Origin of the sequence: Sphaerisporangium sp. NBC_01403, assembly GCF_045040145.1 — a bacterium.
GTDB classification, from domain to species: Bacteria; Actinomycetota; Actinomycetes; order Streptosporangiales; family Streptosporangiaceae; genus Sphaerisporangium; species Sphaerisporangium viridialbum.
This window is the reverse complement of sequence record NZ_CP109534.1, coordinates 8347690-8405360: the sequence shown is the minus strand read 5'-3', so window position 1 is coordinate 8405360 and position 57671 is coordinate 8347690. Positions and strand designations below refer to the sequence as shown.

General features: G+C 70.7%; 49 protein-coding genes and 1 tRNA gene (1 of these 50 running past the window's edge). 26 read left to right on the top strand and 24 right to left on the bottom strand.

The features are described from left to right. The 3 genes in view from OG589_RS37825 to OG589_RS37815 are tightly spaced (at most 37 nt apart) and all read right to left on the bottom strand, a layout consistent with a single transcriptional unit that may run on beyond the window. A protein-coding gene (locus OG589_RS37825; protein ID WP_405143242.1) for a winged helix-turn-helix transcriptional regulator crosses the window boundary here: on the bottom strand, window positions 1-120 show its start. 555 nt of this gene lie to the left of the window's left edge; only the first 120 of its 675 coding nucleotides appear in the window; its start codon is at window positions 118-120; its stop codon lies off the left edge, out of view. A 37-nt stretch (window positions 121-157) separates the two neighbouring features. Then, the gene (locus tag OG589_RS37820; RefSeq protein ID WP_405143240.1) at window positions 158-1474 is read right to left on the bottom strand and encodes an ABC1 kinase family protein; all 1317 of its coding nucleotides are present in this window, start codon (window positions 1472-1474) and stop codon (window positions 158-160) included. Further along, window positions 1471-1848, bottom strand: a complete 378-nt coding sequence (locus OG589_RS37815; protein ID WP_405143238.1) for a VOC family protein — start codon at window positions 1846-1848, stop codon at window positions 1471-1473. Before OG589_RS37815 ends, OG589_RS37820 begins: the two co-directional genes overlap by 4 nt. A gap of 178 nt (window positions 1849-2026) precedes the next feature. On the opposite strand from OG589_RS37815, the gene clpX reads away from it, so the two are divergent. The 11 genes from clpX (at window position 2027) to OG589_RS37760 (ending at window position 17145) form a co-directional block, all read left to right on the top strand. After that, window positions 2027-3382 carry an ATP-dependent Clp protease ATP-binding subunit ClpX gene (gene clpX, locus OG589_RS37810; RefSeq protein WP_405143236.1) on the top strand — a complete coding sequence of 452 codons (1356 nt, stop codon included), beginning with the start codon at window positions 2027-2029 and terminating at the stop codon, window positions 3380-3382. Between the two features lie 41 nt (window positions 3383-3423). Further along, the gene (locus OG589_RS37805) at window positions 3424-4002 is read left to right on the top strand and encodes a hypothetical protein (protein ID WP_405143234.1); all 579 of its coding nucleotides are present in this window, start codon (window positions 3424-3426) and stop codon (window positions 4000-4002) included. A gap of 134 nt (window positions 4003-4136) precedes the next feature. Further along, on the top strand, window positions 4137-4631 hold the full coding sequence (locus OG589_RS37800) for an SRPBCC domain-containing protein (RefSeq protein WP_405143232.1): 495 nt from the start codon (window positions 4137-4139) through the stop codon (window positions 4629-4631). Then, window positions 4631-5866: an MFS transporter gene (locus OG589_RS37795; RefSeq protein ID WP_405143230.1), complete on the top strand. Its 1236-nt coding sequence runs from the start codon at window positions 4631-4633 to the stop codon at window positions 5864-5866. The genes OG589_RS37800 and OG589_RS37795 overlap by 1 nt, the downstream gene beginning before the upstream one ends. Before the next feature lie 301 nt (window positions 5867-6167). Further along, entirely contained in the window at window positions 6168-7145 is a 978-nt protein-coding gene (locus OG589_RS37790) for a DUF1702 family protein (RefSeq protein ID WP_405143228.1), read from the top strand. Further along, on the top strand, window positions 7142-9028 hold the full coding sequence (locus tag OG589_RS37785; protein WP_405143226.1) for a CRTAC1 family protein: 1887 nt from the start codon (window positions 7142-7144) through the stop codon (window positions 9026-9028). Before OG589_RS37790 ends, OG589_RS37785 begins: the two co-directional genes overlap by 4 nt. Window positions 9029-9030: 2 nt before the next feature. After that, window positions 9031-9960 (top strand): enediyne biosynthesis protein UnbU, encoded by a 930-nt coding sequence (locus OG589_RS37780; RefSeq protein WP_405143225.1) that lies wholly within the window; start codon window positions 9031-9033, stop codon window positions 9958-9960. Then, window positions 9957-15686 (top strand): type I polyketide synthase, encoded by a 5730-nt coding sequence (locus OG589_RS37775; protein WP_405143224.1) that lies wholly within the window; start codon window positions 9957-9959, stop codon window positions 15684-15686. The genes OG589_RS37780 and OG589_RS37775 overlap by 4 nt, the downstream gene beginning before the upstream one ends. A 2-nt stretch (window positions 15687-15688) precedes the next feature. Further along, the gene (locus tag OG589_RS37770) at window positions 15689-16099 is read left to right on the top strand and encodes an acyl-CoA thioesterase (protein ID WP_405143223.1); all 411 of its coding nucleotides are present in this window, start codon (window positions 15689-15691) and stop codon (window positions 16097-16099) included. A gap of 195 nt (window positions 16100-16294) precedes the next feature. Next, a tRNA-Thr gene (locus tag OG589_RS37765) sits at window positions 16295-16371 on the top strand. A 210-nt stretch (window positions 16372-16581) separates the two neighbouring features. Continuing rightward, window positions 16582-17145, top strand: a complete 564-nt coding sequence (locus OG589_RS37760) for a hypothetical protein (protein ID WP_405143222.1) — start codon at window positions 16582-16584, stop codon at window positions 17143-17145. Between the two features lie 411 nt (window positions 17146-17556). On the opposite strand, the gene OG589_RS37755 is transcribed toward OG589_RS37760, so the two are convergent. Beyond that, on the bottom strand, window positions 17557-18180 hold the full coding sequence (locus OG589_RS37755; protein WP_405143221.1) for a TetR/AcrR family transcriptional regulator: 624 nt from the start codon (window positions 18178-18180) through the stop codon (window positions 17557-17559). Window positions 18181-18285: 105 nt separating this feature from the next. On the opposite strand from OG589_RS37755, the gene OG589_RS37750 reads away from it, so the two are divergent. After that, window positions 18286-19095, top strand: a complete 810-nt coding sequence (locus OG589_RS37750) for a nuclear transport factor 2 family protein (protein ID WP_405143220.1) — start codon at window positions 18286-18288, stop codon at window positions 19093-19095. Window positions 19096-19529: 434 nt separating this feature from the next. On the opposite strand, the gene OG589_RS37745 is transcribed toward OG589_RS37750, so the two are convergent. The 10 genes from OG589_RS37745 to OG589_RS37700 all read right to left on the bottom strand — a co-directional run bounded on the left by OG589_RS37745 (window position 19530) and on the right by OG589_RS37700 (window position 27734). After that, window positions 19530-19859 (bottom strand): immunity 51 family protein, encoded by a 330-nt coding sequence (locus OG589_RS37745; protein ID WP_405143219.1) that lies wholly within the window; start codon window positions 19857-19859, stop codon window positions 19530-19532. A 451-nt stretch (window positions 19860-20310) separates the two neighbouring features. After that, entirely contained in the window at window positions 20311-20871 is a 561-nt protein-coding gene (locus tag OG589_RS37740; protein ID WP_405143218.1) for a GNAT family N-acetyltransferase, read from the bottom strand. A gap of 119 nt (window positions 20872-20990) precedes the next feature. After that, window positions 20991-21383, bottom strand: coding sequence for a DUF6933 domain-containing protein (locus tag OG589_RS37735; protein ID WP_405143217.1), 393 nt, complete (start codon window positions 21381-21383; stop codon window positions 20991-20993). A gap of 231 nt (window positions 21384-21614) precedes the next feature. Then, the gene (locus OG589_RS37730; RefSeq protein WP_405143216.1) at window positions 21615-24872 is read right to left on the bottom strand and encodes a heavy metal translocating P-type ATPase; all 3258 of its coding nucleotides are present in this window, start codon (window positions 24870-24872) and stop codon (window positions 21615-21617) included. A gap of 98 nt (window positions 24873-24970) precedes the next feature. Continuing rightward, window positions 24971-25444 carry a GNAT family N-acetyltransferase gene (locus tag OG589_RS37725; protein WP_405143215.1) on the bottom strand — a complete coding sequence of 158 codons (474 nt, stop codon included), beginning with the start codon at window positions 25442-25444 and terminating at the stop codon, window positions 24971-24973. Window positions 25445-25620: 176 nt separating this feature from the next. Then, on the bottom strand, window positions 25621-26076 hold the full coding sequence (locus OG589_RS37720; RefSeq protein WP_405143213.1) for a hypothetical protein: 456 nt from the start codon (window positions 26074-26076) through the stop codon (window positions 25621-25623). Between the two features lie 26 nt (window positions 26077-26102). Continuing rightward, complete coding sequence (locus tag OG589_RS37715; protein ID WP_405143212.1) at window positions 26103-26336, bottom strand: heavy-metal-associated domain-containing protein; 234 nt, start codon at window positions 26334-26336, stop codon at window positions 26103-26105. Between the two features lie 109 nt (window positions 26337-26445). Then, window positions 26446-26634, bottom strand: coding sequence for a hypothetical protein (locus OG589_RS37710; protein ID WP_405143211.1), 189 nt, complete (start codon window positions 26632-26634; stop codon window positions 26446-26448). Window positions 26635-26724: 90 nt separating this feature from the next. Continuing rightward, window positions 26725-27357, bottom strand: coding sequence for a DUF4386 family protein (locus OG589_RS37705; RefSeq protein WP_405143210.1), 633 nt, complete (start codon window positions 27355-27357; stop codon window positions 26725-26727). 152 nt (window positions 27358-27509) lie between these two features. Beyond that, window positions 27510-27734, bottom strand: a complete 225-nt coding sequence (locus OG589_RS37700; protein ID WP_405143209.1) for a heavy-metal-associated domain-containing protein — start codon at window positions 27732-27734, stop codon at window positions 27510-27512. Window positions 27735-28018: 284 nt separating this feature from the next. Here OG589_RS37700 and OG589_RS37695 point away from each other — a divergent pair, with 284 nt between their 5' ends. From OG589_RS37695 to OG589_RS37675, 5 genes are all read left to right on the top strand, one after another. Beyond that, a complete protein-coding gene (locus OG589_RS37695) occupies window positions 28019-30733 on the top strand; it encodes an AAA family ATPase (protein ID WP_405143208.1) in 2715 nt (904 codons plus the stop codon). Window positions 30734-30849: 116 nt separating this feature from the next. Further along, entirely contained in the window at window positions 30850-31398 is a 549-nt protein-coding gene (locus tag OG589_RS37690; protein ID WP_405143207.1) for a DUF6597 domain-containing transcriptional factor, read from the top strand. An 89-nt stretch (window positions 31399-31487) separates the two neighbouring features. Beyond that, window positions 31488-32084, top strand: a complete 597-nt coding sequence (locus tag OG589_RS37685) for a dihydrofolate reductase family protein (RefSeq protein WP_405143205.1) — start codon at window positions 31488-31490, stop codon at window positions 32082-32084. Between the two features lie 43 nt (window positions 32085-32127). Beyond that, the gene (locus OG589_RS37680) at window positions 32128-32949 is read left to right on the top strand and encodes a TIGR03085 family metal-binding protein (RefSeq protein ID WP_405143204.1); all 822 of its coding nucleotides are present in this window, start codon (window positions 32128-32130) and stop codon (window positions 32947-32949) included. Between the two features lie 399 nt (window positions 32950-33348). Next, window positions 33349-34665, top strand: a complete 1317-nt coding sequence (locus OG589_RS37675) for an MATE family efflux transporter (RefSeq protein WP_405143203.1) — start codon at window positions 33349-33351, stop codon at window positions 34663-34665. Between the two features lie 142 nt (window positions 34666-34807). On the opposite strand, the gene OG589_RS37670 is transcribed toward OG589_RS37675, so the two are convergent. From OG589_RS37670 to OG589_RS37660, 3 genes are all read right to left on the bottom strand, one after another. Then, the gene (locus tag OG589_RS37670; RefSeq protein WP_405143202.1) at window positions 34808-35281 is read right to left on the bottom strand and encodes a hypothetical protein; all 474 of its coding nucleotides are present in this window, start codon (window positions 35279-35281) and stop codon (window positions 34808-34810) included. 92 nt (window positions 35282-35373) lie between these two features. After that, the gene (locus OG589_RS37665) at window positions 35374-36264 is read right to left on the bottom strand and encodes a MurR/RpiR family transcriptional regulator (protein WP_405143200.1); all 891 of its coding nucleotides are present in this window, start codon (window positions 36262-36264) and stop codon (window positions 35374-35376) included. A 182-nt stretch (window positions 36265-36446) separates the two neighbouring features. Next, window positions 36447-37916, bottom strand: a complete 1470-nt coding sequence (locus tag OG589_RS37660; RefSeq protein ID WP_405143198.1) for a M14 family zinc carboxypeptidase — start codon at window positions 37914-37916, stop codon at window positions 36447-36449. 351 nt (window positions 37917-38267) lie between these two features. Here OG589_RS37660 and OG589_RS37655 point away from each other — a divergent pair, with 351 nt between their 5' ends. Together OG589_RS37655 and OG589_RS37650 are read left to right on the top strand one after the other, a co-directional pair. Next, complete coding sequence (locus OG589_RS37655) at window positions 38268-38396, top strand: hypothetical protein (RefSeq protein ID WP_405143196.1); 129 nt, start codon at window positions 38268-38270, stop codon at window positions 38394-38396. Window positions 38397-38774: 378 nt separating this feature from the next. Beyond that, window positions 38775-39104: a hypothetical protein gene (locus OG589_RS37650; protein WP_405143195.1), complete on the top strand. Its 330-nt coding sequence runs from the start codon at window positions 38775-38777 to the stop codon at window positions 39102-39104. Between the two features lie 177 nt (window positions 39105-39281). On the opposite strand, the gene OG589_RS37645 is transcribed toward OG589_RS37650, so the two are convergent. Further along, the gene (locus tag OG589_RS37645; protein ID WP_405143194.1) at window positions 39282-41051 is read right to left on the bottom strand and encodes a discoidin domain-containing protein; all 1770 of its coding nucleotides are present in this window, start codon (window positions 41049-41051) and stop codon (window positions 39282-39284) included. A 283-nt stretch (window positions 41052-41334) separates the two neighbouring features. Here OG589_RS37645 and OG589_RS37640 point away from each other — a divergent pair, with 283 nt between their 5' ends. The 7 genes from OG589_RS37640 to OG589_RS37610 all read left to right on the top strand — a co-directional run bounded on the left by OG589_RS37640 (window position 41335) and on the right by OG589_RS37610 (window position 49358). Continuing rightward, complete coding sequence (locus OG589_RS37640) at window positions 41335-42903, top strand: protein kinase domain-containing protein (RefSeq protein ID WP_405143192.1); 1569 nt, start codon at window positions 41335-41337, stop codon at window positions 42901-42903. A gap of 3 nt (window positions 42904-42906) precedes the next feature. Next, window positions 42907-45717 (top strand): BTAD domain-containing putative transcriptional regulator, encoded by a 2811-nt coding sequence (locus tag OG589_RS37635; RefSeq protein ID WP_405143191.1) that lies wholly within the window; start codon window positions 42907-42909, stop codon window positions 45715-45717. Window positions 45718-45794: 77 nt separating this feature from the next. Further along, a complete protein-coding gene (locus OG589_RS37630; RefSeq protein WP_405143190.1) occupies window positions 45795-46397 on the top strand; it encodes a hypothetical protein in 603 nt (200 codons plus the stop codon). After that, entirely contained in the window at window positions 46381-46938 is a 558-nt protein-coding gene (locus tag OG589_RS37625; protein ID WP_405143189.1) for an OmpA family protein, read from the top strand. Before OG589_RS37630 ends, OG589_RS37625 begins: the two co-directional genes overlap by 17 nt. A gap of 17 nt (window positions 46939-46955) precedes the next feature. After that, on the top strand, window positions 46956-47576 hold the full coding sequence (locus tag OG589_RS37620; protein WP_405143188.1) for a hypothetical protein: 621 nt from the start codon (window positions 46956-46958) through the stop codon (window positions 47574-47576). Further along, the gene (locus OG589_RS37615) at window positions 47560-48189 is read left to right on the top strand and encodes an OmpA family protein (RefSeq protein ID WP_405143186.1); all 630 of its coding nucleotides are present in this window, start codon (window positions 47560-47562) and stop codon (window positions 48187-48189) included. The genes OG589_RS37620 and OG589_RS37615 overlap by 17 nt, the downstream gene beginning before the upstream one ends. Before the next feature lie 437 nt (window positions 48190-48626). Beyond that, window positions 48627-49358, top strand: a complete 732-nt coding sequence (locus OG589_RS37610; protein WP_405143185.1) for a class I SAM-dependent methyltransferase — start codon at window positions 48627-48629, stop codon at window positions 49356-49358. Window positions 49359-49364: 6 nt separating this feature from the next. Here OG589_RS37610 and OG589_RS37605 read toward each other — a convergent pair whose 3' ends face one another. The 6 genes from OG589_RS37605 to tmk all read right to left on the bottom strand — a co-directional run bounded on the left by OG589_RS37605 (window position 49365) and on the right by tmk (window position 57450). Continuing rightward, entirely contained in the window at window positions 49365-50006 is a 642-nt protein-coding gene (locus OG589_RS37605; protein WP_405143184.1) for a tetratricopeptide repeat protein, read from the bottom strand. A 141-nt stretch (window positions 50007-50147) separates the two neighbouring features. Then, window positions 50148-51083, bottom strand: coding sequence for a phosphotransferase (locus OG589_RS37600; RefSeq protein ID WP_405143182.1), 936 nt, complete (start codon window positions 51081-51083; stop codon window positions 50148-50150). A gap of 389 nt (window positions 51084-51472) precedes the next feature. Next, window positions 51473-52987, bottom strand: a complete 1515-nt coding sequence (locus tag OG589_RS37595) for an alpha/beta hydrolase (protein WP_405143181.1) — start codon at window positions 52985-52987, stop codon at window positions 51473-51475. Between the two features lie 137 nt (window positions 52988-53124). After that, window positions 53125-53961: a stage 0 sporulation family protein gene (locus tag OG589_RS37590; RefSeq protein WP_405152207.1), complete on the bottom strand. Its 837-nt coding sequence runs from the start codon at window positions 53959-53961 to the stop codon at window positions 53125-53127. A 230-nt stretch (window positions 53962-54191) separates the two neighbouring features. Beyond that, on the bottom strand, window positions 54192-55379 hold the full coding sequence (locus tag OG589_RS37585; protein WP_405143180.1) for a DNA polymerase III subunit delta': 1188 nt from the start codon (window positions 55377-55379) through the stop codon (window positions 54192-54194). 10 nt (window positions 55380-55389) lie between these two features. Further along, complete coding sequence (tmk, locus tag OG589_RS37580) at window positions 55390-57450, bottom strand: dTMP kinase (RefSeq protein WP_405143179.1); 2061 nt, start codon at window positions 57448-57450, stop codon at window positions 55390-55392. Between the last annotated feature and the right edge of the window lie 221 nt (window positions 57451-57671).

Here is a 57671-nt window from a genome sequence, read left to right as displayed (position 1 = left end):
GTAGCGGCGCGGAGTGACCAGGAGCTCGCGGACGATGAGCAGCGTCCACCTCTCGCCGATCACGTCCAGCGCCGCGGCGAGGCCGCAGTATTGGCCGTAGTGTCTGCGCCCTTCCTTCATGAGGTCACTTTACTACTTTTAGATATAGTGATAAAGCTCATTGCCGGGTGAACAGCGCCCTTACCAGGTAGGGCATCGCCAGCTCCTGGAAGTCCACTTCCGGGTGGTAGGCGTTGATGGCCCCCTCGAAGACGAGGATGCCGAGCAGCGGGAAGATGAACTGCGGATCCGCGTGCAGGCCGTGCCTGCGCTGCATGTCGAACAGGCCGCCGGCGAAGCGCAGCAGGTCGAACTCCCCGGCGCGCACCCCGGTGACCGACTCCACCAGGGCGACCATCTCGGCGGTGAAGGCGCCGTCGTCCAGGCCGCGCCGGTCCATGGCGGTCGACAGCACGATCTCGGCGCACCGTTTCCCGTTGCCGGTGCCCATGCGGAAGAAGAACTCGGTGAAGGCCCGGCGCGCGCTTTCCGGCAGCTCCACCACGAACCCCGCGTCGAGGATCTGGACCGATCCGTCGGGCATGAGATAGAGGTTGCCGGGGTGCAGGTCGCAGTGGACGAGGCCGTCGAGGAACAAGATCTTGTAGATCGCGGCCAGCGCCGCCTCCACCGCCCGCACCGAGGCCTCCTTGCCGAGGTCCTCGGGAGACCTCCTGGCGAGCCCCGGGAGGTACTCCATGACCAGCACCCCCTTGGCGGTCCGCACGGGGTCCGCGTACTCGGGGTGGGGCAGGGGCACCTTGATCTCGGTGAGCTCCTTCAGCGCGGCGGACAGCCGTACGAGCGCGGCGGCCTCCGCGGTGAAGTCGAGCTGCCCCGCGATGGCCCGCGACATCTGCCTGACGGCGGCCACGGCGGGCAGCCCGCGCATCATCGGGGTGCGGGCGGCCAGAGCGGTGCCCCAGGCGATGAGCCGCAGGTCGGCGGCGATGATCTCCTCGACCCCCGGCCTGCGGAGCTTGACCGCGACCTCGGTGCCGTCGTAGAGCGTGCCACGGTAGACGCAGGCGATGCTTCCCGAGGCCACGGCTTTGACGTCGAAGCGGGCGAAGACCGCCTTCAGCGGCGCGCCCAGCCTGGCCGCGACCAGCTCCTCCGCGGTCTTCGAGGGAATCGCGGGGACGTCGTCGTACAGGCGGGAGAACGCCTTGCACAGCTCGGCGGGAAGCAGGTCGAGGCGGGTGCTGAGCAGCTGGGCGAGCTTGACGAAGGTGGGGCCGGCCCGATGGAGCCGGGTCGCGACCGCGGCGGCGGCGGCGCGGGGGAAGGCCGCGCGCCGTCCGGTCAGCCTGGCGACGACCCACAGTGCGCCGACCCGGACCGCCACGGCCAGGAAGGTGCGGCCGACCGTGAGGAACCGGCCGGCGATCATGCGTGCGCCCGCGGACGGGCGGTGGGCCGAGGTCGCGGTCACTCGCTGAACTGGATCAGCTCGATCACGTTGCCGCTCGGGTCGGCGACGGCGAAGTAGGGACCCACAGGGCTTTCCTGAAGTGAGTCGTGCAGCAGCTCGGCGCCGGACTCGCGCAGCCTGCTCAGCTCGGCCCGCACGTCCGCGACCCCGAGGTTGATCATTATGCAGGCGCCGGAGGGGTAGTCGGCCTTGGCCGGGCGCTCCGCGAGCTGGAGCACGAGCCGGGGTCCGTCGTTGACGAGCTCCACGAAGTACGGCGCGCCCCGGTCGGAGCGTACGGCGAAGCCCAGCGTGTCGGTGTAGAAGGCCACCGCCTGGTCCATGTCGTGCACGTTCACGCTGATCACTGCGATCTTGGATCCGGTCCCGCCCATGTGGTCGACTCCTCGCTGCGGTCGGTGTGGCTTATTAAAGGTAGATGGTGGACGCGGGATCGCAATGGCAGGTCTCAACCACCGCAAAGCCCGTGTATGTCGACATTTGATTATTGTCGACCCCTAATCAGATCAGTACATTTTATTGAAGTGACCTACCCGGTCGAGAGGTGGACACATGACCCCTTCCCTCCGAAGAAAGCTCGCCTACTGCTCCTTCTGCGGAGTGAACGAGCTGGCCGCCGTCCCCCTCATCACCGGCACAGGAACGGCCATCTGCGTCGACTGCGCCAAGGCGGGGATCGCCGCCGTCGAGGGCCGGCGCAGGAGAAGGGACACCTCCGGCAGGCTCACCCCCTCGATGCTGCTGGCCCGGCTGGACGAGCACGTGATCGCCCAGGGGGCGGCCAAGCGGGCGCTGAGCGTGGCCGTCTACAACCACTTCAAGAGGATCGGGAAGATCGGCGCCGCCGAGCGGTCCCAGCCGTCCGAGCGGCCCGCCAGGCTCGCCAAGTCCAACATTCTCATGGCGGGGCCCTCCGGCACCGGCAAGACGCTCCTGGCCGAGACCCTGGCCGTGACGCTGGGCGTGCCGTTCGTGGTCGCCGACGTCACCTCGATCACCCAGGCCGGGTACGCGGGCGAGGACACCGAGTCCATCTTCCGCCGCCTGGTCACGGCCGCCGACGGCGACGTCGCCGCCGCCCAGCACGGCATCGTGTTCCTCGACGAGGTCGACAAGCTCGCCAAGCGTGAGGCCGGGGCGCTCGACGTCTCGGGAGAGGGCGTGCAGCAGAGCCTCCTGAAGGTACTGGAGGGCACCGAGGTCTCCCTGGCCACCCGGAGCGGCGCCGACGGGCCCGCCGGGTCGGAGGCCCGGAGGATGGACACCTCCAACATCCTGTTCATCGCCGGCGGAGCCTTCGTGGGCCTGGACGAGATCGTCGCAGAACGCGGGAACTCCCGTGGCATCGGCTTCGGCGCCAGAGTCGTGCCCGACCCGGAGACCACCACGGAGGCCGAACCCCAGGACCTCATCTCCTACGGCCTGCTTCCCGAGTTCGTGGGCCGCTTCCCCGTGGTCGTCCAGCTCGAACAGCTCGGCCTGGAGGAGCTGCGCCGGATCATCTCCGAGCCCGTCGACTCCCTGCTCGCCCAGTACGAGGAGCTCTTCCGGCTCGACGGGCACGTGCTCTCGTTCACCGAGGAGGCCCTGACCGCGGTCGCCGAGAGCGCGCAGAGCAGGCAGACCGGGGCCAGGGGGCTTCGGGCGATCCTGGAGAGCACGCTGCTCGGGCTGATGTTCCACAGCCCCGACTGGGACCCGGGCCAGCGCCTGGTCGTCGAGGCCCGGCACGTCACGGCCGCGGTGGCCGCCGACTCGGCCATGCCGGCTCCCACACCCGCCTCCCCACAGGGAGAGGCACAGACGTCCCCGTCCTTAAGCGAGGCGGGGCCGAACCGAGAACACACCGAACGGCGGGCTCCGCTTCCGCGTGTCGTGCAGGCCGTGGCTCCCGGCCGTCCGGTGTGAACCGCCACCCACGCTAGACGTGGGAACAGCAGGAGGAAACCATGAGTACCCCCCAGATCGTCAACCCGCTCCCCCGGCAGACCGAGTTCCCCCCGGTCGCGGACGTGGAATTCCAGCAGTCCGAGCTGAACATCCCGATCGTCGCCGACGGCGAGGTCAAGGAGATCCTCAAGATGTCGGCCGTCCTGCGCCTGGACCGGGGCGCTCCCCTCACCAACGCCGGCGGCCACCGGCAGTTCGAGTTCGCCATCGAGCAGTGGGAGGTGGCCGGTTTCTCCGACCTGTTCGGCGAGTACGTCACCATCACCCTGTCCGACACCCCGCAGCCGCGCAGCCTGGCCATCGCGCAGCAGGCGGCCGCCGACTACCCGGCGATCATCGTCTACAACGCCATCTTCGACGTCTACGTGGGCAAGCGCCGCGTGGCCGAGAAGGTCACCGGCCTCGGTGTCGGCGTGGACGCCTATGAGGTCCCCCCGCGCGTGAACATCCAGTTCCAGAAGGCGTTCCCGCTCGGCCCCGGCATCGAGGCCAGCGCGGGCGCGTGCGCCGAGGAGACCGCCCTCACCGAGGGCGAGTTCACCGCCCGGGCCGACGAGTTCCGTCAGCTGCGCGCCTAGCCGGTGAACCACGGCGACCCAGTCGCCGGCGAGTGACAGGGGGCCCGCGTCCGGGGACGGGCGCGGGCCCTTTCCACAGCTCAGATGCCGCGGCATGCGAGCCGGGGCGTCTTCCGCCTCAAGAGGAGCCTTCCATGACTTCCCTCAATTTCCGCCCCGGCAGCAAGCAGGACCCGAGCTACGCCCACGAGGACGGCACCCACTCGCTGATCATCACCGACATCATCCAGCGCGGCACCGCGAGCCAGATTTACCGGGCGTTCACCGACCCCGCGTCCCTGTCGGCGTGGACGGGCTCGCCCGCCGTCGAGACCCCGGGCGGTGTGCGCTGGAGCGTCGGCGAGTTCGGGCTGGAGGCCACCTCCGTCGAGCTCGTCGTCGGAGAGCGGATCGCCGTGGAGCTGGAGTGCCGGGACTGGCCGACCGAGCGCAGCCGGGCGGAGATCAGACTGTGGCCGACCCCCCGCGCGACCATGGCGATCGTCACCCACCGCGGCCTCGCCGAGGCGGACCTGGCGCACGCCAGGGAGCTGTGGGCCCCCCGCGTGCTGGACCGGATGCGGTGGTACATCCACGCCGTCGGACCGCAGAGCAGCCCGGTGGGCGTCACGGACCGGGGCGCCTTCTGATGGCAGGAGTGGAGACGGCGATCTCGCCGCCCCGGGTGGCCGCCGCTCCGCACAGCGTCACGCTGTGGGGCGCCTACGCGGTCACCTTCCTGCTGCGCTGCTCGCAGATGGGGACCATCGCCATCATCGTCCCCTACCTGCTCGACCGCGGCGTGCCCGTGGCCATGCTCGGGACGATCATGATCTGCTCGGCGTTCGGCAGCGCCCTGTCCAACCTGGTCACTGGGCGGCTGGTCGACCGGTTCGGCGCCTGGCGCTCGCTGGTCGGGGGGTGCTTGCTGGCGTTCCTCGGCGCGGTCGCCTTCCTGATGGTGTCGTGGCTCCCGGCGATGGCCGCCTCGTACCTGATCACCACCGGCGGGATGGCGGCGGCGGGCAACGCGCTGCGCACCACCATCGGCCTCGGCACTCCCGCCGCCGAGCACGAGAAGACGTTCGGCAGGTTCAACAGCATCGGCACGGCGGGGGCGCTCGTCGGGCCGCTGATGGTCGGGCTGATCGTGATCGACGGCACCGCCGCCGCGCCCTGGTTCGCCGTGGCCGCCCTCGGCAGCGCGTCGGTCCTCGGCCTGCTGAGCCGCAAGCCCGCGATCCCCTCGGAACTGCGCAGGACCGCCGAGGGCGCCCATGACAAGGAGGAACAGCAGGACGTACCGGCGAACGTCTCGCTGCTGGACGTGCTGCGCGCGGTCGGCCCCGTGGTCGCCCTGGTCTCCGCCACCGCGACCATGTACGGCGTGTACGCCGTGCTGTGGGGGCCCTTCCTGCGCGAGCTCGGCGCCGCCGACCCGATCATCCCGTGGTCGTTCACCGCCACGATGCTGCCGGTCGTGCTGCTGTCGCCGCACGCGAACAAGGTCCTCCCCGGAACTCCCCGATGGCTGGTCGTCGGCGTCGTCACCGCGATGCTCGGCGCTCTGGCGTTCGTCTACTCCATGACCACCAGTATCTGGATGGCGATCGTCATCTCCGTGGTCGAGGGCGTGCTGATGGCGATCTCGGTGCCCCTGACCTACGCGTTGATCACCAAGCTCGCGCCTCCGGCGGCGCTGGGCCGCGCCTTCGGCGTGGCGAGCGCCTCCGACTCCATCTCGTCGGGCTTCGGCACCTCGATCGCGGGAGTCCTCATAGCGGCCGGCGGCGTCTCGTTCGTCTTCGAGCTGGCCGGGGCCTACTGCGTCGCGGGAACCGCGCTCGCCCTCGTCTGGTGGTGGCGCAAGAGCATCAAACGGTAAATTTTCTTCCGCCAATCCGGAACGGAACGCGAGAACACCGTTCCGGATTCAGTGCTGCGCAAATTCAGCGCGAATCAGGAAACCTGTGAGAAACCTGGTTCATTAGATATCTACAAAGCACCTCTATCTTGTTGTGGCCTCTTTCCGAAGACAGTCGAAATTGCCGCCTCAAGCTGCCGTTGGCCGTGGCCATGACCTTGCTGAGCACCGGCAACAGCATATTGACGGTTCACTGACTGAATGTTCAATGTGGTTTAGGCCGTTGGATCTAGATATAGGTAACGGGATATCGATGCCGCCTGTGAAATCCTTCTCTCAACCGCTTCCCGACATCTCACTTCCCCGACACTCCTGGCCGTGGCGCCTCCTGATCCAGAAGCCCGAGACGGCCGACCCGGTCGCCAGGGGCTTCACGGAGCCGGACGCGCCCGCCACCGCCGCCCTGAGGGCGGCGGCAGGTTCGTTCATCGAAGGATTCAACCTCGCCATCGACGCCGCCGGCGTGGCCCACCTGCACTCGGCGCTCGCCGCCGTCACCCCCGACCTCCGCGGCTTCGCCTACGAGGGCGCCGGCATGGCGACCGCCATCCTGGACCTGCTCGGCCCGCCGGGATCCGGACGCGGCCGGACGGCCGCCCTGCTCGCCGGTCCCGGAGACGCCTACACCCACCTGATCCACGTCGGCGTCGGCTGGGGCTACTGCCGCCTCCACCTGCGCCCGGGCCGCAACCTGCCGGGCACCCACCCGCTGTACCGCTGGCTGGCCTACGACGGCTGGGGCTTCCACAGAGGCTTCTTCACCACCGGCGGCACCGTCAGGCGGCGTCGCGCCGAGCCGAACCTCGGCCCCCGCCTGGCCGTACGCGACCAGGGACTGGGGAGGTCCCTGTGGTTCTGCGACGGCGCGGTCCCCGAGGCGATCGCCGGCACCATCGGCGCGTTCCCCGAGGCACGGCAGGCGGACCTGTGGAGCGGCGTCGGCCTCGCGGCCGGCTACGCGGGCGGCGTGCCCGACGGGAAGCTGCTGGAGCTGGTCAAGCTCGCCGCGCCCTACGAGGCCCACCTGGCCCAGGGAGTGGCCTTCGCGTGCGGCGCGAGGGCCCGCGCCGCCCACGTGCCGGAGCACACCGAGCGGGCAGCGCGCGTCCTCGCCGGCGTGGACGCCGCCACCGCGGCGGGGTGGACCGACGCGGCCCAGGAGGGCCTCGGCGGCACCCTCGGCGACTACCAGTCCTGGCGTGCCGGGATCCGTGAACTCTGGCAGGAGGCAACCCGATGATCCGGCTTCTCCGCGCCGGGCTGATGCCCGCGCTCGCCCTGGTGGCCTGCCTGGTCGCCTGGCAGCTCACCCGCCTGCCCGACACCTCCGACACCGTGCGCCGGGCCCCGGAGCGGTTCGCCTTCCAGCGCACCGCGATCAACGAGCCGGGTCCGGGCAGGGGGCTGCGGGAGGTCGCCCCCGCCTACGAGAAGATCAGGTCCTGGATCTCCTCGGTCGGAGCCGCCGTGGCGCTCTTCGACGCCGAGGGGAAGGGCCGGGCCGACGACATCTGCCTGGTCGACCCGAGGACCGACGCCGTCACCGTGCGCCCCGCGCCGGGCGGCGCCGGAGGGTACGCCCCGTTCGCGCTGAGCCACACGGGCATCACGTACACCGCCGCGATGGCGCCCATGGGATGCATGCCCGCCGACCTGGACGAGGACGGCCGCCAGGACCTGCTGGTCTACTACTGGGGCCGATCCCCGGTCAGCTACATCAGGACCGGGGGAATGGACGCGGCGGGCTTCACCCCACGCGAGCTGGTGAGCCCGTACCAGGTCTGGAACACCGACGCGGTGGCCCTCGCCGACGTGGACGGGGACGGGCACGGGGACCTGGTCGTCGGCAACTACTTCGCCGACGGCGCCCAGGTGCTCGACACCACCAGCAAGGCCTCCCTGCACATGCAGGACTCCATGTCCAACGCGGTCAACGGGGGCAGCACCCGGGTCCTGCTCCACTCCGGCGGCGGCGCCTTCACCGAGGCCCCCGACGCGATCCCCGGAGACCTCGGCCACGGCTGGACCCTCGCCCTGGGCGCCCAGGACCTGAACGGGGACGGCCTGCCCGAGATCTACATCGGCAACGACTTCGGTCCCGACCGGCTGCTGGTCAACTCCTCGACCCCGGGGAAGGTCAGGCTGGCGGAGGCCACGGGCCCGAGGGGACCGCTCACCCCCAAGTCCAAGGTGCTCGGCAACGACTCCTTCAAGGGCATGGGAGTGGCGTTCACCGACTTCAACGGCGACGGCGTGCCCGACATGGCGGTCAGCAACATCACCGAGCCGTACGCCCTGGAGGAGAGCAACTTCGCCTGGGTGAGCACGGGTGAGCCGTTCTCCCCCGGCTACGCGCCCTACCAGGACGACAGCGAGCGCCTCGGCACCTCCCGGGGCGGCTGGGCGTGGGACGTCAAGGCAGCCGACTTCGACGCCGACGGCACCGACGAGATCGTGCAGGCCATGGGCTTCGTGCGCGGCGAGGTGAACCGCTGGCCCGAACTGCAGGAGCTGGCCATGGCCAACGACACGCTGCTGCACCTGCCGGGGCTGTGGTTCCAGGCCGCTCCCGGGGACGACATCTCCGGCCACGACTACGACGTGATGTTCGCCAAGGGCGCCGACGGCAGGTACGCCGACGTGGCCCAGGCGGTCGGGCTCGGCGACGACGCGGTCACCCGGGGCCTCGCCGTCGGCGACGTCAACGGCGACGGGCGGCTGGACCTGGCCCTCGCCAACCAGTGGGACCAGAGCCAGTTCTTCCTCAACACCTCGAAGGCCCCGGCCAACCACCTGTCGCTGCGGCTCAGCGTCCCGGCCGGCGCGAACGCGTGCGGCTCGGGAACCGGGGCCGCCACCGCGACCCGGCCGGCCCTCGGCGCGGCCGTAACCGTGAAGACGGGCGGCGGCGACCGCCACGCCCAGCTCTACTACACCAACGGGCACGGCGGCGTGAGCGCCCCCGACCTGTACTTCGGCCTCGGCCAGGCGGCCTCAGGCCCGCTGCCCGTCACCGTCAAGTGGATCGACCCGTGTGGCGCCGCCCACACCGCCACCGCCGACCTCGCCCCCGGCCAGCACGCTCTGCTGCTGACCAACGCGGGCGCCATCAAGGAGGGATGAGCGTGACCACACCCCCCGACAAGCGAATCAAGGCCCTGCGCCGGTTCGCCCTCTCGATCACCGCGCTGAACATCGTGGGTCACCTCGTCCTCGGGTTCGAGCAGGCGTACCTGACCCCGATCGTCGCCATCATCACCGCCTACACGTTCGAGCTGGGCTTCGAGGCGATCGAGGCGAGGCTCCAGAAGCGCGCCCCCCGCTTCGTGGGCACCCCGCCGTTCAGGCACCTGGTCGACTTCCTGCTCCCGGCCCACATCACCGCTCTGGCCTGCGCCATGCTGCTGTACGGCAACGACCGGCTGATGCCCACCATCTTCGCCGTCATCGTGGCGGTGACCAGCAAGTACGTCTTCCGGGTGAAGATCGGCAAGGGCTGGCGGCACGTTCTCAACCCGTCGAACTTCGGCATCGCCACCACGCTCGTGCTGTTCGAGTGGGTCAGCATCGCTCCGCCGTACCACTTCACCGAGTGGACGGGCGGGGTCGTCGACTGGGCCATCCCGCTGGCGATCCTGACGCTCGGCACCATGCTCAACGCCAAGCTCACCGGCAAGTGGCCGCTGATCCTCGGCTGGGTGGGCGGCTTCGTCCTCCAGGCGCTGATCCGCACCACGGTCTTCGACACCTCCCTCATCGGGGCGCTGCTGCCGATGACCGGCGTGGCCTTCATCCTCTACACCAACTACATGATCACCGACCCGGGCACGACACCGTCGAAGCCCGCGCGGCAGGTGGCGTTCGGCATGGCCACCGCCGGCGTCTACGGGCTGCTGGTGTCCTTCCACATCGTGTTCGGGCTCTTCTTCGCCCTGGTCATCGTGTGCGCGATCCGGGGTACGGCCCTGGCGCTGCTCGCGGTGACCGCGTCCGCCCGGGAACGCGGGCCCATACCCCGGGCCGAGCCCGTCGCCGTGCCCGAGGGCGCGAGGTGAGCGGCGCCCCCCGTATCGCCGTCGTCGGGATGGCGTGCCGCTATCCCGACGCGGCGAGCCCCGGCGAGCTGTGGCAGAACGTGCTCGGGAAGCGCCTGGCCTTCCGCCGGGTGCCCCCCGAGCGCCTGCCCGGCGAGTATCGCGGGGACGCCGCCGACCTCACCTACCTCACGCACGCGGCGGTGCTGCGCGACTGGGAGTTCGACCGGGGCCGCTTCGGGGTACCGGGGGCGCTCTACCGCGCGGCCGACCTCACCCACTGGCTGGCCCTGGAGACCGCCGCGGACGCGCTGGCCGACGCCGGCCACCCCGGCGGGCAGGGTCTCGACCGCGACCGGGCCGGGGTCATCCTCGGGAACTCCCTGACCGGGGAGTTCTCCAGGGCCGCCACGCTGCGCCTGCGCTGGCCCTTCCTGCGCAGGGCCGCCGCCTCGGCCCTGTCCGCGCAGGGCGTCGCGCAGCAGGACGCGGCGGAGGTGATCGCGCGCATGGAGGAGCTGGTCAAGCGGCCGTTCCCAGAGCCAGGTGACGAGACGCTCGCCGGTGCGCTGAGCAACACGATCGCCGGCAGGATCTGCAACCACTTCGACCTGCACGGCACCGGGTACACCGTGGACGCCGCCTGCTCCTCCAGCCTGCTGGCCGTCATGACCGCGAGCAGGATGCTGATGACAGGCGAGCTGTCGTTCGCGCTGGCCGGCGGGGTGGACCTCAGCCTGGACCCGTTCGAGATGGTCGGCTTCTCCAGGCTCGGGGCGCTCGCGCGGGACGAGATGCGCGTCTTCGACGCCCGGCCCACCGGCTTCCTGCCCGGCGAAGGATGCGGCGTGGTCGCGCTGACCAGGGCGGAGGACGCGCACGCGCTCGGCCTGCGCGTGTACGCCTACCTCACCGGCTGGGGCACCTCCTCGGACGGCGCGGGCGGGCTCACCAGGCCTGAGAGCTCCGGGCAGGCCATGGCGCTGCGCCGGGCCTACGAGCTGGCCCGGGCCGACCCCGGCACCACGGGACTGGTCGAGGGGCACGGCACGGGCACCGCGGTCGGCGACGAGACAGAGCTGCGGGCGCTCGGCACGGTCCTCGCCACCTCTGCCCGCGAGCGTCCTGCCGCACTCGGCAGCGTCAAGGCGAACATCGGCCACACCAAGGCCGCTGCCGGGGTCGCGGGGCTGATCAAGGCCGTGCTGGCCGCCCACCACCGGGCGATCCCCCCGGCTACCGGCACCGCCGAGCCGCACCCCCTGCTGGCGGGCGCGCCGGTGCGGCTCCCCGCCGAGGCCGAGCCCTGGGACGCGGAGGTGCCCCGCGCCGGGGTCTCCTCCATGGGGTTCGGCGGCATCAACACCCACATCGTCGTGGAGGGCCACCCGCGCCGCCGTACGCCGAACCGGCTGACCGGGGCCGACCGCCGCTGGGCCAGGGGCACCCCCTCGCACGCCGTCCTGCTGCTGGAGGCGCAGGACCGTACGGGCCTGGCGTCCGAGCTGGAGCGCCTGGTCGCGCTGGGCTCCCGGCTCAGCGGCGCCGAACTGCACGACCTCGCCGCCACCCTCGGCCACCAGGCCCGGGGCGACGCGCCCGTACGCGCCGCCTTCGCGGCCCGGACGCCCGACGAGCTGGCCGCCGGAGCCGGCGCGCTGCTCGGCGCGCTGGCCTCATGGGACGGCACGCCGCTGCTGGACGGCAGGGCCGGGTACGCGCTGGCCTCCGGACCTCCCGCCCGCCTGGGGCTGCTCCTCCCCGGCCAGGCCGCGCCGGTACGTACCGCACTGCCGGAATGGGCCCGCGACCTGGCGGGGACCCACTTCCTCCCCGAAGAGACGACATCCCTGCCGGAGACGGCGGGCGAGGGGACCGAGGCGGCGCAGCCCGCCATCGTCAGGCAGACGCTGGCCGGTCTGGCCTGGCTGGAGGCGCTCGGGTGCACCCCGGTCGCCGCCGTGGGCCACAGCCTCGGCGAGATCCCCGCCCTGGCCTGGGCGGGCGCGATCGCCCCCTCGGCCGCGATCCGGCTCGCCACCGAGCGGGGAAGGATCATGGCGCGGTACGGCCTGCCGGGCACGACCATGGCCGGGATCGGCGCGCCCCCCGAGCGGGTGACCGAACTGCTCGGCGACGGAGCGGCCGTCGTCGCGGCGCGCAACGCCCCCGACCAGACCGTCATCTCGGGGCCGGAGGAGGACATCGCCCAGGTCATGGCGCGGGCGTCCGCCGCGGGGCTCCCCGTCTCGCGGCTGCGGGTGTCCCATGGCTTCCACAGCCCAGCGATGCTCCCGGCCGTCGCGCCCCTGCGGGAGGTGCTGGACGGGATCGCCCTGTCGGCCCCCTCGTCGAGCGTGATCTCCACCGTGACCGGCGAGGAGCTCGGCGACTCCTCCGACCTGGTGGAGCTCCTCACCGCCCAGCTCGAACGCCCGGTGCTGTTCACCGACGCCCTCCGCGAGCTGACCGGCCGGTGCGACCTGCTCGTCGAGGCCGGGCCCGGCTCGCTGCTCGCCGACCTCGCCGGACGCGGCCCGTTGCCGGCGATCAGCCTGGACTGCGGCGGCGCTCCCCGCGCCCACGCCTTCGCCACGGCGGTGCTGGTGGCGTGCGCGGGCGGGGACCCGGCGCTGTGGTACGCGGACCGCGCCCATCGCACCATGACCCTGGACACCGAGCTCCGCTTCCTGACCGGCCCATGCGAGCTGGACGCCCCGGCCACGCCGGAACCGGCGTGGGCTCCTGTCTCGGGGTCTCTCCCGGGGTCGTTCGCGGAGGAGATGGCACCGGCCGGCACCCTGCCGGCCGTACCGGAGTGGCGGGCCGGGTACATCCCCTCCGAGGACGTGACCCCGGAGCCGGACGGCGAGGTGGAGCCATTCGACTTCCTGCGGCGCCTGCTCGCCGACGAGCTGGAGCTCCCGATCGACAGCATCCACGCCGGCAGCTCGTTCCTGCGCGACCTGCACATGAACTCCCTGAGGGTGGTGAACCTCGTCTCGCAGGCGACCCGCAGGCTCGGCCTCAGCGCCCCCGCGACGCCCCTGTCCCCCGCCGACGCGACGGTGGGCGAGGCCGCGGAGCTGCTGGCAGGGCTGCCCCCGGCGGACTCCTCGTCCGGCGACGGCCCCGACCTCGCCGAGGGAGTGCGCTCCTGGGTGCGGCCGTTCGCCCACCGCTGGATCCCCTACGAGGACGCCCCGGCGGACGCGGACGGCCCCGCGCCGTACACGGTGACCCTCGAAGGGGACGCGGACGACACGCGGCTCGCCGCCGTGCTGCGGCAGCTCGCGGAGGACTCGCCCGACCGGCTCGTACTCCGCCACGACGGGCACCCGGCCGCGGCGGCGATCGCGCGCAGCTACACGGTCGAACGCGGACGGCCGCCCCGCGCGGTCACGGTCGTACGCCTGGCCGACCTCGCGCAGGCGTTGCCGATGTCGTGGCTCGCCGCGGACGGCTACCACGAGCTGCGGCAGGAGGCCGACGGGTCCCTGTCGAGGTTCGTCACCGTGCCGTATCCGGGGGCGGGCCCGACCTCCGGCGACGCCGCCGACCTCGGCGTCGGAGCGGGAACGGTCTGCCTGGTCACCGGAGGCGCGGAGGGCATCACCGCGTACGCGGCGGCCGACCTCGCCCGCCGCACCGGATGCACGCTGGTCGTGCTCGGCCGTACCGCCGCCGACGAACCCCGCGTCGTCGCCGCGATGGAACGGCTCGGCGTCCCCGCGCACTATCTGAGCTGCGACGTCACCGACGCAGGCGACCTGACGCGCGCCATGGCGGACGCCCGCGGCTTCGGCCCGGTGCGCGGGCTGATCCACGGGGCCGGGGTCAACCGGCCCGCCCGGATGGCCGGGGTGACCGCCGGGACGCTGCGCGACCACCTCGCCCCGAAGGTCGACGGCCTCGCCCTCCTGCTCGGCGCCGTGGGGGAGGACCTGCGGCTGCTGGTGGCGTTCGGCTCGATCATCGGACGGCGCGGGCTCACCGGCCAGGCCGAGTACTGCCTGGCCAACGACTGGATGCGCGCGTCGGTCGAGGACTGGGCGGCGGCCCACCCCGCGTGCCGTACCCACCTGCTGGAGTGGTCGCTCTGGTCCGGGATCGGCATGGGGGTGCGGCTGGACACCGTCGACACCCTGGCCAGGCAGGGGGTCGCGGCGATCGGGCCGGAGAGCGGCCTCGCGCTGTTCCGCTCGGTGCTCGACGACCCCGGCGCCCCGGTCACGCTGCTGCTCACCGGCCGGTTCCCCGAGGGGCCCACCCTCCGCGTCGAGGGAGAGGACCCGCCGCCGCTCAGGTTCGCCGAGTACGTACGCACGCGCACCCCGGGCGTCGAAGCCGTGCTCGACGCCGAGCTCGGCATCGGCTCCGATCCCTACCTGGGCGACCACCGGATCGGCGGAGTTCCCGTACTCCCGGCCGTGCTCGGCCTGGAGGCGATGGCCCAGGCGGCCGCGGTGGCCGGGCGGGGCGAGGGCCCGTGGTCGTTCACCGACCTGCGGCTGAACGCGCCGATCACCGTGGCGGAGACGGAGAGCACCATGCTCCGTGTCGCGGCGCTCGACGCCGGGGACGGCGTCCACCTGGCGGTGCGGGACGGCGCGGACGCCTTCGCGACCGACCGGTTCACCGCCCGCGCCACCCCCGCGATCCCCATCCCCCCTGAGGGAACGTGGGAGGACCCCGAGTGGCGGCGGGAGCCGGAAGGGACGCACCCGTCCCCTGAGAGAACCTGGAAGGACTCCGAGTGGCGGCGGGAGCCGGAGCCGGAAGGGACGCACCCGTTCTACGGGCCGGTCTTCTTCCACACCGGCCGGTTCGAGCGGGTGCGCGACTACTCGCTGCTGACCGCCTTCCGGGTACGCGCCCGGCTGAGCGCGTCGTCCGCGAAGTGGTTCTCCTCCTTCCACCCGGGCGAGCTGATCCTCGGCGATCCCGGCATCCAGGACGCCGCCATCCACGCCCTGCTGGCCTGCGTGCCGCACCGCCAGGCCCTGCCGGTCGGGGCCGAACGCGTCACCGTGTGGCGCCGCCCGTCCGGACGTTGCCTGCTGGAGGCGTCCGAGCGCGAGCACCACGGGCTGGAGTACGTCTTCGACGTCGACGTGCGCGACGCGGACGGGCCGGTGGCCCGCTGGGAAGGGCTGCGGCTGCGCGCCGTCGGACCGCGCGCGTGGCCGGGACCGCTGCCGGTCGCCCTGGTGGGGCCGCTGCTGTCGCGGCTGCTGTCGGAGCAGGACGTGGCCTCGGCGGTGGAGCTCTGCGCCGCCCCCGGAGGCCGCGGCTCGGGCGCGGGCCTGCTGGAGTCGCTCGGCGCGGGCCCGGTCACCCACGACGCGCGCGGCGCCCTGGTGACCGGCCACGGATCGGCGTCCGCCGCCTACGCGGCCGGGCACGTGCTGGTGGCCTCGGCCGATCACCCCGTCGGCCTCGACTGGGAGCAGACCGACGCGCTCGACACCCCCGAACGGGCCTCGCTGCTCGGCGAGCGGGACGAGGACCTCGCCCAGATCCTGACGGAGAAGACGGGCGAGGACATCGTCGCCTCCTCCGCGCGCCTGTGGACAGCCCACGAAGCCCTGGTGAAAGCCGGCTCCGCCGAGCCGCTTCTGGTGGAACAGCTCGGAGACCACGGCCTGGTGACCTTCAGCGCCGGGGAGTTCCGCGTGGCCACGATCCCCATCCACTGCCGGCCGGGAGACCTCACCGTAGCCGTCGCCGTACCGAGAAGAAGATGATCATGCGTACCTATCTGTACCGGCACATCGTCACCCTGGACGAGACCAACCTCGTGGGAAACGTGTACTTCGCCCACTACGTGCACTGGCAGGGGCACTGCCGCGAGTACTTCCTCGCCGAGCACGCCCCGGCCACGCTCAAGGAACTGCGCTCGGGCGACCTCGCGCTCGTCACCGTGAACTGCCAGATGAACTACTACGAGGAGTGCTTCGCCCTGGAGGAGATCGAGGTGCTCATGTCGCTCGGATCGTCCCAGGGCAGCCGCGTCACGATGAACTTCGACTTCAGGCGCGACGGGGCCCTGGTGGCGCGGGGCGGCCAGACCGTCGCCTGCCTCCGCAGAACCCCGGACGGCATGACCCCCACCCCGGTCCCCGAAGAACTCGCCACCGCCCTGCTCGCCTTCGCCTGACCCCCTCCGGCCTTCTAACGAGTCGCCTCCCCCACCTCTCCGGCCTTCTAACGAGTCACTTCCCCCACCTCTCCGGCACTCTCGCGGGAGCTTCCCCCCTCGCCTGACGGCCGAGTGATCATCCGATGTCCGGCATGGCCCGCAGACCGCCGGGGGCTGGTACCCTATAGGCGGTCGTGGGGTTCCTACGACCATGCCGCCTTAGCTCAGTCGGCCAGAGCACTTCACTCGTAATGAAGGGGTCAAGGGTTCGATTCCCTTAGGCGGCTCCAGGTCAAAGGCCCTCCCGGAAGATCCGGAAGGGCCTTTTTCATGGGCGTACAGCAGTTCCGTACAGCAACGGGGCCGCGCTACCCCTCGTCGTCCAAACTGTCGTTCAGCCGGTCCAGCCCCCTACGAGTCTCAGGCGTCGGAATCTGCGTGTAGACGTTCATGGTCACCGAGATCTGCGAGTGCCTGAGAATGCGCATTGCGACGCGTGGATGAACGTCGAGCGCGCAACTGGGACCAGTACGTCGCAGGCCTGGACCCCGCCCACCAGCGGCAAGAGCACCACCACCCAGGCCCTTCACCGGCTCGACCCCCGGTTTCGGCTGCTGCGCAAGCTCAAGGTCGGCACCGGGCGAGCCGAGGAATACCACCTCGTCACCGCCGCCCGCCTCGACGAGCTGCGCCAGGCCGGCCGCACGGTCGCCGAGACCCACCGGTACGGCAACACCTACGCCATCGACCGCGCCGAGGTCGACGACATGGGCCAGGCCGGGCTCATCCCGGTCGCCCACATCGGCAACATCGCCGACCTGCGCCGCCTCGTCGGGCGAGACCCCTGGTTGCGCGTCCTGCTGTGGGTCCCACGGGAGGTCTGCGAGCAGCGGTCGCGCCACCGCGGGGACGTCGACACCGCCCAGCGCCTGGCCGCGTGGGAGGCTGACCAACCCAAGCTCTGCGCGGACTGGCCATCATGTCGCCCGGCGAGACTTCCGCTCATGCCGAATTGCGGTTGGTGCGTTGCCGCACTGTTGAGGCCGCCGTGCCATTTTGATTGAACCGCTCGATGCAGTCGGACATCAGTGGATGTGTGGCGAACAGCCCGGATACGCCCCCGCCTGGGCTGAACGGGCTTTTGGGGGCACCACCTGCTCGACCGCCTTGCCCAGGATCCGATACGACTCGCCGGAACGCACCTAGTACCAGCGCAAACGCGCTGCCGGCAAGAGCTACAAAAGCACCTTGTTCGGTGATGGCGTGGTGGGACGCTTGTGGGCCCAGGTGCTCGTGATTACGTCTACCGGATCTACGACGGGCCCGGTCACGCCGATCTGCGCGCCCGCACCCGTGACTTGTTCACTGATGCCGCCGCGCGGCCCACACCCGGCGCGATGTCGTTGCTCCCCGGTCGTCCGGTTACCAGGGGAACGAACCCAAACCGTCCCATCTGTACACGAATGGGATGGTTGTTAATCGCCAGTTTGATGCGGAAGGCCGCCGTAACGTAGTCCGTTCATGAGGAGGGCGAGCAGGCGGTCGGCTTGAGCGGAGCTGTCCGGGGTGTCCTGAGCGGCCCAGGCGATAGCGCCGACCATCTTCAGCACATCCGCTTCATCCGCAACGGCGACGACCACGCCTGATTGCCGCGCCCGCGCCAGCAACGCGGCCCCTACCTCGAACATCTCCGCATGCCAGGTCGATACCAGGCCATTCCCGTGGTCGAGCGCTGAGTTCATCACCGCGGCCGCCAGACCCCGATAGGTCAAGGCATGCGTGAGCGCAGCACGCAACCACGTGGACAACGCCTCGAACTCGTCCTCGACTGACAGCAGCTCGCGACCATGGCCGACCAACTCGGCTATCTGCTCGGCGAGGACCGCCTCGATGAGATCCAGCCGAGTGGGGAAATGCCGATACAGCGTCCCGCTGGCCACTCCTGCCCGCCGAGCGATCTCGTCCAAGGAGGCGTCCACGCCGAACTCGGCGAACGCAATTCGCGCCTGCTCGAGCAACTGCTCGTAGTTACGTCGGGCGTCTGCACGCCTCGGACGCCCGGCACGCGACCGCGATTCGTGGCCTGCCAGCGCAATCACCGCACCCTTGCTAACCGGGGACACAGTCCGCTACCGTGCCCATCTAACCGGACCATGCCTCACTTTACTGGCATGGCTCACCCCGAGCATGGAGGAGCCACCCCAATGGCGCTGACGGAACAAGACCGGATCGACATCAACGACCTGATCAATCTCCACGGCCACCTCACGGACGCGGGCGAGCTGGACCAAGCGGGTGAGCTGTTCACCCCAGATGTCACCTATGACCTGGACGACTTCGGCCTCGGCTCGTTGCACGGGACCGCGGCCATGCGTGAGGCCGCGCTCGCATTGGGCGATGCCAACCCGGTCGGCCATCACGTCACCAACATCGTGATCACACGGATCGACGATCGCTCGGCGCGGGTCCAATCCAAAGGAGTCGGCATCAAGGCCGACGGAACGGCCGGCAGTGTCGTCTACGACGACATCGTCACGCGCCAGTCCGACGGCTGGAAGATCCGCTACCGCAAGGTGACTGCCAGGCGAGCGGCACTCGGCGAGCAAGAAGCTGGTCCGCGTGAGGTTCTGGAGCGTTGGCGCCAAGCCGCTATCAGCCAGTCCGCCCATGACATGGGCCGTGTGTACGCAGTCGACGCGGTCCATGAGTTCCCGTTCACACGCCCAGGCGTGCCGTCCCGGCTCGAGGGCCGGGACGAGATCGTGAGTTGGACAGCCGCAGTGTGGAAGACCAACACGTTCAAGTACGAGCGGTACCGCACCCTTGCCATCTACGACACCAACGATCCAGACACGATCATCGTCGAGCAGGAAGCCCTCGGGACCAGCACATCCACCGGCGAGTTCGCGCTTCCCAACATCGTTGTGCTCACCGTGCGCAACGGGCAGATCGCCCATCTGCGCGACTACGTCAACATCCTGGCAGCCGCAGCCGCCATGGGGCGCGATATGTAAAGGCTGAAACCGTACACGGAACCGAACGTGATACGGGTGAGCGCGTCCAGCTGGTCAGCTGACCGGAAACGCACTCTGAGGTCGGGAGTCCCCGCTCTGCCAAGAAAGACGACACGCGCGTCACCGTTCGGTCTGTGGCCACCCTGCGGGAAGGTCCCGCATTGCCTGCAGTTCATCGACTGGCGCTGCTGCACCCGACGCGAACGATCGATGCTGGCGACCCACGGGAACGTGCGCCCACCCGAGGACACAACTGCTCGCAAACGCGCTCTCATGCCGCGAGTAGCGCGGCCGGGCTGAGCAGCTCTGAAGAACTGCCGTAACCGACGAGCGACGCTTTTGTGAAGTCTATCGGCCTGCATACCGGTAGCAATCTTGGTAGCCCGAACCTGGTTGTCAGCCGAACAGTGAGCCAAATGGGCTCGCGCGCGTGATCAGTCATCGAACCCGAAGCCGCTGGCCTCGGCCGAGGCGATGAGCCTCCGCATGCGATCACCGTCTGCGGCCACGGCGGTCATCAGCGCAGCCAGCTCTTGGAGTGCGGTTTGGTCCGCACCGTACGCGCAGAACATGCCACCTTCCGGATCATACGAGAATCGCCCGTCTAGGGTCGGGGCCTCCGTGCTCACGAGGAATTGCGCGACGCCTTCCCAGAAGTACCCGTTTGGCTCGTGACCGAGCTTCTCAACGAGCCCATCTACTTGTGTCGTCCCTGCGTCCAGCAGCAATGAGAACTTCCCGGGCGTGGTTTCGATCAATCTCATCGGACTCATCGGCGCAGCGTGGCACTCCCGAAGCGAAGTGGCAACCTTCCGGGCGAGTCGACAGCAGGTGTGGCCGGTGCGCGGCCCTCCATGCCGCGACCGCCGTCGCCGCCGGGTGTTAGGAACTACCGGCGCGGCAGAGCTTGACCAGCGCTGATACCGAGCCCAGACATCCGCTCATGCCACAAGCTGGGCGGTCGGTAGGCGGGTCGGCTCTGGTTTTCCACTCGGGGTGGGCGCAGCTTCGGGTATGACTTCGTTCGATGAGTTCCTGACGGCGACGACCGGAGCGGTGGGTACTGATCCGCTGCGGATGGCGACCGTCGCCTACCTTGCCCGCTACAGGGGCACGTCTCGGATGCACACCGAGTCCGATCTTCGGATCTTCCTGGGCGTGCACCGAGCGGAACCTGGAGCCACTGTCCGTTCAGCGGGCTCAGGTCGAGCTCTCCTACGGCGCCGTCCCGTGGCGCCATGTCTCGGCGAGCAGGGCGTACGTGTAGCCGTCCACCCAGCCCAGCTCGGCGTGCCAGGAGTCGCCGACGCCGTGCTGCTCACGACGCATGCCGACCTTCTCGAGGAGCCGCACCGAGGCAAGGTTGTCCGCGAAGCAGCCAGCGGTGATCCTTCGAACGTGCAGCCGGTCGAACGCGTGCGCCACCATCGCGGTGACAGCCTCAGTCGCGTAGCCGTGGCCGCCGTACGCCGGGTCGAAGATGTAGCCGAGTTGAGCCTCCGTCCGCGGCGGCATGCCGGGCTGACCCATACCGTCGACCACGTCGAGCGAGACGGTCCCGATCACCACGCTGTCAAGGGCCACCGCCACGCTGTGGTCGTCGGGGTCCTCCGCCGCGCGCCGCCACACCGCGCGGAAGGACGCAGGGTCGACCTCCGTGCGCAGTAGCCAGCGAGTGACCTCCGGCAGGTTGCGGTACTCCAGGATCCGGTCGACGTCCTCGTCACGCACCGGGCGAAGCTCGAGGCGCTCGGTGCGTAGGTTGGTGCTCTCCATGAGGTGGGACGTTAGCGGACGCACCACGGCTACACATCCGGTTATCCTGCCGTCCGGCCGGACAGGGCTCACCTAGCAGGTGGCTGCGCCCGCGTGCGCCGACAGCACCGGACGCACTGTCATGCCGCGGAGGGGATCGTGTCCGGTCCTGCCTTCGATCCTTGCGCGGCGGTGTGGCCGTCGTTGGCTGGCCAGCTCGCTGGAGGTGTGATAGAGCGCAGCAACGCCTGCAGTTCGCGGTCGGGACTGATGTGTTTGCTGTAGAGGGGTCCGCAGGGTGTGGTCGCCAGGCGCATCGCGAGGCCGAGCAGATCCGTCGCCGGGGTGTCACCGCGGTAGGTCTCGGCGAGGTAAGTGAACTCGTTCATGATGCCGACGACGCTGCGGTTGGCGGTCTTGGCGAGGCGGCGGTCGCGCATCTGCTGCAATTCCTCGCCGGCGATCGTGTCGGGGGTTCCGTGCGCGGCGAGCACCGTGGCGACCTGCTGCGGGACCAGGGGGCATCGAACCACAGCCGCTCATCGACCGCCGGCTCCTCGACCGGGACCCGCTCCCAACGCAGCGGCAGGCTCACCTTCGCCACAACGCACGAGCTTGCTCGGAACGGCTGATCCTTGTTTGGGTAACCAACTGCCGCCACGTTCGGAGCCGATCCGCCGGGCGATCGGAAAGTGCTTCGACGTCGCCGGCGCCGGGCCGGTCGCCGACGTGGTGACAGTGGTGGTCATTGGGCTCTCCTTCGGTCAGCGGGCTTGGACGGTGAACGGCACGGTGATCACGTCAGCGTCGGCGAGCCGGAACTGCGCCCACAGCTGGTAGGTCCCGGCGGTGGGGAACTCGGCGTGCACGTCGAGTTCGGGGCCGAAGGTCTGGCCGGGCAGGGCGAAGACCGGGCGGCCGTCGGCGTCGGTGACCTCGGCGTGTTCGTGGGCGAAGGTCTGCCCATCGGCGCGCATGACCACGATGTGGCCGGCGGCGGCGAGGTAGGGCTGCAGGTCGTCAACCGGGCGGCCAGTAGCGGCGTCGCTGAATGTGTAGTGCAGGTCGCTGCGCCCGCCGACCTCGGCGTCGCCGTCGAGCTGCACGCGGACGCCGTCGACGACGGCGCTGCGCAGGCCCTCGGTGAGGGTCACTGGCGCGGGGGCGTGGCCGGCGACGGTGAGCACCTGCCGGGAGTGGACGTCGGCCATCTGGCCCTGCCGGCGGAACTCGGTGTTGACGATGTACTGCCCGGCGGTGGGGAAGGTGATGTCCACCGCGAGCTCCCCGGGCCGGCCGGTCGGCCGCGGATGCACGTGGGCGAACGTGCCGAGGTCGGCGCGGGTGGCGATCAGGTGCATCCACGCCTCGTGACTGCGGGTCAGATCCTCCACCGGCTTCCCTGTCCCGCTGTCGACGACGGTGGCCACCAGCCGGGTCGGCACGCCGGGCCGGGTGCTCGCGGGCAGGTCGAAGTGGACATCGAGCCCTGCCTCGGCGGCGTCGGTCGCCGGGACGTCGGCGGTCATCATCACGCTCATCGCCGGGCGCATCGGCATGCCGGTGCCCTGCGCCCAGGCCAGCTGCCCGTTCATGCCGCGCTCGGCGAAGTCCATCCGGCTGACCGCGGTCAGCGCGGCGCCCAGGGCCAGGGCGACGACCGCGATGCCGGTCAGGTAGGCGTACTGGCCGACCCGGGCGCGCCGCGGCGGGTGCAGGATCTCCTGAGCCGTGGCCGGGCGGCGGAAGCGGCGCAGCCGCAGCGCGTTGGTGACCACGCTGACCGAGCTCATCGCCATCGCCGCACTGGCCAGCACTGGGTCGAGCAGCAGGCCGTTCCACCAGTACAGCGCCCCGGCGGCGACCGGGATGAGCAGCAGGTTGTAGCCGAACGCCCAGCTCAGACCCTGCTTCATCGTCGTCACGGCGCGCCGCGACAGCGCGATCGCCGAGACGATCCCGCGCAGGTCGCCACCGACCAGGGTGATGTCGGACGCGGCGATCGCAACATCGGCGCCGGTGCCGACCGCCAGGCCGATCGCGGCTTCACTGAGGGCGCCGGCGTCGTTGATGCCGTCCCCGCAGAAAGCGACGACGTGTCCCTGCTCCTGCAGCTTGCGCACCTTCGCCGCCTTCTCGGCCGGCAGCACCTCGGCGAGCACGTGCTCGATGCCGACCTGTTCGGCGATCGCCGCGGCGGTGGCGGTGTTGTCGCCGGTGAGCATCCACACCTGCAGGCCCAGCGCCTTCAGCTGGGCGACCGCCTCGGCCGACTCCGCCTTGACCGTGTCGGCCACGGTGAGCACGGCGGCCGCGGCCCCGTCGACCGCGACGAACATCGGCGTGCGGCCGGCCGCGGCCTCCGCGGCGACGGTGGCCTCCAGCGCGGCGACGTCGACGCCGCAGGCGGCCATCAGCGCGGCGTTGCCCACGAGCACGCGCTTCTCGCCGACGACGGCGTCGATGCCGTGCCCGGGAACGGCGTCAAAGGAGCGCAGCGCCGGCAGGTCGAGGAAGCGAGCGGTGGCGGCGACGACGATCGCCTCGCCGACCGGGTGCTCGCTGCCGGTCTCGGCGGCCGCCACGAGAGCCAGGACGTCGTCCTCGGTCCAGCCACCGGTGGTGGTGATGCCGGTCAGGGCCGGCTTGCCCCGGGTGATCGTGCCGGTCTTGTCGAGAATCACGGCGGTGACCCGTCGCGCGGTCTCCAGCGCGTCCCCGTTGCCGATGAGGATACCCAGCTCTGCGGCGCGGCCGGTGCCGACCATCACCGCCGTTGGCGTGGCCAGACCGAGTGCGCAGGGGCAGGCGATGATCAGCACCGCGATCGTGGTGCTGATCGCCGTCGTCAGCCGCCCGGTATCCGGGCCGAGCAGCGCCCACGCGACGAAGGTGGCCGCGGCCAGGCCGAGCACGATCGGCACGAACCAGGCCGAGACCCGGTCGGCGAGGCTCTGCAGCGGCACCTTCGCGCCCTGCGCGTCCTCGACCAGCCGGACGATCTGCGCCAGCGCGGTGTCCGCGCCGACCGCGGTCGCCCGCAGCACCACCGTGCCGGTGCGGTTGATCGTGGCGCCGATGACCTGATCGCCGGCGGCCTTGTCCACCGGCAGGCTCTCGCCGGTCAGCATGCTCTCGTCGACCGCGGTGGCGCCGTCGGTGACGACGCCGTCGACCGGGATCTTCTCGCCGGGCCGGACCCGCACCAGGTCGCCGACGACGACCTGTTCGACCGGGATGTCAACCGCGGCGCCGTCGCGCAGCACGCGGGCGGTCTTCGGCGCCAGCCCGACCAGGGCGGTGATCGCTGCGGCGGTCTGCTTCTTCGCCTTCGCCTCCATCCACCGGCCGGCCAGGACGAGGGCGAGGATGACCAGCGAGGTCTCGAAGTACACGTGCAGCGGCAAGCCCCACCGCTCGGCGGCCGCGGGCCAGAGGGTGACGAACGCGCTGTAGGCGTAGGCGACCCCGGTCCCCAGCGCCACGAGGGTGTTCATGTTCGTGCTGCGGTGCCGCGCGGCGGCCCAGGCGGCGCGGTAAACGTCCCGCCCGGCCCAGAACTGCACAACCGTGGCGACCACGAGGATGGCCGGCATCAGCCAGTCCATCGCGTCGAGGTAGAGCGGCACGTACATCAGCACCATCAGCCCGAGGCCGGTGGCGAGGGTGATCTGCCACTTGCGCTTGAGCGACGTCAGGTGGGCCTCACTGTCCCGTTCTTCGCTCGCCGCGGCGTTCGCGTCGGCGGTCGCCTGCCCGGCGGCGGGCCGGGCGTCGCGGCGCGGGGTCGCGGTGTAGCCGGCCCGGGTGACCGCCGCGGTCAGCTCCCCCAGCCCCACCTGCGCCGGGTCGAAGCGGACGGTGGCGACCTCGGTGGCCAGGTTGACCTCCGCGGCTGCCACCCCGTCGACACGGCGAAGCGCCTTCTCCACCCGGCCGACGCACGAGGCGCACGTCATGCCGCCGATGTCGAGGGTGCAGCTGGCGGTCGCCGCGGCGGCGGTCGACGCGGTGATAGTCATTGCGGTCTCCTGTTCGGGCGGGGGTACGGGGGCTACGGCTGATTGTTCGGGGTGGGGACCGGCCTCGGACCGGCGATTTCGCCAGGTACGCGGCCGGGTCAGTGGCCGGTGGCCAAGTCGGCGTACGCGCTCGGGGGCCAGGCGGCGAGGATCTTGGGCCGCAGGGTGGCGCCGAGGCGGCGGTAGAAGCGCTGCGCGTCGACGTTGTCGACCTCCATGCCCCAGCGGATGAGCAGTCGCCCGGGTGCGGCCAGTGCGGCGAGAGCGGCCATGAGCTGCCAGCCGGCGCCGACGTCGCGGTGCCCGGGGCGGACGTAGAGGTCGTCGAGGTTGAGCACGTCGCCACCGGTCCACAGGTGCAACTGGCGGACTGAGGAGACGTAGCCGACCGCCAGCCCGCCGCGCTCGGCCAGCAGGACGATCACCTCGGGGCGTCCGAGCAGGGCGCGCCACTGCTCGTCGGCGACGTGTACCTGCGCCGCCTGGTCCTCGTGGGCGGCGATCTCGCGGACCATCGCGGCCACGTCGGCGGCATCATCCGGCGTGGCCCGGCGGATCGTGACCTCGGTCATCGCGGGGCGTCCTCTCGTGGGGTGGGGTGATGGACGGGACGGACGCGGCGGCGGGAGCGGGGAGGACGGCTCCCGCCGCCGCGGTCGGGTTCACGCGACGCCGCAGGTGTCACCGACGCCGCAGGTGTCACCGACGTCGCAGGTGTCACCGACGTCGCCGGGCCGGGGTCGGGGCCTCAGCAGTGGGCGTACTCGTGCGGGCGCAGCAGCATGGCCACGGCCATCGCCGGGAGCATGAGCAGGTGGCCCCACAGCATCAGGGCGCCGGTGTCGATGAGCTCGAGCGCCAGCGGCACGAACAGCACCAGGAAGGGCACGTACATGGCCGCGCCCATCTCGGCGATGGGCCGCCAGCGGTGGCCGCGGAACCTCATCCACGCGGACATGGCCACCGTCATGTTCGTCGCCATGATCAGCGCGCCGGTGTACGGGTTGTGCATCAGTCCGGCGGCACCGAGGGCGTCGAGGACGAACATCCACACCGGGTGCAGGACCACCATGCCGACGGCCATCGCCACGACCATCTCGGCGAAGTGCAGGGCGAACTTCTTGGCGCTCAGGCGGTGGCCGTTGTGCGCCACGGCGTCGGTGGGCGCGGGGGCTGTGCTTGGGGTGGCGGGTTGGCTGTGCACGACATGTCTCCAGGGATGGGCGCGGGTCACGGGACGAGGGCGTAGCCGGCCTCGTCGACTGCGGCGGCGATATCGGCGCGGTCGACCGGCTGGGAGGCGGTGACGGTGACGCTGCCGGTGGCCAGGTCGACGGTGACGGACTCGACGCCGGCGACCCTCGAGATCTCCTCGGTGACGGAGCGGACGCAATGCGCGCAGGTCATACCGGTCACCTCGAAGGTGGTCGAGCCGATGAAGGTGCGTGGGGTGCTGGACAGCAAGGGGAACTCCTCGAGGTGCTGGTGGTGTGCGGTCAGGTAGAAGAGTCGGCGCGGGGGTGGGTGCGTCTCACCGGGGAAATCGCCGGGTTATTCGCCGGGATCGGCCAGATCAGTGGCCCTGCCCGCCGGGACCGTGGCCGGTGGTGCCGGTGCCGGGCTTGCCACCGGGCACGGCGAGCGGGGTGAGGATGGGTGGCCGCCGGCCCGGCGTCGCGGTGGCCGCCCCAGGTGGGGCGGCCACCGCGGTCCGCGGCTGGTCGAAGGCGGGGTGTGGGCTCAGCCCACGGGTGCCATGCACGGCGTCCTGGATGGGGACGATCTTCGCCTTCGCGTCGGCGCGGTCGCCGGCGATGTCGAAGGTGACCAGCGCCGAGCGCCCACGCCTTCATCAGCCAGGCGACGGGGCCTCCGAATCCCGCATCCGCCAGGCGACCACGACCAGCCAGATCATCCACGCCACGTCCAGGACGAAGGCCAGCACGATTGCGATCGTCTCCGTTCGCGAGAAACCCACGGAGCCGACCACCCAGCCCTGCACCAGGTAGGTGAGGCCCGAAAGCCCCATCAGGTGGGCTATCGGCCGCGGGACCCAAGCCGTCCGCACGACCGCGGCCGCGAACAGGAGCAAAGCGAGGCCCAAGGCGAAGTTTTGGTAGCTCCTCACCCCCCACTCAAGCCAGCGGATTGCCTCGGCGCTCGCGAAGCGCGCCGGCTTCTCGGCGTCCGGGGCGCTCGCCCACGCGTAAACGGCCTGCTTGAGGGCGACCCCGTCCACCGCCTGGAGCAATCCGTACAGCGCCAGCGTCGCCACCGCCGAAGCGGCACCGAATCGACCCGCCCATCTCGCCGTTCCAGCCTGAACGTCCAGGGCGAAGAACAGGGCGAGCAGCCCCGCGAGGAAGATCGCCATTCCCGCGAACTGGCCGAGGTGCACGACTGTCCAGATCCCGCTGCCGGCGTACTCGGCGAACACGGCGGGGTGGTCATTCGCGTCCCCATCGGCGTGGAACTGGGTGACCACGATGTATAGGAGTTGTCCCACGAGCAGCAGCGTGGCGGACAGACGCAGCGACGTGCGACGCGCCGGGGGTCCGGTGTGCGCGGGGGTGGTGCTGGGGGCGGGAAATGTGCTGGACACGGCAGCTCTCCAGGTGGCGTACGGGATGGACGGTGTCACGGGACGAGGACGTAGCCCGCCTCGTCGACGGCGGCGGCGATGTCGGCGCGGTCCACGGGGCGAGAGGCGGTGACGGTGACCGTTCCGGCGGCCAGGTCGACGGTGACGGAGCCGACGCTGTCGACGGCGGCGATCTGCTCGGTGACCGCGCGCCGGCAGTGCGCGCAGGTCATGCCCTCGACCTCGAAGATGGTCGAACCGATGAAGGTGCTGGACAGCAAGGGGAACTCCTCGAGGTGCTGGTGGTGTGCGGTCAGGTAGAAGAGTCGGCGCGGGGGCCGGTGCGTCTCACCGGGGAAATCGCCGGGTTTTCCGCCGGGATCGGCCCGGTCAGTGACGGTGCGCCCCGTGCCCATGGCCGGTGACGGCGGCGCTGGGCTTGCCGCTGGTGACGGCGAGCGCGGTGAGGGCGAACGGGGCGTCCTCCGCCGGCATGATCACTCACGCCGGTGATTTCGCCGGGTCCTGGTCGGACTTGTCCGGCGCGTTCGGTACCGTCGGACTCGTGCTGGCCGGACGGGATCCCGAACGCGCGGCGATCGCCGCCCTGCTCGACGCCGCCCGCACCGGCAGCGGCGGCGCGCTGGTGGTGCGCGGCGTCGCCGGGGTCGGCAAGTCGACGCTGCTGGCCGACGCGCTGGCAACCGCGTTGGACCTGCGGGTGCTACGCACCTCCGGCGTGGAGTCTGAATCGCCGCTAGCCTTCGCCGCGCTGCAACGGCTGCTGTGGCCGCTGCGCACCCGCATCGGCGCCCTGCCGGCGCCGCAGGCCGCGGCGCTGCGCGCGGCGATGGGTGAGGCCGAGGGCGAGGGCGACCGCTTCCTGGCGTTCCTCGGCACGCTGAGCCTGCTCGCCGACGCCGCCGAACAGGCGCCGCTGCTGGTCGTCGTCGACGACGCGCACTGGCTCGACGACGCGTCGGCCGCGGCGCTACTGTTCGCCGCCCGCCGGCTGCAGGCCGAGCGCGTGGCGCTGCTGTTCGCCGCCCGCGACGGCGACGCCCGCCGCTTCGACGCCGGGGACCTGCCCAGCGTCGTGCTCGGCGGCGTGACCGGCGCCGACGCCGACGCGCTGCTGTCCGCCCGCGCCGGGACCGACATCGACCCGGCGGTGCGCGACCAGCTGGTCGCGGGCACCGGCGGCAACCCGCTCGCGCTGGTCGAGCTGGCCGGGGTGCTCACCGCCGAACAGCTGGCCGGCCGGGCGCCGCTGCCTGCCCCGCTGCCGCTGACCGGCGGCGTGGAGCGCGCCTTCCTCGACCGCTACCGCCGCCTCGACGAGCCCGCGCAGCGGTTCCTGCTGGTCGCCGCGACCGACGACACCGCCCGCCTGACCGTGGTGCGCGACGCCGCCGAGCGCCTCGACGCCGCTGATACCGCCCTGGATGCGGTGGAGCGGTCCGGGTTGCTGCGCGTGGACGGCGATGCCGTCGCCCTCTATCACCCTCTGGTGCGCTCGGCGGTCTACCGGGCGGCCACCAGCGCACAGCGCCGCGCCGCGCACCGTGTGCTCGCCGACGTGCTGACCGGCGACCCCGAGCGGCGGGCCTGGCACCTGGCCGCCGCCGCCGACCGGCCCGACGAGGACGTCGTCGCCGCCCTCGACGGGGTCGCCGAGCGCGCCGCGGCCCGCGGTGGCCACGAGGCGGCCGCCGCCGCGTGGGCCCGCGCCGCCGAGCTCACCGCCGGCGGTGAGGCCCGCGGCCGGCGGCTGTACCTGGCCGCGTCCTCGGCCTGGCTGGGCGCGCACCCGTCGCGCGCCTCGGCACTCGCCCAGGCCGCCGCGGCGGACGTGACCGATCCGCTGCCGCGGGCGCAACTGCTCGTGCTTCAGGGGCACATCGAGTGGAACACCCGCTCGCTGAACGACGGCTACGACCTCATCCTGCAGGCCGCCGAGGTCGCCGCCGGCGTGGACGCGGCGCTGACGGCTCAGCTGGCGATGCTCGCCGCGTCGCTGGCGGCGTTCGGCGCCCGATCCCCGCGCGTGGTGAACCCGACCGCGCTGGTGGCCGAGCCCGCGCCGGACGCGCCGCCCCGGGTGCGGGCCGGCTGGGCCCTGCTGCACGGGTTCGGCGCCGTCGCCCGCAGCGACTGGGCGGCCGCTGCGGAGTCCTTCCGGTGCGCGTTCGTCCTCACCGACGCCGACCCGGTCGACGACCACGTGCTGCAGCCCAACCTGGGCATCGCCGCGATGCTGATCGACGACGACGAGCGCGGACTGCGGCTGCACGAGCAGCAGTTGACCGCCGCCCGCCGCGCCGGCGCGCTGAACATGGTCGAGCACGCCCTCACCCGCGGCGTCCACTTCCAGATCGCGACCGGCGCCTGGTCGAAGGCCGCCGGTGCCGCCGCCGAGGCGCTGCCGCTGACCGCCGGCACCGGCCACCCGGGGCTGACCGCGCTGCCCACCGCGCAACTCGCCCTGGTCGCGGCGCTGCGCGGAGACGACGCCGCCGACCGCCACCTGAACAGGGTCACCGAGATCCGGGACAAGCACCCGGTCGGCATCACCGACGGCCTCGTCGCCGACCTGACGCACTGGGCCCGCGGGCTGCGTGCGGCCGCGCAGCCGGCGACCGCGCTGCACCACCTCGAGCAGATCGAAGGGCCGGCGTGGCGCCGCCTGGCCGCCCTCGACCTGTACGACGCCGCCGCCCGCGGCGACCGCCCCGACCTCGCCCGCACCTGGCTGGCCGAGCTGGAGCAGTTCGCCGCGGGCACCGGTCTGCCGGCCGCGACCGCGGTCGTCGAGCACGGCCGCGCCCTGCTCGCCGACGACGGCGACGCCGAGACCCACTTCCAGCGGGCAATCGCCGCGCACGCCGACTCGGCGCGGCTGCCCGACCGGGCCCGCACCCACCTGGCCTTCGGCGAGCACCTGCGCCGCGCCCGCCGCCGGGTCGACGCCCGCGAGCATCTGCGTACCGCGCTGGCGCTGTTCGAGGACCTCGGCGCCACCCCGTGGGCCGAGCGGGCCGCGCAGGAACTGCGCGCCTCCGGGGAGACCGCCCGCCGCCGCGACGTCACGACCGCCATCGAGCTGACCCCTCAGGAACGCCAGGTCGCCGCCCTGGTCCGGCAGGGCCTGTCGAACCGGGACGTGGCCGCGCAGCTGTTCGTCAGTCCACGCACCGTCGACTTTCACTTGAGAAACTGCTACTCCAAGTTGGGCGTCAGCTCCCGCGCCGAGCTCACCGCTCTCCCACTCGACCTGTGACCGGCATGGCCCTGCACGTGAAGACCGCATCAGCCGCAGTCGGTGATCTTGAGAGGTTGGTCGGCGAACGAGTGACCTCCCCCGCGAATTGAACCCTCGTCGGCCATACTGAGTCCGTGGAATACGTCGGCCGGGTGCCCGCCCCGCCGCTCGACCGGTTCATCGACGACATCTACTGCCTGACCGGGGTGCCGCGCCACCGCCGAATGAACGTCCCGCCGATGCCGTCGGCACACCTGTTCGTCAACCTGGGCGGACCCGCCCGCCTGTGGGATTCCGACCCTTCGGTGCCCTCGGAAGTGTTCACCGATGGGTGGTTCATGGGTGTATGGACCAGGCGTTTCCTCTTCGAGTACCCCACACGTGTGCGGCTCGTTGGGGTGCACTTCAAGCCTTGGGGGATTTCGCCGTTCGTCGACATGCCGGCGACCGAGCTGCGGGACCGATGGGTGCCGGTCGACGCCGTCTGGCAACGGTCTTTGGACCGGATTCGCAACGACTGGTCAGAGCTCGCTCACACGGCGGGCTACTTCGACCAGGCCCACTTCAGCAGGGAGTTCAAGGACTTCACCGGCCACACCCCGACGGAATACCTGACCCTGCGGCGCCGATTCCCCGCCGAGCAGGGGTTCCCGCCGGACAGCGGTCCGATGCCCGCTGATTGATTTTTTACAAGCCCCGTCGCCCTCCGGGGCGACAAGATCGGAGGTGAACGCGCAAGGAGACTCGAGGAGAACCTGTGGGCACAGTAATCATGCACAGCGTGGTGTCGGTGGACGGCTTCATCGCCGACGAGAAGGACGACGTCGGGCCACTGCACGATTGGTACTTCAACGGGGATACCCCGATCACCGAAGGCAGCGACCAGCAGTACGATCATTCCGGAGCTGGAAGCGGCCTCAAGGTCTCAAGTGCATCGGCGGAGTACGTCCGACCCATTTGGGAGGCGATCGGCACGATTGTGATGGGCCGCAACCTGTTCGACCTGGTGAACGGCTGGGAGGGTCAGCCGCCCGCGGGCGACCACGTGGTCGTGGTGTCCCACCGGCCCAAGCCCGAGGGCTGGCACCCTGAGGCGTCGTACCATTTCGTCGATGGCGTGACGGCTGCGATCGACAAGGCCCAGGAGCTCGCCGGGGAGCGAACCGTCAGTGTGAACGCCGGCGAAGTGGGCAGCCAGATCTTCGCGGCCGGCCTCGTGGACGAGGTGGCGATGGACGTGGTGCCGGTGGTGTTCGGGTCGGGCAAACGCTACTTCGGCAGCATCGATGAGCAGCATCTACTGGAGGATCCCCACGTGGTCATCCAGGGCGACCGGGTGCTGCACCTGAGGTTCAAGGTACGCCGCTAGACCCCCGACGGGGTGCGAAGTTTCGCTTGATCTTGGTGATGCCGTGGATGCCGAACAGGCCGAGGACCAGGTTGCGCAGGGTGGCCATGGCTCGGGGGCCGTTGCCGCGGTGGGCCTGCTGGTCGTCCTCGCGCCAGACGGTGTCGCGGGGCCGGTGCTCCAGATTCTCGATCCCCAGTGCCGCCGGGCGTGGGCGGAGATCTCGGCGCTACACTCCGGCGATATGGCCGATCTGCGCTTCGACGCCGTCGAGCGAGCACAGCTCAGCGACCTGTTCGACGAGCTCGGTCCCGAGGCACCGACTCTCCTCGCGCCGTGGACGACCCGCGATCTCGCCGCGCACCTCGTCCTCCGCGAGCGCGACTACCTCGCCGGCCCTGGGCTTGTCCTGCCCGGTGCGTGGGGCCGCTTCGCTGAACGGCGAAGAAGAGCGCTCGCGCTGAGGGACTTTGCAGGGCTCATTGCGACGATCCGATCGGGACCGCCGCCAGGCTTCTTCCGCATCGGATGGGTGCGCCGGGTCCCGACCCTCAACGAGTTCTTCGTCCACCACGAGGACGTACGCAGAGCCAACGGTCGTGCTCCTCGGACGAACGAGCATGCAATGGACGAAGCCCTTTGGCGCAACGTCAGCCGCGCGCCCTGGTTCCTCGCGCGGCGACTGCGCGGCGCAGGTCTCGAGCTTCAATGGGCGGGGACCGCTAAGACCGTTCGAGTACGGCGAGGGGAACCTACTGCCCGCATCGCCGGACCTCCAGGCGAGTTACTGCTCTACCTCTTCGGTCGGCAGGGCGCGGCACATGTCGAGGTGAGCGGGCCTGCTGCGGCGGTCGAAGCCGTGCGACGCGCGCGGTTCGGCATGTGACAGGAGCCCTGGCTCTCATCCAGGACGGATACGCCCTCACAGCCTGACCGATTCGCTCACTCCAGGAGCATGGATATCCCAGGGATCGGCGTTCTGAACTGGCCAATGGAAAACGGTGTTCTCCAGGCGGCTCCACTTTGCAAGGCCCTTCCAGATGATCCAAGCGGGAGGGCCTTTCGCATGGGCGTACGGCCATGCACCGGCCGATGCCCAACGACAGGCGGCAGGCCTAGGCCATCCTCGCCCGCGCTCACCAGGATGCCGCGAAGCCCCGGTCGGCTGGGCGCTGGCCGCCTGCGGAGCGGCATCGAGGTAAGAGGCACTACCGGTCAGTGGTCCTTACGGATACGCTCGGATGTCAGGAGCGGAAGCCAGCTGAGCCCCTTACCGGAGGACCGCATGGTTGGACACGTCGACCGGGCCGGGTCCCCGTTGCGTCAGCTACTCGCGCTCGCCGTGCCCGCGCTCGGCGTCCTGGCCGCCGAGCCGCTCTACCTGCTCATCGACACGGCCGTGGTCGGCCACCTCGGCGCGGTGCCGCTCGCGGGGCTCTCGGTCGGCGCGATCGTGCTGGCGCAGATCGCGACCCAGATGACGTTCCTGTCCTTCGGCACGACCGCGCGCACGGCCCGGCTGCACGGCGCCGGCCGTCGGGCCGATGCCGTGGCCGTGGGCGTGCAGGCGACCTGGCTCGGCGCGATCGTGGGGCTGGTGCTGATCGTGGCCGGGCAACTGCTCGCCGCGCCGGTCGCCGGCCTGCTCACCGGTGACGCCCAGGTCGCCGACGCCGCGGTGAGCTGGCTGCGGATCGCCCTGCTCGGCGCTCCGATGATCCTGATCACCATGGCGGGCAACGGGTGGATGCGCGGTGTGCAGGACATGCGGCGCCCGCTGCGCTACCTGCTCGCAGGCAACGGGATCTCCGCGGCGCTGTGCCCGGTGCTGGTGCACGGGCTCGGCTGGGGGCTCGACGGCTCGGCGGTCGCCAACGTTGTCGCGCAGCTCATCTCCGCGAGCCTGTTCGTGCGGGCGCTGCTCGCCGAGGGCGTGCCGCTCGCGCCGGTCCCGGCCGCGATGCGTGCCCAGCTCGGCCTCGCGCGCGACCTGGTGCTGCTCGGCCTGGTCTTCCAGGCGTGCTGGGTGTCCGCGACCGCGGTGGCCGCGCACACCTCCACGGCGGCGGTCGGCGCCCACCAGGTGGTGTTCCAGCTGTGGATGTTCCTGGCCTTCGTGCTCGACGCGCTGGCCATCGCCGCCCAGGCGTTGGTCGGAGCCTCGCTCGGCGCGCACGACGGGGAGCTGGCGCGCCGGCTGGCCTGGCAGGTGGCCGGCTGCGGGTTGGTCTTCGGGGCGTCGCTCGGCGTGGTGTTCGCGGCGCTGGCCGGCACCCTGCCCCACGCGTTCACCACCGATGCGGCGGTGCTCGCCGAGATGCCCAAGGCGTGGTGGTTCTTCGTCGCGCTGCAACCGATCGGCGGCGTCGTGTTCGCTCTGGACGGAGTGCTGCTCGGCGCCGGAGACGTCGCATACCTGCGCACCGCGACGCTGGGCGCGGCGGTGCTCGGCTTCCTGCCGCTGGTGTGGGCGTCGCTGAGCTTCGACTGGGGCCTGGTGGGGATCTGGTGTGGGATGTCGGTCTTCCTGCTGATTCGGATGACCACCCTGCTGGCCAGGCTGCGCTCCGGCCGCTGGGCCATCCTCGGCGCCGTACGTTGACCCGACCGTGAGCGAGCCGGTCCACTCGTCATCGGCGAACCGGGCGGCTCGACGTCCTCGCCCGAGCACGGCACGTCCTCGGCACTCGCAAGGGCCCTGTCCGGCTGGTCGGGCCAGCTCGCCAATAGCGGCGGGCAATCCGTTACACCAAGTCAGGCTGCTTCGTTCGGCGATGAACAATGACTCCAGCGGCCACCGAACAGGCCGCCAACGTATAAGCGAGTACCGGCAGGACACGCCACAGCAACCACAGTCCTCTCCCCTCCCAACCGCCGCAGTTGAGCATCATGAAGTACGACAGGGCCATGAACGCCCAATCCGCTGCGACGGCCGTCACGATCGCGATGACCAGCACACCGACAGCCGTGCCCAACCGTCGTCCCGCCCGTAAAGAAACCGCCCCTCCCACTGCCACGGCGATGGATGGCAGGCGATTCCACAGCAGCGGATGCGCATTCACTTCCCGGTGCAGATCCCACAACCGCTCGTGCAGTTCGGACCACAGGTTCGCAAGGCCGAACGGGATGGCGCCGTAGCCCGCGCATCCCACCGCGCCGTCTCCCTTGAAGAGCAGAGGCAGGCTGAGCGAAAGCAGGCCCAAGATGCAGGCCGTCAAAGCAGCCACCCACCAGCGCAGGTATCGCCACCTCGTCGAGCGGGACAGCCGAGACATAGAGCGCCTACTCAGCGTGGTCTGGTGCCGGCGGTTCAGTAGGGGAGGAAGATTTGGCGCTGGGTCGCGCTGTCGTCGAAGGCTTCCAGTTGGGCCTGGCCTTCGGTGGCGAGGGAGTCCAGCATGGTGTGCAGCAGGGCGGTGCACAGGACCGTGGGCCCGGCGTGGGAGTCGAAGGCGAAGTCCGAGCTCACCGGCGCGAGCAGCACCTCGTCCGCGAGGTCGATGAGCCGGCCCACCGGTTGGTCGGTGATGAGGGCGACCTTCAGCCCGACTCGCCGCGCCCAGGTGAGCCCCTCGGCGAGCTCGCGGGGATAGCGCGGCAACCCGATGGCCAGCACCCACTCGGCTCCGGATTCGGCCGCGCGGCTCAGCCGGTCCTCGAGGGTCGAGCCCGCCACGTCCAGCACCCGTACGTCAGGGAGCACCTTTTCCGCGAGGTAGCCGAACAGGTGCGCCAGAGGTGCGGAGATCCGCAGGCCCATGACCAGCAGCGGACGCGACCTGGCCAGCCGGCCCGCCACTTCGCGAAGCTGGCTCGGATCGCGTAAACCGTCGCGCAGCCGCTCCAGGTCGCGGATCTCGGAGGTGACGAGCGCCTGGATCTCGTTGAGGTCCTCGGTGGGCAACGATCGCTGCGCGCCGCCGAACACGGACGAGCGCAGCGTGTCGCGGAACTCCGGGAACCCCCTGAACCCGAGCGCGGCGGCGAATCGGGTGACCGATGGCTGGCTGACGCCGACGCGCTCGGCGATGTCGGCGCTGGTGAAGAAGGCGGCCTCCTGCGCGTGGTCGAGCAGGTAGCGCGCGATGCGGCGCTGCGAGGGGGAAAGCCGGTGGCCGTCGAAGAGCTCGCGCAGGTTCGCGGCGACCCGTGACGCGTCCGGCACGGCGAGCGACTGGCCGGTCTCCCTGGCACGCCCCATCCTCGGGCACCTTCCCTTCTCCACGGAGTGACAGACCCGGCGATGACTCTCACCGCCCGGCGGGGCAGGGCCATCGGTCGGCCGCGTTACTTCATGAGTCGCGATGTTCCTGTGGGCCCAAAGCGAGCGCCGGGCGGCCCTGGTGGGGACCGCCCGGCTCGTTCAGTGCGCGACGACGACCGTCAGTTCTTCGGGCCGTTGCCGTTGAAGCGGGTCTTGCACTCTTGCAGCCTCACGTCGACCTGCTCGCCCCTGTCGACGGTGACGTGCACCGTCTCCAGGACCTCGCCGCTCGGGCGGGCGCAGGTGAGCGTCCAGCTCTCCTTGAGGAACTTGCCTGGGCCGGTGGCCACGACGCCGTTCTCAGTGTAGGCGGGGGTGGGCCGCAGCGAGGGGTTAACGTGCCAGGCGAACTTGCCGTTGGTCGGGGCGACCAGGGTGGACTCCAGGTGGGTGGGCACCGCCTTGGGCGGGTCCAGGACACCGCCCGTCTGCACGATCGGCGCGGTCCACAGGTTGAAGTCCTTCGTGATCGTCAGGACCGCGCCCTTGGGCGCCTTGCCGGTGATCACGGAGTGCCCCGCGGGGTCCGCCGCGTACTCCAGCGCCACCATGAACGCCTCGCGGTTCGACTTGCCCGCGTAGCGGCCGGTGCCGAGGTAGTCCTCGATCACCTCGGGGTAGGTGTTGTTGGTCGACTGGGTCTTCATGATCTCGAACGTGAACCCGAGGCCGCGGGTGGCGTAGTACGACCAGTCCGGGGTCTCGCCGGTCGTCTCGTAGTCGAAGCCCGACTTCATGCCGGTGTAGCCGTTCTTGGCCGCCATCGCGTCGGTCAGGGCAGCGTAGACCGCCTCGTCCGGAGCATCGCCCGCGCGCTTCTCCAGCGGCGGACGGAGGAGGGTGTGACCGGAGGTGTGGTTGGTGATCAGGACGGTGACCTGGTTGGACGAGGTCAGGTCCATGACGTTCTGGATCTCGGGCTCGGTGCCGGGCCCAGGGCCGCGGTTGGTCGCGTTGGAACCCGCGTTGCTACCCCAGCCGAAGGGGTAGTTGCGGTTGATGTCGACCCCGGCGTTGCTGGCGCACGTCGGCGAGACGCCGCAGCTCGTACGCCGGTTGAGGATGAAGCCGTCCACGTTGACGACGGGGACGAAGATGACCCGTGCCTGGTCGAGCAGGCGGGTGATCTGCGCGTCCTTGCCGTCGTTCTTGATCAGGTCGTAGGCGAACTCCATCGTGTGCTCGCCGGAGGGCCACTCGTTGCCGTGGTGCACCCCCATCATGAACAGGACCGGCTTGCCGTCGGCGGTGTCGACGTGGCGGGTCACCTCGATGCCGTACACCTCACGGCCCTGGCGGGTCTTGTGCGGCAGCGTGACGTGCTTGACGAGATCGGGGTAGCGCTTGCTCAGCGCGAGCATCTCGTCGTTGTAGTCGGTGATGGTCCGATAGGTCGTCCGGCCGCTGGGCAGAGCCGTCGCCTGCTCCGCCGCCACCTGGACGGCCGCCTTGGCGCCGGCCGAGTCGGCGAAGCTGGTCGCGGCCGCCGGAATGCCGAGTGTTCCCAGCAGTCCGACGCTCAGCGCAAGCGTCAGAACCCGTTTCTTGCTACTCCAGGCCGCGGGGGGCTGCGAGCCTCTTGAAGACATGCTGGACCCTTTCTAGCTGCGGACGAACTGGAACCAGAAAGGCGCCCTTTTCTCCGAGCTATCTTGCGAAAATCCTTTTCAAAACCCACCGATGGGCTATTGATTGGAAAGTTGTAGGTAGTCTTGGGGATGAAAGTTTGCCTGTCAACCCTCTTCGGCTACGCTCTTTCCGCACACCTGCGGGATGCCGGAGGTGGTTTTTCGCACACGGGGTGAGCACACGAGGTGAGAGGTGCCTCGGCCTGGGGTCCACCGGGTGGAGCGGGCAGCGGCGACCGGTGCGCCACCGGGCCCGGCAGCGGCCGGCGCCTGTCTCACTTACTGAGATCGGCGGGAGGAGAGGCGCTGTCCATGAGTTATGACATCTACGTCCCGCTGCGGTGGAACATGGCGGACGAGGCGGCGCCCTTCCTCGCCTGGCTCGCACAGGCGCACGGGCTGGTGTGCTACGACCCTCAGATGGACCGCCTCCGCCCGTAGGCCGCAAACCAGCGTGGGTGGGTCGGTGATCTTCGCCTTGCCGGTCGGCGAGCGGCTCGTCCGGCGTTCGGAGAGCGTTCAGGTATTTCCGTTCGATCGTTATTCGGCTGCCCGGAAATCGCTTTCGCGATGGAGGCCCGTCAACCGGCATTCGATTTCGGGTAGTGCCGAAAATCGGCTCATGAACGGTCCAGAATCCGCCGATGAGACAGGGACACAGCAGCTCCGCTTTTGGCGTGAATTAGGTGTTGACCAAGATCGGTGAGCCATGCCAAAGTGAGCCTTGCGCGGACGTCGAGTTGGGCCGGAATGCCGACGTCCGTTTGTCCGTGCCCGATGAATTGTCCTCAATCCCCTGCCAGGAAATGGATGTTTGTCATGCGGAAAAAGTCATTAATCAGTCTCACTGTCGGCGCTCTGTTGTCCGCGGGCCTGGTCGGCGCGACCGCGACGCCCGCGCAGGCCGTATCCTGCACCAGCTGGGTCGGAACCAACGGCAGCTACAGCCAGTTCCACGTCCAGTGCCCGTCGCAGTACTACATCAAGGTCAAGGTTCAGTGCGCGGACGGATACTCCGTGACGTCCGCCGTCCGTTCAGGCGGCTATCAGCACGCCGACTGTTACTACCCGACCCACGGCGGCGCCGACGCGGGTTGGGCTTGGACGAGTAACTCGTCGAGTGGCCCCTGGACCGCCGCGAGCATCTAGGCCGGTTCAACGCCCGCTAAGGTTCATTCCCGCAGCGAATACCACGACCACTGCCATTCGCACACCGTTGGGCGTGCATATCGGGTCCGGCGCCGATAGGTCGATTTCCCCGAATGGTCGGAAGGCCCTCCCGGATAGATCCGGGAGGGCCTTCTTCATGAACGTACGGCTAACAGATCACCAGCCGACGGCGACCAGAAGCCACTGGGGGTTTCCGTGGGAGACGAACGAGGACTGCCCGGCGTAGTCGTCGTACGGGAAGCCGTAGGCCAGGTGGTTGATGGCGTGGTCGTGCCAGAACTTGGCGTAGTAGTTGGCCGGAGCGGCCTGGTAGTAGAGGCTCGGGTTCGACCACTGCGACTGGGGCAGCTGCGCGACGTGCCGGTTGAGCGCGGCGCAGTTCCCCGGGTCGTTGGCCAATGAGGCGGCGCAGCCGAAGATGTCGGAGGTGGCGGCCGAGATGCCGACCGACGCCGCGTAGCTGGAGAAGTAGTTCGCGTTGGCCCCGCCCGCGCGGAACCCGCTGTAACTGCCCGGCGCCGGGATCCGGTACGGGGCCTGCACCTGCGCCAGCGGCTTGAACTCCGCCGGCACCTCGTTGATGAACCGCTGGAACGTCGCGGCGCGGTCCTCCTGGAAGGTGCTGTAGTCCTCGCCCACCGACACGTCGTAGCCGTCATGGGCGTGCAGCCGCATCGCCAGCTTGAGTCCGAACGCGTCGACGCGCGTGGTGTTGCCGTTGAACACCGAAGCCCCGACGGTGAACTCGATGAAGTCGTAGTACTGGCTGTTCGGCGAGCCCAGGTAGAAGTACATCCGCCCGGCCGAGTTCACCGGCATGTCGAAGTACGGCTGCTCCGCGATCGAGTGGACCTGCCCGTTGTAGCTCCAGTAGACCTGGCTGTCGGGGTACTTGCCGTTCGTCCGGTTGAGAATCTTGACCATGACGACGTTCTGGGCGGCGGGGATGCCGTTGGTGTCACCCCAGAAGGACGTCGGGTCGGTCGGGGTGATGGTCGGAGTCGGGGTCGGGGTGGTCGTCGTGCCCGTGGTGCGGACGGCGAACTCCCAGAGGGAGTAGCCGTAGGCCGTGCCGCGCGCGGTGCCGTACACCCGGACGTACCGCCCCGTGCCGGTCACGTCGAGCGTCTGTGTGCCGCCGGTTCCGGTGGTCGTGGAGTAGACGGTCGTCCAGGTGGAGGCGTTGCCGGACACCTGGATCTGGAAGGACTTGCCGTAGGCCGCCTCCCAGGTGAGCACCACCTGGCAGATGGTGGCCGAGGCGCCCAGGTCGACCTGCAGCCACTGCGGGTCGCTCGCCGCGCTCGACCAGCGGGTGCCGGCGTTGCCGTCGACCGCCGCAGAGGCCGGGGTGCCCGCGTTCTCGGTGGAGGAGGCGGTGGCCGTCTTGCCCTGCGCCGCGTTCGCGGTGCCGCAGCCGCCGCTGCCGCCGATGGTGCCGTAGACCTGGAACTCCCACAGGGAGTAGCCGTAGGCCGTGCCCCGCGCGGTGCCGTACACCCGGACGTACCGGCCTGTGCCGGTCACGTTGATGGTTTGCGTGCCACCGGTTCCGGTGGTCGTGGAGTAGACGGTCGTCCAGGTGGACGCGTCGTTGGACACCTGGATCTGGAAGGACTTGGCGTAGGCGGCCTCCCAGTTCAGCACCACCTGGGTGATGCCGGCGCTTGCGCCGAGGTCGACCTGCAGCCACTGCGGGTCGCTGAACTGGCTGGCCCAGCGGGTGCCGGTGTTCCCGTCGACGGCCGCCGAGGCGGGGGTGCCGGCGTTCTCGACGGAGGAGGCGGTGGCGGGCCTGCCCTGGGACAGCAGCGTGCTGGCGGCGTGGGCGGCCGGCACGGTGATGGCGGTGTAGGCGGCCAGCACCGCGACCAGGAGGGCGGCCAGCGCGGCCACCAGGGGGGCCGGCCTTCCTCGCTGGATCATGGAACGGGATGGGGGGGACATCAGTGGCATAGCAGCTCCTGACGTGGACGGGGATCAGCGCACGACACCAGACGCGCCGGCCCAGGGACGCAGGGCCGAGCTGGCGCGAGACGGATCGGCAACACGCAAGAGAGCGCTCTCTCGAATAGCAGCTTCATCGACGTTTGTCGAATCGTCAAGATGAACTGTCTGGAACATTCCGTTCACAGCAAAAATGCACACCCCCGCCCGGTCCGGCAGACCTCTGCCCTATATGTAGGTGTTTGACCATAGGGTGACTCCGATGAATGCGATCGGCGGATACGTGCTCAGGCGTGAGCTGGGCCGGGGCGGCATGGGCGTGGTCCACCTCGCCGCCACCCCGACCGGCGGCCTGGCCGCGGTGAAGGTGATCCATCCGCAGCTCGTCCGCGACCCCGCCTTCCGGCGGCGCTTCGAGCGTGAGGTCGCGGCCGCGCGGCGCGTGGCGAGGTTCTGCACGGCCCCCGTGCTCGACGCAGGCATCGAGGGGGAGACCGCCTACCTCGTCACGGAGTACGTGCGCGGCCCCGACCTGGCCCAGGCCGTACGCGAGCAGGGGCCGCTGGCGGGCGGCAACCTGGAGGCGCTGGCGGTGGGCATCGCCACGGCGCTCCACGCGATCCACGGCGCAGGGGTGATCCACCGCGACCTCAAGCCGTCGAACGTCCTGCTGTCGCCGCTCGGACCGCGTGTGATCGACTTCGGCATCGCGCAGCTCGTCGACAGCCAGAGCCTGGTCAGCCAGGCGATCCTCGGCACGCCCGCGTTCATGGCGCCCGAGCAGGTGCGCGGCGAGCCGCTGACGCCCGCGACCGACGTCTACGCGTGGGGCGGCCTGATCGCGTTCGCCGGCACGGGACGGCTGCCGTTCGGCGGCGGCTCCCCGCCCGAGGTCCTCTACCGGATCGTCAACGAGGGACCGAACCTCCAGGGTCTCGACGAGCGCATGCGCGCCGTCGTCGAGCGGGCCATGGCCAAGGATCCCGCGCGGCGGCCGAGCGCGCAGCGTCTGCTGGACGAGCTGGTCGGCGGCCGTCCGACCCCGGCGACGGCCACCCAGGCCGTCGAGCGCAACTGGGCCGTCACCGGTCCGTCGGACCCGCCCAGCAGCCCGGCCACACCTGACGGACCAGCGGCGATACCCAAGAGACCAGTCCCCGAAGGACCCGCCGTACCTGAGGCACGGAGGACCTGGCGGCGGTGGCCGTGGATCGCGGCCGCCGCCGTGCTCGTGACGGCGCTCGCCGGCGGGTGGGCCGCCTACGCGGCTCTCGGCACGCCGTCGCTGCCCTACCACGCGGACTTCGCGAAGTCCTGGGCCATCGGCACGTCGGAAGGCGGCAGGACAGAGCAGGACGACGAGACCTACCTGCTGACCGTGAACCCCGGCTGGCGGCTGTGGAAGTCGGCTCCCGTCTCGGGCGAGCCCGCCGAGGGCGTCGTGGTCAGCTCCAGGGTCCGGCTGGAGCGGGGCTCGGGTGAGTTCGGCGTCTGGTGCCGCGGCGACACCGGCACGGGCGACCGCTACGAGTTCGCGGTCACCGGCTCGGGCAGCGCGTCGATCACCAAGCGGCAGGGCGGGCAGAGCACGGTCCTGCACGGGCCCGTGCGGGTGAAGAAGTCGGCCGACAACCGCGTCGTGGTCCAGTGCAGGCAGCAGGGCGGGCAGGTCGCCCTGAGCATGTGGCTCAACGAGAGCCTGGTCGGCGAGGCCGCCGACAGCCAGAGCCCCTTTGGTCCGGGGGCGACCGGCGTCTACGCGGCGCCGGACACGGCCGAGGCCGTCCAGGTCAGGTTCCGCTCGTTCGACCTCCGCCCGGCGGAGGGCTGAGCCGTGCGGTTCGGCCTGCTTGGACCACTGCGGGTGCTCGACGGCGAGCATGACGTGACCCCCGGCCCCGCCAAGCACCGCGCGCTGCTGACCGCCCTGCTGCTGCGGCCGGGACGGGTGCTGACCGTCGACCGGCTGATCGCCGAGGTGTGGGGCGAGGAGCCGCCCGCCTCGGCCGAGCCGGTGCTGCGGGTGTATGTGAGCGCTCTCCGCAAGGTGGTGCCCGGTATCCGCACCGCGCCCGGCGGCTACCTCCTCGACGTCGATCCCGAGCAGGTCGACGCGCACAGGTTCGAGCGTCTGGTGGCCGAGGGCCGGCGGGCCAGGGACGCGGGCCGCACCGCCGAGGCGTCCGACGTCCTGCGCGCCGCGCTGGCGCTGTGGCGGGGGGCCGCGCTGGACGGCATCGACTCCGGCGAGCTGCGGCGGGCGCACGCCGTACCGCTGGAGGAGCTGAGGCTGACCGCCCTGGAGGAGCGGGCCGAGCTGGACCTGTCCCTCCGTCGCGGCGCCGAGGTGGCGGGGGAACTGCGCTCGCACGTGACCGCGCATCCGCTGCGCGAACGGGCGTGGGCGCAGCTCATCAGGGCGCTCGACCAGGCGGGACGCAGGTCGGAGGCACTGGGCGCCTACCAGGAGGCGCGGCGCCTGCTGGTGGACGAGCTCGGCCTCGAACCGGGTACCGAACTGCGCGAGGCGCACGAGCGCGTGCTGGCGGGAGGCGGCGCCACCTCCCGGGCCGCCCCGAACGAGACGCCGCCCGACGTCGCCGACTTCACCGGGCGCGAGCCGGTGCTCGACTGGATCCGCCGCTCCGCGCCGTCGGCCGGCACCGCGCCCGTCCACCTCGTGCTGTACGGCCCGGCGGGGTCGGGCAAGTCCGCGGTCGCGATCCACGCGGCCACCGGGCTGGACTTCCCCGACGGCCGCCTCTACGCCTCGCTCAGGGCGAGGACCCCTGGCGCGGTGCTGGAGGACCTGCTGCGCTCGCTCGGCTGCCCTGAGGGGGCCGTGCCCGCCGACCTCGCCGAGCGGGTCCGGCTCTACCGCAGCCTGGTGAGCGGGCGGCGACTGCTGGTGGTGCTGGACGACGCGTCCGACGAGGCCCAGGTGCGCCCGCTTCTGCCCACAGGACCCGGCTGCCTGACGCTGGTGACCAGCCGCTCGCCGCTGTTCGGCCTGGAGGCGGCGCGCGCCCGCGAGCTCGGCGTCTTCGATCAGGACGAGTCGGTGGCGATGCTGGCCAGGGTGGTCGGTGATCACCGCGTACGTGCCGAGCCGCGGGCCGCCGCGCGGATCGCGGCGCTGTGCGGCGGCCTGCCGCTGGCGCTCAGGATCGCAGGGTCCCGGCTGGCGCGGCGGCCGAGCTGGACTCTCGCGTACCTCGCCGGACGCCTTGAGGACGAGCGTGGCCGGCTCGACGAGCTCAGCGCCGGCGACCTCGCCGTGCGCGGCAGCCTGGCGCTCGGCTACCACGCGCTGTCGGACGGGGAGCGCCTGCTGCTGCGCCGCCTCGGCGCGCTGTCCGCGCCCGACTTCGCCTCGTGGGCCGCGTCCGCCGTTCTCGGCGCGCCCGCCGACCGGCTGCTGGAGGCGCTGGCCGAGGCGGGCCTGCTCCAGTCGTGCGGGCTCGACGAGGCCGGCCAGGAGAGGTACGGCTGGCACGACCTGACCAGGCTGTACGCCGCCGAGCGCCTGGCCGAGGAGGACGTGCCCGCTCAGGTGCTCGCCGCCGCGACCCGGGAGATCCTCGACCGCACCCGGCACGCCAGGGCGCTGCTCCTGCCCGCCGAGCCGGGTTCCGGCCAGACCCTGGTGCGTACGGCCGAGCAGGCCATGGCCCTTTCGACCACGCAGCTCAGGGAGTCGGCCCGCTGGCTGGCCGCCGAGCGGGGGTTCCTGGTCGCGACCGTCGCCGACTTCGAGCGGACCGGCCTCGACGAGGCGGCCTGGCGGCTGGCCTTCTACCTGACGCCGTTCTTCGAGCTCGGCGCGCACCGCGAGGACTGGCGCGCGTCCGTCGCGCTCGGCCTGCGGGCCGCGCGGCGCATGGGCCACCGTCACGGCGAGGCGCTGCTGCTGAGGTCCCTGGCCGACCTGCACCGTACGGAGGGACGGCCGGCGGAGGCCGCCGAGGCCCTGCAGCGGGCGCTCCCGCTGACCGAGGCGGGCGAGGTGGCCCGCACCCGGCACCGGCTCGGCCTGGTCCACCTCGCCCAGGGACGGCGGCCGGAGGCGGAGGCCTGTTTCGTCGCCTGCCTGACCGCGTTTTCGGCGGCGGGCGACCAGCGCGGCAGGGCCGACGCGCTGCGCTCACTCGGCGGGCTGCGGCGTACGGAGGACCTGCTGGTCAGGAGCCTGGACGCCTACCGCGAGCTGGGCGATCCGCGCGGCGAGGCCGCCGTCTCGCTGGACCTCGCCGGGCTCTGCCTGGAACAGCGGCGGCCCGCCGAGGCGCGGGAGCGTGCGGAACGCGGCCTCGGCCTGGCCAGGCGGCTCGGCGACCGGCTGCCCGAGGCGGCGGGACTGGTGGTCCTCGCGAGGGTGGCCGTGGCGGAGGGCCGTCCGGACGCCGCACGGAGGGCCGCGGAGGAGGCGCTCGGGACGTACCGCGAGTACGCGGACCGCAGGGGCGCCGCGCAGGCCCTGCTGGCCCTGGCCGCGGCCTGTCTCGACCTGGATGAGATAGATGGGGCGGTTGATGCGATAACGGGCGCTGTGGGAGAGTTTGACGCTCTCGGTGACCGGCAGGGCCTCGCCCGCGCCCAAGAGCTCGCCGACGAGGCGCGACGGCGTCGAGGCCTGCGCGTATAGCGCGCTATACGGATCCTGAAGGTGGCCCGCCTACGGTCGAGCTCGATTCGATCCACGACAGACGGAGGTGGGACGAGATGCGAAGAGCGATCACGCCAGTGGTGGCCGCGTCAGTAATGGCGGCCGTGCTGACCGGCTGCGGGATGCTTCCTGGACAGCAGGGTAGCGGCGGCGAGGAGAAGCAGACCACCGCCGCCACCGGCGCCACCGCCTCCGCTCAAGCCACCGAGCCCGCCATGCCTGCCCAGAGCGAGAGCGCGCCCACCGAGCAGGGCTCAGTGATCGCCAGCAAGGAGGTCAAGGCCGGCGGTGCCGAACTGACCGTGCAGATCACCGGCCTCAAGCGGCAGGGCCGGCTGTCCACGCTGACCTGGACCGTCACCAACAAGGGCGACAGTCAGTGGCAGATGGGCAGCGACATGGGCGACACCCCAGGCGGCCTCGGCCTGACCGTGGCGGGGATCAGCCTGGTCGACCCGGTCAACGGCAAGCGGTACACCGTCGCGCGCACAGGCAAGTACCCGCACGCCACGTGCTTGTGCTCCGACTACGACGTGTTCACCGAGCCGGACGAGGTTCTGCCGCTGCACGCCACCTTCGCCGCCCCACCGCCTGACGCCACGAAGATCAATGTGGACCTCAAGGTCCTGGGTGTGTTCACCGATGTCCCGATCTCCTGAGCGCCTCGCGATCCTCGCGCTCGCGCTCGCGCTGGTGGCCTGCCCCACGGCGGCCGCGTGGGCGGATCCGGTGGCTACCACGGCCGGGGTGGAGGACGTCATCGCCCCCGTCGACGACATCATCGCCGAGGTGGAGTCGCTCGACGGCGCCGAGAGCGAGTCGAAGCAGGGCGAGCAGGTCACCGTGGCGCTCACCAGCGACGTGCTGTTCGCGCTCGACAAGGCCGCACTGACGCCGCGGGCGCGGAAACGGCTGGAACAGGTCGCCGCGAAGATCCAGGCCGAGTCCACGGGCGGGGTGGTCAGGATCGAGGGACACACCGACGACCAGGGCACCGACGCCCACAACGACGCGCTGTCGCTCAGGCGCGCGCAGGCCGTACAGCAGGCCCTCCAAGGAAAGCTCTCGGGCGTGACCTTCCAGGCCATGGGCTTCGGCGAGACCCGTCCCAAGCTGCCCAACATCGTCGACGGCAGGCCCGTCGATGAGAACCGTGCCAGAAACCGGCGCGTCGAGATCATCTTCAACGCCAAGCGATGACACGAGGTAAGACGAACATGCGAATCAAGATGCTCTCTCTGGTCGCGGCGGCGGCCATGCTGGCGGGCTGCGGGATGCTGCCAGGCCAGCAGGCCGGCGGCGGAGAGGAGAAGCAGTCGGCCTCCCAGACGAAGACGAAGGCGGATGAACCGACCACGGCTCCGGCCCCCACCGAAGTGCAGCCGATGGCCACCGCGACCGAGGAGCAGCCGGCCGCCGCGACCGAGGAGCTCAGCGCCATCGCCAGCCGCAAGGTCGCGCACGACGGCAGCGGCCTGCGCATCGACATCACCGGCCTCAAGCGGCAGGGCAAGATAGCCACGCTGACCTGGACCGTGAACAACGTCGACACCGACAACGGCGACTGGTACGTCGGCGCCAAGCTGGGCGCGGCCACGTTGGACTTCACCGTCGGGGGCGTCACGCTGATCGATCCCGTCAACGGCAGGCGCTACCGCGTCGCCCGCAACGGCACCGGCGAGGACGCCAAGTGCGTGTGCAGCCGCGTCAACGAGCGCATCAAGAGCGGCGAGTCCCTCGAGATGTACGCGGTGTACGGCGCGCCGCCCGCCGACGTCACCAAGGTCAACATCGAGTTCCCCGACCTGGGGGTGTTCACCGATGTCCCCATCTCCTGAACGGCTCGGCACGCGGCGGCCCGCGACGCGGTGGGCCTCTGCACGCCGGCTCACGCCGCGCCTGCTGGCGGCCGGACTGGTGGTCGGCTCGGCGCTCGTGGCCGGGGCCGGCTCGGCCGCCTGGGCCGATCCCGCGGTCCCGCCGGACGCCGTCTTCACCGTCGAGGACCTGGTGTTCCCCGTCGAGGACATCGTGCCGGAGACCGAGTCCATGGACGGCACGGAGAGCGAGTCCAAGAGCGGCGAGGAAGTCACCGTGGCGCTCACCAGCGACGTGCTGTTCGCGCTCGACAAGGCCGTGCTGACGCCGCGGGCGCGGAAACGGCTGGAACAGGTCGCCGCGAAGATCCAGGCCGAGTCGACGGGCGGGGTGGTCAAGGTCGAGGGGCACACCGACGACCAGGGCACCGACGCCTACAACAACGTGCTCTCCCTCAAGCGGGCCCAGGCCGTACGCCAGGCGCTCCAAGGGAAGCTGTCGGGCGTGACCTTCCAGGCCAAGGGCTTCGGCGAGACCCGCCCCAAGCTGCCCAACATCGTCCAGGGCCGCCCGATCAAGGAGAACCGCGCGAAGAACCGCCGCGTGGAAATCATCTTCACCACCAAGCAGTGACGCCTCGTGGAGTCTCTGAAAACGACTACAGCCGTTCTTTAAATCTCCCGCTGAAGCGACGACGCGAGGAGGGCATGCCGCGCCCGCAGCGAACGGCTCCCGGCTGGAAGACCACGGCCGGTTCCACGCGGAAACCCGCCGCTCGGGGCCGGCCTGCTTCCGGCCCTTGATCCTTCCGATGTGAGCAAGAACACATTCGGACCCTTATGAACCGGGGCCTGAGGCGATGCTGAGATGCCCGCGGCCGTCCCTCACGAGAGTGCCGGCGAGCAAGCACCGCACGCCCGGAGGGCGGTGCCCCGCGGTCCTGGAAGACGCCTGGACGGCCCTCCAGGAGGGTCAGGGAGACCCATCTGACCTGCGCTGATGTGTCCGATCGCGACTAAGATCCAGATTGGTCGGCCGCGCGGGGCGGCCACCTTCTCGGGAGGTTCCAGGTGGACCGGACCATCCGCTCAGTAGACGACGTCATGCACCTGCTGGATCGACTCTTCGCCCCGGACGCGGACCGGTGGACGGGGGACGCCTCGACATGGTGGGACGGCTTCTACGCCGACCGCTCGAAGCCCGTTCCCTTCTTCGCGACCAAGCCGGACGAGAGCCTGGCGTCCTACCTCGATCGAGGACTGCTCACCCCGGGACGTGCCCTGGACCTGGGCTGCGGACCGGGTCGCAACGCCATCCACCTCGCCTCGCTCGGCTTCGAGGTGGACGCCGTCGACCTCTCCTCCACCGCTGTGGCCTGGGGCGAGGAGCGAGCCCGCGAGGCCGGCGCCGATGTCCGCTTCCACTGCGGTGACGCCTTCACCGCCGAGCTTGAGCTCGGCCGATATGACCTGGTCTATGACTCCGGCTGCCTGCACCACCTGCCGCCACACCGCCGGGTGAGCTACCGCGACCTGCTGGACCGGGTGCTCGTTCCCGGCGGTCACCTCGCCCTGACCTGCTTCGCCGCGGGCGCCATGGGCTCCGAACTGCCCGACGACGAGTTCTACCGCGAAGGCCGGTTGCACGGAGGCCTCGCCTACACACCCGACGCGCTGCGCTGGATCTTCTCCGACTACACCGAGGTCGAGATGCGGCGCATGGAAGAGCAGCCCCCCGACGGCCCGCTCTTCGGCCTCCCGTTTCTCCTGTCCGCACTGTTCCGGCGCCCGACAGCCGGTTGACGGCTTCTACAGCTGCGTGCGTGCCTCATCGATCTGGCGCATGATGCCCTTCGCGCCACTGGCTTCGGCGATCGCCGCCGCCTCCTCGACCAGCGCGAGCGCGTCGTCGCGGCGCCCCTGGGCAACGGCGACATAGACCAGCCCGACCAGGTTCGCCGCGACGCCGGGCAGGAAACCCAGCTCCCGGCGAAGCCGCGTCGACTCCTCCAGCCGCTCCCGCGCCGCGTCCAACCGGCCGGCCATGTGCTCCGCGAATCCGAGGTGCCGAAGCGCGTACGACAGCGTCAGCGTGTCACCGGCCTGCCCCGCGAGCTCGTACGACCGCTCAAGGGCCGGAAGCGCGGCGTCGCCGTCATCGCGGACGACCTGGTGGAAGATGCCGATCCAGAGCAGCGACTCACCCTCGCCGCGCAGGTCGCCGAGCTCCCGGTAGAGCCGCGCCGCACGCTCGAACAGCGCCAGCTCCTGCGGATCCTCGTTCCTGTCCTCAAGGGAACGCGCGTGCATGACCCGGCCACGCGCCAGCGCGAGATCCGCCTCCACCGCGTCCAGCTCACGGTCGGCCGCCGGGAGCACGCCGGCATCGCCACCGAAGACCGCACGTTCATAGAGCAGCCTCGCCCGTTCGACCCGTGCATCCGCGTTCATCACTCAACCCCCGCCCACCCGAACCCGCCCACGACGCCGAACACCGTACGCGCCCCCCAACCCCCGACACCAGCCCCCGCCCACCGCCACAGTCGCCGTGCCGGGGTGTTGGGTCAGTCCAGAAAACGGCGATGCGCAGGGTCAGCCGTGTCGGGCGAGTCGCCGTTGGAGCCAGGTGAGAGTGGCCAGGCCGATGGCGCGTTTGGTCTGGACGATCGGTTCCAGTCCCGGTGATGCTGGGTGGAGGGCGCTGCCAAGGAACGCGCCGGCATGGGCGGCGATCACACCGTCGATGGCGCGTGGGGAGAGTCCCGCGGCGATCGGGTGCTCCTGAAGGAACGGGTCCGGATCGATGCCGTCGGCCGCGACGCTCGACAGCAGGATGACGAGGTCGATGATCGGTGAGCCGAGCCTGGCGTGTGGCCAGTCGACGAACCAGACCTGGTCGTCAGTGAGGAGGACGTTGTGCGGGAACAGGTCGAAGTGAACGAGGGATTCCCCGTACGCGAACTGATGCCCTTCCTGTTCGGCGCTGACGAGTAACGGGAGGTTGTCCGCCGCCCACCGGGACTGCTCCGGAAGCAGTCTCAGCAGTTCAGGGTCTGCGGCGACTTCGGCCCATCCCCCCAGTCGTGGATGCTCGTGCGACAGGGCTGTGGGCGAGGGGGTCAGCATCTGCGACAGGCTCGTGAGCCGCGCGAGCACCCGCCTCAGTTCGGGAATGGTCCAGGGTTGTGCCGGTTCGGTGCCGTCGATGTGCTCGAAGGCGAGGGCGACCCAGTGCCCGTCGTCGATGGCCCCGATCATCCGGGGCACTGGAATGTCCGCCGGTAGGGCGGCTGCCACGAGTGCTTCGTCGCGATAGGCGGCTACCTCGAAGGGCCATCGGTCGGCGTTGATGGCTTTGACGAAGAAGCGCCGGCCGTCGGCAAGGCGCAGTCGTGAGGCCAGGCCGGGCGAGAACCCGCCGGCACAACTGCGGGCGTCGACCACCTGGCCGTCGAGGAGGTCCTCGATGGCACGGCGAACATCCTGCGGCACGGCGTTCCAGCGCAGACGGCGTTTACTCGCGGACATGGGACAGCTCCTTGGAACCGGAAGGGGGATGCGACCAGCGCTCGACGGCGTGGGAGGGCTCTCGACGTACGAATCGGTGGCGGCACAATCGTGAGTCCACGAGCGAGAAGTCATGGCGGTTGCCGCCAGACGCTCCGGCTGGGAACCAGCCCAGGGCTGGTCGCTGAATGCGGGACGTCAGCCTGGATCTGAGCCTAATACGCGCGGACAGGCCGTGTGCCGTGGGGAGACGACCAGAACCGCGACTAACGATCAAGGGCGCTCCCCGACCGGAGAACGCCCTGTGAGTCGATGGAACTGCCTAAGGGCGTCTCACACCCCTGCGCATTACGAGTGGGACCGATTGCTGGATGCGCCGAGATGTGGGCGAACCCGCCGCGTAGACCCTGCTACGTCACCTTCGGGCACAGGGTGCCCTTGCTGGGTGGGGTCAGGGAGATCAGGTAGCGGTCTACGGCTTCGTCTATGCACGTCGAGCCGGTGCGGTAGGCGGTGTGGCCGTCGCCGTCGTAGCTGAGGAGGACGCCCGACGACAGTTCCGAGGCCAGGGACTTCGCCCATTCGTACGGCGTCGCCGGGTCGCGCTGGGTGCCGACGACCACGATCGGGGGTGAGCCGGCGGCCTTGAGGGGCTTGTTGACGCCCGTCGGCTTGACCGGCCAGTACTCGCACGGCAGCGAGCCCCACATGACGTACGCCCCGAAGTGCGGGGACTCCTTCTGCGCCGCCCGCGCGGCGTCCTCGTATGCGGAGATCTTGTGCGGGTACGGATGGTCGAGGCAGTTGACGGCCATGTTGGCCTCGGTCTGGTTGGAGTACGTGCCGTCCTGGTGGCGGTCGACCAGGATGTCGGCCAGCTTCAGCAGTGTGGTGCCGTCGCCGCGGAACGCCTGGCCGAGGGCGGCCCGCAGGACCGGCCACGAGCGCTTGTCGTAGAGCGCGGTGACGATGCCCAGCGTCGTCCAGGACTCGTCGATCTTGCGGCCGTCGCCGGTGTTGTTACGCAGCGGATGCTGGTCGGCGGCCTGCAGCAGGTTCGAGAGCTGCGTCAGCGCCATCTCGGTGTTCCTGGAGGAGAACGGGCACGAGGATTCCTTGAAGCAGTCGTCCAGGAACGAGCGGAACGCCACCTCGAAACCGCGTGCCTGGGCGGCGTTGATGTCCGGCACCGGGGGGAGGGAGGGATCGATGGCACCGTCCAGGACCAGGGCGCGGACCTTCTTCGGGAACAGGTCCGCGTAGACCGCGCCCAGGTAGGTGCCGTACGACTTGCCCAGGTAGGTCAGGCCCTTGTCGCCGAGGGCGGCCCGCAGGACGTCCATGTCGCGGGCGGCGTCGGCCGTGCCGACGTGCGGCAGGAGCTTGGCCGACTTGGCCTCGCACCCCTCGGCAAACTCCTTGGCGCCCTTCGCCAGCGCGGCGACCTCGGCCGGGTTGTCAGGAGTCCCGTCGAGCCCGATGAACTTGTCCAGCTGGGCACCGGAGAGGCAGCGGACGGGAGAGGACTCGCCGACGCCTCGCGGGTCGAAGCCCACGGTGTCGAACCGGGACAGGACGGCCGGGCTCAGCACGGTCTTGGCGGCGCGGGCGTACTCGATGCCGGACCCGCCGGGGCCTCCGGGGTTGAGCAGGATCGATCCGACGCGGTCAGTGCCCGTGGCGGGGAGCCGCACCAAGCTGATCTTGATGCGCTCGCCGCCGGGGTTGGCGTAGTCGAGCGGGACGTCGAGCCGGCCGCACTGGAAGTTGTCCTTGCAGGGCGTCCAGGCGATCTTCTGCGTGTAGAAGGGCGCGAGCGCGTCCGAAGGCGCCTGGGTGGCGGCCGCGCCGGCCGGGGGATCAACCGATCCGTCCTTCGGATGCTCCGCGGCTCCCTTGGCGGAGCACGCGGAGGCGACCAGCATCGCCGCGACAAGAGCGGTAGCCGTACGGCTAGCGCCTGAAAAGCGCATCATGCGCCGACCACCTATCCCCCGTTGTGGAACGCCGGCCAGTTGATCAACCGCGCGGCGCTTAGTTCCTACCCCGCCCACCTGGGCTTTCACTCCTCAGCGGATTCCTGTCCGCCGTACTTCGCGTCGTGCTGCTTGCGCGGCGCGCACACGCTCGCCCGCGAGCATGCGCACCTGCGTCCCCCGTCGTTCAACCGCACGACGACCGAGTCGGAAGGCACGTTGTGCCCGACGACGGTTCCCGAGCCTTCGGGCGTGTCCACCGCGAGCCCCACGCGCGGCGCCGACGCCCTGAACTCCTGGTACAAGGGGTGCTCGTACTTGAGGCAGCACATCAGGCGCCCGCAGGCCCCGGCGATGCGCAGCGGATTGACCGGGAGATCCTGGTCCTTGGCCATGCGGACCGACACCGGCTCGAAGTCCTTGAGGAAGGTCGCGCAGCACAGGTCACGCCCGCAGGGGCCGATGCCGCCCTGCAGCCGCGCCTCGTCACGCGGCCCGATCTGCCGTAACTCGACCCTGGCGCGCAGGTTGCGGGCGAGGTCCCGGACGAGCGCGCGGAAGTCGACCCGGTGCGGAGCGGAGAAGTACACCGTGTAGACGTTGTCGGCGTCGAGGTAGTCGACGCCGACGATCTTCATGGGCAGCTCGTGCCGCTTGATCAGGCGCTTGGACACGCTGCGGGCCTCGGCGCGCCGGCGGCGGTTTCCCTCGTCACGCCCCAGGTGCTCCTCGTCCGCGATGCCCTCGCAGACCGGCAGGCCGTCGATGTCCTCGCTGACCCACTGCGGCGCCCAAACGCACTCGGCGACCTCGGGCCCGGCGTCCGTCGGGACCAGCACCTTGTCGCCGACCTTCGGACTGTGGCCGCCCGGATCGAGATAGTAGAGCCTCCCGTAGCGAGCGAAGCTCACGGCCATCATCATGCCCACGGAACGCCTCAGCCTCCTCGCCGGTACGGCTCACGCCTGCGCCCAAGCACACTCGCGCGAAACCGGTGCGCTTGGGCCCCACATTACGCGCACATCGGTTCTGGAAGGCAATACCCAACCGGCGTGGCTAGCACGTGCCGGTACCGGCACATGCCCCGTCGATGATGTTGGAGACGCCCGGCAGGGGCTCGACGGCCTGCCGTGAGCCTACGGAGGGCCGGTGATCAGCTCGTCGGGCGGGGACGCCACAGGGAGATCGTCATGGCCTCGACGGCGATCTGGGGGTTCACGTTGGCGGCCAGCCGTTCGCGGCAGAGCATGATCGCGTCGATCCGCCGCAAGGTGTCCTCCGGCGGGCTCGATCGCGCGAGCGCCGCGAGGTCGGCCCCGCGGTCCTCGGTGGACAGCTCGACCGAGGCCCCGAACTGCACGGCCAGCACGTCACGATAGAAGGCCACCAGGTCGAGCAGCGCCACGTCGAGCGAGTCGCGCTTGATGCGGGTCGCCCGCGACTTCTGCCTGTCCTCCAGGTCCTTCATCGCGCCCGCGCCGCCTCGGACGAGCCCCCTGTTGAGCCCCTTGCCCGTCGAGCCCTCGCCGTACATCTTGCGCAGCTCGGTCGTCTCGGACTCGTTGAGGTGGGTGGTCGCCTCCTCGGCGTCCTCCGACGAGGTCTTGACCAGGCGTTCGGCCGCGTCGACGCACTCGCCGACGCCGGTCAGCGAGCGCGGCAGCGACAGGACGGCCTCACGGCGGCGGCGCACCTCGTCATCCAGCGCGAGCCGTCGCGCCCGTCCGACGTGCCCCTGGGTGGCCCGCGCGGCGAACCGGGCCATCTCCGGCTGCACGTTGTCGCGTGTGGCCAGCACGTGGGCGATCGCCTCCGTCGAGGGCGTGCGCAGGGTGACGACCCGGCACCGGGACCTGATGGTGATCACCATGTCGTCCGGAGAGGGCGAGCACAGCAGCCACACCGTGCGCGGCGGAGGCTCCTCGATGGCCTTGAGCAGCGCGTTCGCGGCGGCCTCCGTGGCCCGGTCGGCGTCCTCGAACAGCATGACCCGCCACCGCCCGAGCGTGGGGGCGCCCGAGGCGCGCAGCACCAGCTCACGGGTCTGCTTGACGCTGTACGACAGCCCCTGCGGACGTACCACCTCGACGTCGGGGTGGGAGCCGACGCTCACCTGGTGGCACAGGTCGCAGTGGCCGCAGCCCCCGTCGGGGCAGAGGAGGGCCGCGGCGAAGGCCTGAGCGGCCTCGGAGCGCCCCGACCCGGGCGGGCCAGTGAACAGCCAGGCGTGGGTCATGCCCGCGCCCCGCCCTCCCGCGATGGCCTCGGCGGCGGCCGCCGCGGCGCGCTGGAGCACCGCCGCCGCCTGCTCCTGGCCCACCAGGTCGTCGAAGACTGTCACGCAGGCCAGATTAGTCGCGGATGGCGGGCATCGTGCCGGTGATGGCCTCGGTCTCCTGCGGGACGGGGTCGGGAAGGATCTCGCGGACGCGGTCCTGGATCAGCCGGGAGATCTCCTCCTGGCTCTGGAGTCCGTCCACGACGAGGTAGCGGTCGGGGTCGGCGGCGGCCAGCGCCCGGAACTCGCGGCGGACCCGCTCGTGGAACTGCAGCGGCTCGGACTCGATGCGGTCGGCGGGCGAGCCCAGCCTGGAGAGCCCGACCGACGGCGGCACGTCGATCAGCACGGTGAGATCGGGCACCAGCCCACTCGTGGCCCAGGAGTTGACCTTGGCGACGTCCTGCGGCTCCAGCTCGCGCCCGGCTCCCTGGTAGGCCAGCGACGAGTCGACGTAGCGGTCGCAGGTGACCATCGCCCCGCGGTACAGCGCGGGGCGGATGACCTTCTCGACGTGCTCGGCGCGGTCGGCGGCGTACAGCAGCGTCTCGGCGCGGGCGGAGAGCCCCTGGTGGGCGGCGTCCAGCAGGATCGCCCTGAGCCGCATGCCGACCTTGGTGGAACCGGGCTCCCGGGTCTGGACGACGTCGAAGCCCTGGTCGCGCAGCCAGATGGCGACCAGCCGCGACTGGGTCGTCTTGCCCGACCCCTCGCCGCCCTCGAAGGCGATGAACAGGCCGCGCGACTGGTCGGCGGTCTCGGGCACGAACCGCTCGCCCCGCAGGGCGGCCATCAGGTCGGACCCGATGGGCACGTCGCGCCGGTCGTCCATATGCCGGAGGGCGAGCATGCCGACGGCGACCGCCACGATGGCCCCGATCAGCATGACGAGGTTGGGGCCGTCGAAGTTGTAGACCACCCCTGCGCCGATCGAGAACCTGTGCTTGCCGAACAGGCCGGCGAGGGCGGGGGCGACGGCGACCACGAGCAGGAGGGTGACCCGGGCGAGCGACTGCAGGAAGGAGAACGTGCGGCCCCGCAGGCTGTCTTCGACCTCCAGGCCGATCAGCGTGTACCCGATGATCCACGCGATGCCGGCGCACGCGCCGAGCACGACGACCAGCATGACCACGATCACCAGGTTGTGGATGAGCGCGGTGGCGGCGAGCACGATGCCAGCCGTGATGATCGCCAGCCCGAACAGGCGCCGCCGCGACAGCTCGCTCAGCAGGCGCGGGCCGAAGAAGATGCCGAGGGCCATGCCGATGAAGACCGCGGCGAAGACCATGCCGTACGCGGCGTCCCCGCCGCCGAGCGTGACGACGTAGACCTTGGCGATGCCGATGACCGCGCCGCCCGCCGCGAAGGCGCCGAGCATCCCGATGACCAGGCCGCGCACCATGCGGTTCGCGCCGACGTACCGCCAGCCCTCGACGATCTGCCTGAGCATCGAGGGCGTGGAGACCCTGGTCGTGTGCTCCTTGGGGATGCTCTTGAGCGTGAAGATCAGGAACGCGGAGACCAGGTAGGCGAGGGCGTTGATGACCAGCGCGGGGTGGGCGGGCTCCCATGCCAGACTCGGGACGGCCTTGCCCACCACCTCGACGACCACCGAGATCACCGCGAACAGCGCCGCGGCGACCGGTGCCGTGCCGTACGTCACCAGCAGGTTGAGCTGGTTGGCCTCCTCCAGCCGCTCCTTCGGAACGAGGTTCGGCACGGTCGCGTCCTTGGCGGGCACCCAGAAGAGGTTCACGCACTCCACGAGGAACGTGGCGACGATGATCCACTGGTAGCTGCCGACCAGCGGGATCGACAGCACGAGCGCGAACCGCAGCAGGTCGCTGAAGAACATCGTGAGCCGCCGGTCGAACCGGTCGGCGAACGCGCCGGCGAGCGGCCCGAGCAGGACGGCGGGCAGCATCTTGACGACGAAGACGCCGCCGATGGCGAGGCTCTGCGCCTGGTAGCCGGAGTCGCGGGTGAGGTACGCGGCGAAGGCCGTGATCGCGATGATGTTCAGCCAGTCGCCCAGGCTGCAGACCGCCATGGCCGTCCAGAGCCGGCGAAATGGTGCGTTCGCCAGCACGTGCGGGGGCTTACGACGCGTGGCGGACCGGCCGGAGGTGGTCATGATGTCAGCGTATCCAGGTGCTCGCTGGGCTGGGGTGGATCGAAGGCAGGACGGAATCGCCTACCTGCTCCTCCCCCGAGCGTATTACCTACCCGGTGTCCCTCGCAGGCGACATGCAGGGAAAGGTCGGAATGATCCCGCATCCGGAACCGGACAACCTTCCCAGCTGGCACTCTGCCAACCCTCCAGCTCTCACCGGAGAGCAACAGCGCCTTCCCCGG

Coding starts and splice junctions, on each gene's coding strand:
- OG589_RS37665 (WP_405143200.1), bottom strand. CDS start 36,264: ATGGGGCGTGCCAGGGAGACCGGCCAGTCGCTCGCCGTGCCGGACGCG.
- OG589_RS37750 (WP_405143220.1), top strand. CDS start 18,286: ATGGCGCTGACGGAACAAGACCGGATCGACATCAACGACCTGATCAAT.
- OG589_RS37730 (WP_405143216.1), bottom strand. CDS start 24,872: ATGACTATCACCGCGTCGACCGCCGCCGCGGCGACCGCCAGCTGCACC.
- OG589_RS37800 (WP_405143232.1), top strand. CDS start 4,137: ATGACTTCCCTCAATTTCCGCCCCGGCAGCAAGCAGGACCCGAGCTAC.
- OG589_RS37595 (WP_405143181.1), bottom strand. CDS start 52,987: ATGCTGGTCGCCTCCGCGTGCTCCGCCAAGGGAGCCGCGGAGCATCCG.
- OG589_RS37740 (WP_405143218.1), bottom strand. CDS start 20,871: ATGGAGAGCACCAACCTACGCACCGAGCGCCTCGAGCTTCGCCCGGTG.
- OG589_RS37640 (WP_405143192.1), top strand. CDS start 41,335: ATGAATGCGATCGGCGGATACGTGCTCAGGCGTGAGCTGGGCCGGGGC.
- OG589_RS37625 (WP_405143189.1), top strand. CDS start 46,381: ATGTCCCGATCTCCTGAGCGCCTCGCGATCCTCGCGCTCGCGCTCGCG.
- OG589_RS37785 (WP_405143226.1), top strand. CDS start 7,142: ATGATCCGGCTTCTCCGCGCCGGGCTGATGCCCGCGCTCGCCCTGGTG.
- OG589_RS37805 (WP_405143234.1), top strand. CDS start 3,424: ATGAGTACCCCCCAGATCGTCAACCCGCTCCCCCGGCAGACCGAGTTC.
- OG589_RS37660 (WP_405143198.1), bottom strand. CDS start 37,916: ATGTCTTCAAGAGGCTCGCAGCCCCCCGCGGCCTGGAGTAGCAAGAAA.
- OG589_RS37675 (WP_405143203.1), top strand. CDS start 33,349: ATGGTTGGACACGTCGACCGGGCCGGGTCCCCGTTGCGTCAGCTACTC.
- tmk (WP_405143179.1), bottom strand. CDS start 57,450: ATGACCACCTCCGGCCGGTCCGCCACGCGTCGTAAGCCCCCGCACGTG.
- OG589_RS37620 (WP_405143188.1), top strand. CDS start 46,956: ATGCGAATCAAGATGCTCTCTCTGGTCGCGGCGGCGGCCATGCTGGCG.
- OG589_RS37605 (WP_405143184.1), bottom strand. CDS start 50,006: ATGAACGCGGATGCACGGGTCGAACGGGCGAGGCTGCTCTATGAACGT.
- OG589_RS37725 (WP_405143215.1), bottom strand. CDS start 25,444: ATGACCGAGGTCACGATCCGCCGGGCCACGCCGGATGATGCCGCCGAC.
- OG589_RS37815 (WP_405143238.1), bottom strand. CDS start 1,848: ATGGGCGGGACCGGATCCAAGATCGCAGTGATCAGCGTGAACGTGCAC.
- OG589_RS37795 (WP_405143230.1), top strand. CDS start 4,631: ATGGCAGGAGTGGAGACGGCGATCTCGCCGCCCCGGGTGGCCGCCGCT.
- OG589_RS37645 (WP_405143194.1), bottom strand. CDS start 41,051: ATGATCCAGCGAGGAAGGCCGGCCCCCCTGGTGGCCGCGCTGGCCGCC.
- OG589_RS37745 (WP_405143219.1), bottom strand. CDS start 19,859: ATGAGATTGATCGAAACCACGCCCGGGAAGTTCTCATTGCTGCTGGAC.
- OG589_RS37615 (WP_405143186.1), top strand. CDS start 47,560: ATGTCCCCATCTCCTGAACGGCTCGGCACGCGGCGGCCCGCGACGCGG.
- OG589_RS37760 (WP_405143222.1), top strand. CDS start 16,582: ATGAACGTCGAGCGCGCAACTGGGACCAGTACGTCGCAGGCCTGGACC.
- OG589_RS37630 (WP_405143190.1), top strand. CDS start 45,795: ATGCGAAGAGCGATCACGCCAGTGGTGGCCGCGTCAGTAATGGCGGCC.
- OG589_RS37770 (WP_405143223.1), top strand. CDS start 15,689: ATGCGTACCTATCTGTACCGGCACATCGTCACCCTGGACGAGACCAAC.
- OG589_RS37650 (WP_405143195.1), top strand. CDS start 38,775: ATGCGGAAAAAGTCATTAATCAGTCTCACTGTCGGCGCTCTGTTGTCC.
- OG589_RS37590 (WP_405152207.1), bottom strand. CDS start 53,961: ATGATGATGGCCGTGAGCTTCGCTCGCTACGGGAGGCTCTACTATCTC.
- OG589_RS37600 (WP_405143182.1), bottom strand. CDS start 51,083: ATGTCCGCGAGTAAACGCCGTCTGCGCTGGAACGCCGTGCCGCAGGAT.
- OG589_RS37685 (WP_405143205.1), top strand. CDS start 31,488: ATGCACAGCGTGGTGTCGGTGGACGGCTTCATCGCCGACGAGAAGGAC.
- clpX (WP_405143236.1), top strand. CDS start 2,027: ATGACCCCTTCCCTCCGAAGAAAGCTCGCCTACTGCTCCTTCTGCGGA.
- OG589_RS37655 (WP_405143196.1), top strand. CDS start 38,268: ATGAGTTATGACATCTACGTCCCGCTGCGGTGGAACATGGCGGACGAG.